Origin of the sequence: Streptomyces tanashiensis, from assembly GCF_014648895.1 — a bacterium.
Taxonomy (GTDB): domain Bacteria; phylum Actinomycetota; class Actinomycetes; order Streptomycetales; family Streptomycetaceae; genus Streptomyces; species Streptomyces tanashiensis.
In genome coordinates, this window is record NZ_BMRZ01000003.1 from 915,331 (window position 1) to 972,244 (window position 56,914).

Annotated in this window: 50 protein-coding genes (1 of these 50 cut by a window edge); 34 read left to right on the forward strand and 16 right to left on the reverse strand. The window is 73.1% G+C overall.

What is annotated here, in order from left to right; translation table 11 throughout:
• Positions 1-172 precede the first annotated feature (172 nt).
• The 3 genes from IE237_RS14760 (at position 173) to IE237_RS41505 (ending at position 5,348) form a co-directional block, all read left to right on the forward strand.
• Positions 173-3,043 carry an SCO1167/SCO6262 family helicase gene (locus IE237_RS14760; RefSeq protein ID WP_189802586.1) on the forward strand — a complete coding sequence of 957 codons (2,871 nt, stop codon included), beginning with the start codon at positions 173-175 and terminating at the stop codon, positions 3,041-3,043.
• Positions 3,040-4,320, forward strand: a complete 1,281-nt coding sequence (locus tag IE237_RS14765) for an SWIM zinc finger family protein (protein ID WP_189802362.1) — start codon at positions 3,040-3,042, stop codon at positions 4,318-4,320. Before IE237_RS14760 ends, IE237_RS14765 begins: the two co-directional genes overlap by 4 nt.
• 215 nt (positions 4,321-4,535) lie before the next feature.
• Positions 4,536-5,348 (forward strand): chaplin, encoded by an 813-nt coding sequence (locus tag IE237_RS41505; protein ID WP_189802363.1) that lies wholly within the window; start codon positions 4,536-4,538, stop codon positions 5,346-5,348.
• A 45-nt stretch (positions 5,349-5,393) separates the two neighbouring features.
• Here the strand turns inward: IE237_RS41505 and IE237_RS14775 are convergent, their stop codons facing one another.
• The 3 genes from IE237_RS14775 to IE237_RS14785 all read right to left on the reverse strand — a co-directional run bounded on the left by IE237_RS14775 (position 5,394) and on the right by IE237_RS14785 (position 7,835).
• On the reverse strand, positions 5,394-6,083 hold the full coding sequence (locus IE237_RS14775) for a DUF2293 domain-containing protein (RefSeq protein ID WP_189802364.1): 690 nt from the start codon (positions 6,081-6,083) through the stop codon (positions 5,394-5,396).
• 13 nt (positions 6,084-6,096) lie between these two features.
• Entirely contained in the window at positions 6,097-6,555 is a 459-nt protein-coding gene (gene kilB, locus IE237_RS14780; protein WP_189802365.1) for a plasmid transfer protein KilB, read from the reverse strand.
• A gap of 68 nt (positions 6,556-6,623) precedes the next feature.
• Positions 6,624-7,835, reverse strand: coding sequence for a pyridoxal phosphate-dependent aminotransferase (locus IE237_RS14785; protein WP_189802366.1), 1,212 nt, complete (start codon positions 7,833-7,835; stop codon positions 6,624-6,626).
• A 91-nt stretch (positions 7,836-7,926) separates the two neighbouring features.
• Between IE237_RS14785 and IE237_RS14790 the strand changes: the two genes are divergently transcribed.
• Positions 7,927-8,556 carry a winged helix-turn-helix transcriptional regulator gene (locus tag IE237_RS14790; protein WP_189802367.1) on the forward strand — a complete coding sequence of 210 codons (630 nt, stop codon included), beginning with the start codon at positions 7,927-7,929 and terminating at the stop codon, positions 8,554-8,556.
• A 34-nt stretch (positions 8,557-8,590) separates the two neighbouring features.
• Here the strand turns inward: IE237_RS14790 and IE237_RS14795 are convergent, their stop codons facing one another.
• From IE237_RS14795 to IE237_RS14805, 3 genes are read right to left on the reverse strand one after another with little or no spacing between them, the layout of a single operon-like run.
• Positions 8,591-8,941 (reverse strand): MerR family transcriptional regulator, encoded by a 351-nt coding sequence (locus IE237_RS14795; protein WP_189802368.1) that lies wholly within the window; start codon positions 8,939-8,941, stop codon positions 8,591-8,593.
• A 26-nt stretch (positions 8,942-8,967) separates the two neighbouring features.
• On the reverse strand, positions 8,968-9,720 hold the full coding sequence (locus IE237_RS14800) for an SDR family NAD(P)-dependent oxidoreductase (protein ID WP_189802369.1): 753 nt from the start codon (positions 9,718-9,720) through the stop codon (positions 8,968-8,970).
• 53 nt (positions 9,721-9,773) lie between these two features.
• The gene (locus IE237_RS14805) at positions 9,774-10,190 is read right to left on the reverse strand and encodes a VOC family protein (RefSeq protein ID WP_189802370.1); all 417 of its coding nucleotides are present in this window, start codon (positions 10,188-10,190) and stop codon (positions 9,774-9,776) included.
• Positions 10,191-10,298: 108 nt separating this feature from the next.
• On the opposite strand from IE237_RS14805, the gene IE237_RS14810 reads away from it, so the two are divergent.
• Entirely contained in the window at positions 10,299-10,934 is a 636-nt protein-coding gene (locus IE237_RS14810; protein ID WP_189802587.1) for a nucleoside/nucleotide kinase family protein, read from the forward strand.
• Between the two features lie 85 nt (positions 10,935-11,019).
• Here IE237_RS14810 and IE237_RS14815 read toward each other — a convergent pair whose 3' ends face one another.
• Positions 11,020-11,934, reverse strand: a complete 915-nt coding sequence (locus IE237_RS14815; RefSeq protein ID WP_189802371.1) for a carbohydrate kinase family protein — start codon at positions 11,932-11,934, stop codon at positions 11,020-11,022.
• Complete coding sequence (locus IE237_RS14820; protein WP_189802372.1) at positions 11,931-12,920, reverse strand: pseudouridine-5'-phosphate glycosidase; 990 nt, start codon at positions 12,918-12,920, stop codon at positions 11,931-11,933. The genes IE237_RS14815 and IE237_RS14820 overlap by 4 nt, the downstream gene beginning before the upstream one ends.
• 274 nt (positions 12,921-13,194) lie before the next feature.
• Here IE237_RS14820 and IE237_RS14825 point away from each other — a divergent pair, with 274 nt between their 5' ends.
• From IE237_RS14825 to IE237_RS14840, 4 genes are all read left to right on the forward strand, one after another.
• Complete coding sequence (locus tag IE237_RS14825; RefSeq protein ID WP_189802373.1) at positions 13,195-13,551, forward strand: cupin domain-containing protein; 357 nt, start codon at positions 13,195-13,197, stop codon at positions 13,549-13,551.
• 329 nt (positions 13,552-13,880) lie between these two features.
• Positions 13,881-15,221: a discoidin domain-containing protein gene (locus tag IE237_RS14830; protein ID WP_189802374.1), complete on the forward strand. Its 1,341-nt coding sequence runs from the start codon at positions 13,881-13,883 to the stop codon at positions 15,219-15,221.
• Positions 15,221-16,498 (forward strand): MFS transporter, encoded by a 1,278-nt coding sequence (locus IE237_RS14835; RefSeq protein ID WP_189802375.1) that lies wholly within the window; start codon positions 15,221-15,223, stop codon positions 16,496-16,498. Before IE237_RS14830 ends, IE237_RS14835 begins: the two co-directional genes overlap by 1 nt.
• On the forward strand, positions 16,495-17,475 hold the full coding sequence (locus tag IE237_RS14840; protein WP_189802376.1) for a TolB family protein: 981 nt from the start codon (positions 16,495-16,497) through the stop codon (positions 17,473-17,475). Before IE237_RS14835 ends, IE237_RS14840 begins: the two co-directional genes overlap by 4 nt.
• Before the next feature lie 21 nt (positions 17,476-17,496).
• Here IE237_RS14840 and IE237_RS14845 read toward each other — a convergent pair whose 3' ends face one another.
• Entirely contained in the window at positions 17,497-18,786 is a 1,290-nt protein-coding gene (locus tag IE237_RS14845) for an MFS transporter (protein WP_189802377.1), read from the reverse strand.
• Between the two features lie 66 nt (positions 18,787-18,852).
• Positions 18,853-19,431, reverse strand: a complete 579-nt coding sequence (locus IE237_RS14850) for a methylated-DNA--[protein]-cysteine S-methyltransferase (RefSeq protein ID WP_189802378.1) — start codon at positions 19,429-19,431, stop codon at positions 18,853-18,855.
• A gap of 208 nt (positions 19,432-19,639) precedes the next feature.
• Between IE237_RS14850 and IE237_RS14855 the strand changes: the two genes are divergently transcribed.
• The 5 genes from IE237_RS14855 to IE237_RS14875 all read left to right on the forward strand — a co-directional run bounded on the left by IE237_RS14855 (position 19,640) and on the right by IE237_RS14875 (position 26,731).
• Complete coding sequence (locus IE237_RS14855; RefSeq protein ID WP_189802379.1) at positions 19,640-20,551, forward strand: MHYT domain-containing protein; 912 nt, start codon at positions 19,640-19,642, stop codon at positions 20,549-20,551.
• A 71-nt stretch (positions 20,552-20,622) separates the two neighbouring features.
• Positions 20,623-22,761: an excinuclease ABC subunit UvrB gene (gene uvrB, locus IE237_RS14860; protein WP_189802380.1), complete on the forward strand. Its 2,139-nt coding sequence runs from the start codon at positions 20,623-20,625 to the stop codon at positions 22,759-22,761.
• A 151-nt stretch (positions 22,762-22,912) separates the two neighbouring features.
• Positions 22,913-23,491, forward strand: a complete 579-nt coding sequence (locus IE237_RS14865) for a TerD family protein (RefSeq protein ID WP_189802381.1) — start codon at positions 22,913-22,915, stop codon at positions 23,489-23,491.
• Between the two features lie 111 nt (positions 23,492-23,602).
• A complete protein-coding gene (locus tag IE237_RS14870) occupies positions 23,603-25,483 on the forward strand; it encodes a TerD family protein (RefSeq protein ID WP_189802382.1) in 1,881 nt (626 codons plus the stop codon).
• 231 nt (positions 25,484-25,714) lie between these two features.
• Complete coding sequence (locus tag IE237_RS14875) at positions 25,715-26,731, forward strand: TerC family protein (RefSeq protein ID WP_189802383.1); 1,017 nt, start codon at positions 25,715-25,717, stop codon at positions 26,729-26,731.
• A gap of 69 nt (positions 26,732-26,800) precedes the next feature.
• On the opposite strand, the gene IE237_RS14880 is transcribed toward IE237_RS14875, so the two are convergent.
• The 3 genes from IE237_RS14880 to IE237_RS14890 form a co-directional block, all read right to left on the reverse strand.
• Positions 26,801-28,087: an MFS transporter gene (locus IE237_RS14880; RefSeq protein WP_189802384.1), complete on the reverse strand. Its 1,287-nt coding sequence runs from the start codon at positions 28,085-28,087 to the stop codon at positions 26,801-26,803.
• Between the two features lie 135 nt (positions 28,088-28,222).
• Positions 28,223-28,879, reverse strand: coding sequence for an MBL fold metallo-hydrolase (locus IE237_RS14885; protein ID WP_189802385.1), 657 nt, complete (start codon positions 28,877-28,879; stop codon positions 28,223-28,225).
• Between the two features lie 35 nt (positions 28,880-28,914).
• Complete coding sequence (locus IE237_RS14890; RefSeq protein WP_189802386.1) at positions 28,915-29,598, reverse strand: maleylpyruvate isomerase family mycothiol-dependent enzyme; 684 nt, start codon at positions 29,596-29,598, stop codon at positions 28,915-28,917.
• Between the two features lie 204 nt (positions 29,599-29,802).
• On the opposite strand from IE237_RS14890, the gene uvrA reads away from it, so the two are divergent.
• Together uvrA and IE237_RS14900 are read left to right on the forward strand one after the other, a co-directional pair.
• Positions 29,803-32,856 carry an excinuclease ABC subunit UvrA gene (gene uvrA, locus IE237_RS14895; protein WP_189802387.1) on the forward strand — a complete coding sequence of 1,018 codons (3,054 nt, stop codon included), beginning with the start codon at positions 29,803-29,805 and terminating at the stop codon, positions 32,854-32,856.
• Positions 32,857-32,987: 131 nt separating this feature from the next.
• Positions 32,988-33,413: a Rieske (2Fe-2S) protein gene (locus IE237_RS14900; protein ID WP_189802388.1), complete on the forward strand. Its 426-nt coding sequence runs from the start codon at positions 32,988-32,990 to the stop codon at positions 33,411-33,413.
• Positions 33,414-33,471: 58 nt separating this feature from the next.
• Here the strand turns inward: IE237_RS14900 and IE237_RS14905 are convergent, their stop codons facing one another.
• A complete protein-coding gene (locus IE237_RS14905; protein WP_189802389.1) occupies positions 33,472-34,401 on the reverse strand; it encodes a hypothetical protein in 930 nt (309 codons plus the stop codon).
• 237 nt (positions 34,402-34,638) lie between these two features.
• On the opposite strand from IE237_RS14905, the gene IE237_RS14910 reads away from it, so the two are divergent.
• Both IE237_RS14910 and IE237_RS14915 read left to right on the forward strand, forming a co-directional pair.
• A complete protein-coding gene (locus tag IE237_RS14910; RefSeq protein WP_189802390.1) occupies positions 34,639-35,226 on the forward strand; it encodes a papain-like cysteine protease family protein in 588 nt (195 codons plus the stop codon).
• A gap of 5 nt (positions 35,227-35,231) precedes the next feature.
• Positions 35,232-35,996: a hypothetical protein gene (locus IE237_RS14915; RefSeq protein WP_370468185.1), complete on the forward strand. Its 765-nt coding sequence runs from the start codon at positions 35,232-35,234 to the stop codon at positions 35,994-35,996.
• 288 nt (positions 35,997-36,284) lie between these two features.
• Here the strand turns inward: IE237_RS14915 and IE237_RS14920 are convergent, their stop codons facing one another.
• A complete protein-coding gene (locus tag IE237_RS14920) occupies positions 36,285-37,037 on the reverse strand; it encodes an SDR family NAD(P)-dependent oxidoreductase (RefSeq protein WP_189802392.1) in 753 nt (250 codons plus the stop codon).
• A gap of 58 nt (positions 37,038-37,095) precedes the next feature.
• Here IE237_RS14920 and uvrC point away from each other — a divergent pair, with 58 nt between their 5' ends.
• The 10 genes from uvrC to IE237_RS14970 all read left to right on the forward strand — a co-directional run bounded on the left by uvrC (position 37,096) and on the right by IE237_RS14970 (position 49,293).
• Positions 37,096-39,084 carry an excinuclease ABC subunit UvrC gene (gene uvrC / locus IE237_RS14925; protein WP_189802393.1) on the forward strand — a complete coding sequence of 663 codons (1,989 nt, stop codon included), beginning with the start codon at positions 37,096-37,098 and terminating at the stop codon, positions 39,082-39,084.
• Positions 39,081-40,052, forward strand: a complete 972-nt coding sequence (rapZ, locus tag IE237_RS14930; protein ID WP_189802394.1) for an RNase adapter RapZ — start codon at positions 39,081-39,083, stop codon at positions 40,050-40,052. The genes uvrC and rapZ overlap by 4 nt, the downstream gene beginning before the upstream one ends.
• The gene (locus IE237_RS14935; RefSeq protein ID WP_189802395.1) at positions 40,049-41,074 is read left to right on the forward strand and encodes a gluconeogenesis factor YvcK family protein; all 1,026 of its coding nucleotides are present in this window, start codon (positions 40,049-40,051) and stop codon (positions 41,072-41,074) included. Before rapZ ends, IE237_RS14935 begins: the two co-directional genes overlap by 4 nt.
• Positions 41,065-42,054: a DNA-binding protein WhiA gene (whiA, locus tag IE237_RS14940; protein ID WP_073806627.1), complete on the forward strand. Its 990-nt coding sequence runs from the start codon at positions 41,065-41,067 to the stop codon at positions 42,052-42,054. The genes IE237_RS14935 and whiA overlap by 10 nt, the downstream gene beginning before the upstream one ends.
• A 217-nt stretch (positions 42,055-42,271) precedes the next feature.
• Positions 42,272-45,223, forward strand: coding sequence for a M14 family metallopeptidase (locus tag IE237_RS14945; protein WP_189802396.1), 2,952 nt, complete (start codon positions 42,272-42,274; stop codon positions 45,221-45,223).
• Positions 45,224-45,440: 217 nt separating this feature from the next.
• The gene (gap, locus tag IE237_RS14950; protein ID WP_189802397.1) at positions 45,441-46,451 is read left to right on the forward strand and encodes a type I glyceraldehyde-3-phosphate dehydrogenase; all 1,011 of its coding nucleotides are present in this window, start codon (positions 45,441-45,443) and stop codon (positions 46,449-46,451) included.
• 105 nt (positions 46,452-46,556) lie between these two features.
• Complete coding sequence (locus IE237_RS14955; RefSeq protein ID WP_189802398.1) at positions 46,557-47,768, forward strand: phosphoglycerate kinase; 1,212 nt, start codon at positions 46,557-46,559, stop codon at positions 47,766-47,768.
• Positions 47,769-47,775: 7 nt separating this feature from the next.
• Positions 47,776-48,552 carry a triose-phosphate isomerase gene (tpiA, locus tag IE237_RS14960; RefSeq protein ID WP_189802399.1) on the forward strand — a complete coding sequence of 259 codons (777 nt, stop codon included), beginning with the start codon at positions 47,776-47,778 and terminating at the stop codon, positions 48,550-48,552.
• A gap of 97 nt (positions 48,553-48,649) precedes the next feature.
• Complete coding sequence (secG, locus tag IE237_RS14965) at positions 48,650-48,880, forward strand: preprotein translocase subunit SecG (protein ID WP_017238647.1); 231 nt, start codon at positions 48,650-48,652, stop codon at positions 48,878-48,880.
• A 77-nt stretch (positions 48,881-48,957) separates the two neighbouring features.
• Complete coding sequence (locus tag IE237_RS14970) at positions 48,958-49,293, forward strand: RNA polymerase-binding protein RbpA (protein ID WP_071891222.1); 336 nt, start codon at positions 48,958-48,960, stop codon at positions 49,291-49,293.
• A 71-nt stretch (positions 49,294-49,364) separates the two neighbouring features.
• Here the strand turns inward: IE237_RS14970 and IE237_RS14975 are convergent, their stop codons facing one another.
• Positions 49,365-50,216, reverse strand: a complete 852-nt coding sequence (locus IE237_RS14975) for a MurR/RpiR family transcriptional regulator (protein WP_189802400.1) — start codon at positions 50,214-50,216, stop codon at positions 49,365-49,367.
• 97 nt (positions 50,217-50,313) lie between these two features.
• Here IE237_RS14975 and IE237_RS14980 point away from each other — a divergent pair, with 97 nt between their 5' ends.
• From IE237_RS14980 to IE237_RS15005, 6 genes are all read left to right on the forward strand, one after another.
• Entirely contained in the window at positions 50,314-51,240 is a 927-nt protein-coding gene (locus IE237_RS14980; protein ID WP_229842680.1) for a BadF/BadG/BcrA/BcrD ATPase family protein, read from the forward strand.
• 51 nt (positions 51,241-51,291) lie between these two features.
• Complete coding sequence (locus IE237_RS14985; protein WP_189802402.1) at positions 51,292-52,068, forward strand: sugar isomerase domain-containing protein; 777 nt, start codon at positions 51,292-51,294, stop codon at positions 52,066-52,068.
• Between the two features lie 78 nt (positions 52,069-52,146).
• Positions 52,147-53,373: an MFS transporter gene (locus IE237_RS14990; RefSeq protein ID WP_229842683.1), complete on the forward strand. Its 1,227-nt coding sequence runs from the start codon at positions 52,147-52,149 to the stop codon at positions 53,371-53,373.
• 48 nt (positions 53,374-53,421) lie between these two features.
• Positions 53,422-55,083, forward strand: a complete 1,662-nt coding sequence (gene pgi / locus IE237_RS14995) for a glucose-6-phosphate isomerase (protein ID WP_370468179.1) — start codon at positions 53,422-53,424, stop codon at positions 55,081-55,083.
• Between the two features lie 4 nt (positions 55,084-55,087).
• The gene (locus tag IE237_RS15000) at positions 55,088-55,588 is read left to right on the forward strand and encodes a PH domain-containing protein (protein WP_189802403.1); all 501 of its coding nucleotides are present in this window, start codon (positions 55,088-55,090) and stop codon (positions 55,586-55,588) included.
• A protein-coding gene (locus IE237_RS15005) for a PH domain-containing protein (protein WP_189802404.1) crosses the window boundary here: on the forward strand, positions 55,585-56,914 show its 5' portion. Its footprint extends 188 nt past the window's final position; 1,330 of the gene's 1,518 nt are visible here — the first part of the coding sequence; its start codon is at positions 55,585-55,587; the stop codon falls past the right edge of the window. Before IE237_RS15000 ends, IE237_RS15005 begins: the two co-directional genes overlap by 4 nt.

Here is a 56,914-nt window from a genome sequence, read left to right on the forward strand (position 1 = left end):
TCTCTCGTGTCTCTTCAGGCCACCATCCCGCCCGCGGGGACCGCTGTCATCCGTTGTTGGGCCGCCCGGGGGAACCGCCCGGCGCCCGTTGTCAGACCCCACCCGTAAGGTCGGAGGTCCAGTCGGGAACGCCGGACAGCGGGAGGAGAGCGGAGCCGTGGCACACACCTGGATGACCAGCGCCGCCGTCTTCCTGCCGGCCGCCCTTCCTCGTGACGGCCGGGTCGCCTTCTGGGCCCCCGACGGCGGAGCGCTGCCGGAGCCCGTGGCGAGCGGGGCGGAGCGGGTCGAGCTGACCGTGGCCCGGCGCCACGGGAGCGGTGCCCGGGGCCGTGCCGTGCCCGCCGTGACCCTGCCCGTCGAGGCCGCCCTGCCGCATCTCGTCGCGGCCCGCCACCACCCGGCCGCCCACCCGGCCACCGCCTGCTGGGGCGCCGCCGCCCTGCACGCCCTGCACCTCGCGGCGCGCGGCCGGATGCTGCCGGGGCTGACCGCCGACGACCTGGACGCCTGGCGGGCCGGACCCCTGGACGCCGAGGACATCGCCCATCTGCGGGCCGTCGCCGCCGCCCTGCCGTACGAGGGGTTCGCGGTGCCCGTGCCGGGGCGCGGTCCGCTGCGGCTGCCCGAGCCCGAGGCACTGGTGCGTGCCTTCCTGGACGCGGTCGCCGACCTCCTGCCCCGCACGCCGGCCGCCGCCCACGCGGTCGGCGCCCCGTTCGCGGCGCGCGCCCCGCAGCACCTGCCCCGCGCGCGGGCCTGGGCCGCCGAGGCGGCGGCCGGGATGGACGCGGGGGTGCGGGTCTCGCTCCGCCTGGACCTGTCGCCGTACGAACTCTTCGACACCGCGGACTCCGCCGGCACCACGGGACACGCGGGCACGGGGTACGCGGGCGCGGGCGAAGGGGCCGGCGGGGAGCGGCACGCCGCCGCCGCGCTCCTCCAGATCCACAGCCTCGCCGACCCGACCCTGGTCATCGACGCCGCGGAGCTGTGGGCGGGGGACGGAGACCACTTCGGGCCCCGCGCCCGGATCGACGCCGTCCTCGCCCTGCGCCGGGCCGCCCGCGTCTGGCCCCCGCTCTCCCGGCTCCTCGAGCGGGACGTGCCCGACGTCCTCGCCGTCACCGAGGACGAGCTGTACGAACTGCTCGGCCCGGCCGCCGCCCGGCTCGCCGACGCCGGAGTCGCCCTCCACTGGCCCCGCGAGCTCGCCCGCTCGCTCAGCGCCTCGGCCGTCGTCCGCCCCGCCCACGCCGCGCCCGGCTCCGCCACCGACGGCACCTCCTTCTTCGACAGCGAGGAGCTCCTGCGGTTCAACTGGCAGCTGGCCCTCGACGGCGATCCGCTCACCGAGCGCGAGATGGACCTCCTGGCCGAGGCCCACCGGCCCATCGTGCGCCTCCGCGACCAGTGGGTGGTCGTCGACCCCGCCCTCGTCCGCAAGGCGCGCAAGCGCGAACTCGGTCTGCTCGAACCGGTCGACGCCCTCGCCGCCGCGCTCACCGGCACCGCCGAGGTGGACGGCGAGTCCGTCCCCGCCGTCCCCGTCGGGGCCCTCGCCGCGCTCCGCGACCGGCTCCTGGCCGGACCCGAGGACGTGCAGGCCCCGCCCGGCCTCACCGCCACCCTGCGCGACTACCAGCTCAGGGGCCTCGCCTGGCTGGACCTCATGACCTCGCTCGGCCTCGGCGGCTGTCTCGCCGACGACATGGGCCTCGGCAAGACCGTCACCCTCATCGCCCTCCACCTGCGCCGTGCCCGCCGCGCCCCCACCCTCGTCGTCTGCCCGGCCTCCCTCCTCGGCAACTGGCAGCGGGAGGTGCGCAGGTTCGCCCCGGACGTGCCCGTCCGCCGCTTCCACGGCACCGAGCGGGACCTCGACGGCACCGAGGGCGGCTTCGTCCTCACCACGTACGGCACCCTGCGCACCAGCGCCGCCCGACTGGCCGCGCGGGAGTGGGGGATGGTCGTCGCCGACGAGGCGCAGCACGTCAAGAACCCGTTCTCCGCGACCGCCAAGGCGCTGCGCGAGATCCCCGCACCCGCCAGGGTCGCCCTCACCGGCACTCCCGTGGAGAACAACCTCTCCGAGCTCTGGGCGCTCCTCGACTGGACCACCCCCGGCCTCCTCGGCCCGCTCAAGGCCTTCCGCTCCCGTCACGCCCGGGCCGTGGAGAACCACGAGGAGATCGAGCACGAGGAGGCCGTCGAGCGGCTCGCCCGGCTCGTGCGGCCCTTCCTGCTGCGCCGCCGCAAGTCCGACCCCGGCATCGTTCCCGAGCTGCCGCCGAAGACGGAGTCCGACCACCCCGTCGCCCTCACCCGGGAGCAGGCCTCGCTCTACGAGGCGGTCGTCCGCGAGACCATGACGCGGATCGAGGGCGCCGAGGGCATGGCCCGCCGGGGCCTCGTCATGAGCCTGCTGACCTCCCTCAAGCAGATCTGCAACCACCCCGCGCAGTACCTCAAGGAGCAGGCACCGCGCGGCAGTGGCACCGCGCGGCTCGCCGGCCGGTCCGGAAAGCTCGCCCTGCTCGACGAGCTCCTCGACACGATCCTCGCCGAGGACGGGGCCGTGCTCGTCTTCACCCAGTACGTGTCGATGGCGCGGCTCCTCGCCGACCACCTGGCCGCGCGGGGCATCCCGGCCCAACTCCTCCACGGCGGCACCCCGGTGGCCGAGCGGGAGCGGATGGTCGACCGCTTCCAGGCCGGCGAGGTCCCCGTCTTCCTGCTCTCCCTGAAGGCCGCGGGCACCGGACTCAACCTCACCCGGGCCGGCCACGTCGTCCACTACGACCGCTGGTGGAACCCGGCCGTCGAGGAGCAGGCCACCGACCGGGCCTACCGCATCGGGCAGACCCAGCCGGTGCAGGTCCACCGGCTCATGGCCGAGGGGACCGTGGAGGACCGCATCGCCGAGATGCTCCGTGCCAAGCGGGCCCTGGCCGACGCCGTCCTCGGCTCCGGCGAGGCCGCCCTCACCGAGCTCACCGACCGGGAGCTCGCCGATCTGGTGTCCCTGAGGAGGCCCTCGTGAACCACGCACGGGGCACACGGGGCGCTCGGGGTGCCGCCCCCCGCCACGACGACCGCCGCCGCAGCTTCCCGCAGGTCGCGCCGCGCTCGGCCCCCGACGGCCGGTTCGCCGCCACCTGGTGGGGGAACGCCTGGGTCGCGGCCCTGGAGGACACCGCCCTCGACCCGGCCCGTCTCGCGCGCGGCAAGGCGTACGCGGGGCGCGGTCACGTCGACGCGATCACGGTCACCCCCGGCCGGGTCGTCGCCTACGTCCACGGCAGCCGGCCCCGCCCGTACCGCACCGAGATCAGGATGCGGACCCTCGGCGACGACGGCTGGGAGCGGTTCCTCGACGAGGCCGCCGCCCGCCCCGACCACATCGCCGCCCTCCTCGACAAGGACGTGCCGCACGCCCTGGAGGCGGTCACCGGACTGCTGCCCGCGGCGGGCGACCTCGTCCCCGACTGCTCCTGCCCGGACGACGGCTACCCCTGCAAGCACGCCGCCGCCCTCTGCTACCAGGCCGCCCGCCTCCTCGACGAGGACCCGTTCGTCCTCTTCCTGATGCGCGGCCGCGGGGAGCAGGAGCTCCTGGCCGAACTCACCCGGCGCAACGCCGCCCAGGCCGCCGCCGAGACGGGCGCCGCCGCCCCGCCGATGCCCACGGTCCCCGCCCGCATCGCGCTCGGCGCGGCCACCGGCGCCGGGCTCCCGCCGCTGCCGCCCGAGCTGCCGGTGCCGGACCGGCCGGGCCGGCCGGCCGTCTTCCCGCCGGACCCGGACGCCCCCGACCCGCTCGCCCTCGACCTCCTCGCCACCGAGGCCGCCGCCCGCGCCCACGCGTTCCTCGCCACCGGCCACGACCCGGTCGCCGCGCTCACCCCCTGGCAGGACGCCGTCCGGCTGGCCGCCGCGCACCCCGGCTCCGGACTCACCGCCTCGTCGCGCGCGCTCTACCGCGACCTGGCGTACGCCCTCGACCGCACCCCCACGGACCTCGCCCGCGCCGTCGCCGCCTGGCGCCAGGGCGGGGCGGCGGGCCTCGCGGTCCTCGAAGAGCCCTGGGATCCGCCGGCCGGACCGTTCGACCGGGCGAGACCCGCGCTGCTCGCCGCCGACTTCCCGGCGCTCCGCCCCTGGCGCAACCGGCTCTCCGGGGAGTCCCTCCAGCTCCGGCTCGGCCGGGACGGCCTCTGGTACGGGTACGAGTCGGACGCCGGCCGCGAGGACTGGTGGCCGCGCGGGGCCCCCGACCCGGACCCGGTCGGCGCCCTCACCGATCTCCTGGGGCGTTGACGGGGGTTGACGGGCGGGACCGGCGACGGCGGGCCGACCTGGCGTCGGGGCGCCCTGCAGGGGGTTGCGCGGGTGGACGGGTGTTGACCCGGCACTCGAACGGAGTCCCACTCGATGGAGTGAAACCCGTCAACGGCCGGATCCGGCACGCACGTTTGTCGCGTTGATTCCGGTACGGGCACTTGCCCGTGTACACCTCCGGAAGGCAGGAAGCCATGAGGCAGATTCGCCGAAGTGGTCTGGCCACACTGTTGGTCACGGGTGGAGCACTCGCCCTCTCGGCGGGCGCCGCGCACGCCGACGCCGGTGCGCAGGGCGCCGCGGTCGGTTCGCCGGGAGTCGGTTCCGGCAACACGCTTCAGCTCCCGGTGCACGTGCCGGTCAACGTCTGCGGCAACACGGTCAATGTCGTCGGGCTGCTCAACCCGGCCGCGGGCAACAGCTGTGCCAACCACTCCGCCCGGCACGAGACCGGGGGCTACGGGGACGAGGACGGCGGCGGCCGCACCCACAAGGACGAGCCCGGCACCCCGCGCGGCGGGGAGCAGGCCGGCGGCTCGCACGGGGGCGGCTCTCACGGCGGCTCCCACGGGGGCGGCTCCTCCAACGGCGGCGGGTCCACCGCCGAGACCCACGCCGAGGGATCCCCCGGCGTGCTCTCCGGGAACGGCATCCAGCTGCCCATCGACCTCCCCGTGAACGTCAGCGGGAACTCGGTCAACGTGGTCGGCATCGCCAACCCGGCCATCGGCAACACCGCGGTGAACGGCCCGGCCAAGCCCGCGCAGCCGATCGAGAAGCCGACGCCGCGCCCCCAGACCCCCGTGCGGAACGTGCCGGTGCCGCAGGCCGAGACCGAGACCCCGGTCGTCCCCCCGGCTCCCGCGCCGCAGGGTGAGACGAGCACGGCCTCGCTGGCCGCCACGGGTTCGGACGCCATGGGCTACGCCGCTCCCGCGAGTGCGGCGCTGCTCCTCGGCGGCGCCCTGCTGTACCGCCGCGGACGCCGCACCGGCGACCAGGCCTGAGGCTCCGCCCCTCGCGGCCGGCCGACGGGGCTGACGCCCGAGCCGTCAGCCGCGTCCCCGGCCGCTCGTGGCTCCGCCGTCCCGACGCCAGGTCAGGAGCACCGCCTCGATGGCGGGCGCGACCCTCGTCCGGGCCTGGTGCCGGGGAATCCCGTGCATCAGCAGGGAGTCGTACGGCGTGTCGACGTGTCGTACGGAGGCTCGTACCGCGGCGGTGACCGCGCCGCGGTCGAGCGAGCGGCCCGCGGCCGTGCGCCCCACCCGTCCGCTGCCCTTCGCCGAGGCGTGGACGGCGATCTCCGTCGCCCGGTCCACCGGGCAGGACGGGAAGAGCCGCAGGATCTCCGCCAGGAGGACCTCGGTGATCTCGGCGTCGCGGGCCGCGCGCCGCACCGCGTCGCGGGCCCGCCGCGCGGCCCGCGCCTCCCCGTCCGCCAGGCAGGCCCGTTCCGCCTCGGCGAGCGCGGCCTCCTCGACGAGCAGGCCCTGCCGCTCGTACCGGGTGCGGCGCCGGTTGTGCCGTACGACCACGGCCCAGAGCGTGCTGGCCTCCCGGGCGCGGCGGGTCAGCGCCGTGTCCCCCCGGCGCAGGAAGACCAGATGGCCGAGATCGGCGCAGTCCAGGCAGACCGGTGCGTTGAACTCGACGATCATCCGCTCCAGCGGCCCCTGGTGGCATTCCGAGCAGCGGCGGCGCCGGAGCGGTTCGACGACGACGGGTGCGACGAGGTCCACGGCCGTTCCCCGCTCAGCGCACGCCGGGTGCGGCGGCGGCGATGAACACGGCGAGTGCCTCCTTCGCCTGCTCCGAGCGGCGGGCGCGGTCCGCCTCGTCGACCGCCTCGTGCATGCAGTGGGAATCCACGAAGGCGGCCTCGGCCAGCCGTCGGACCTCCGGGTCGTCACAGACGAGTTGGACGCGGAAGAGGGCCTGCCGGGCGGCGGTGCGCTGCCGGTAGGAGGCGTGCCGGGACTCCTCCGCCTCCTCCGAGCCGGGCTGCTGGAGCGCCCGGAACCAGCGGTCGTTCTGGCTGTGCCGGTAGTCGACGACCGCGCCCGCGAAGGCGCTGTAGGTCGCGATGCGTTCCTGCCGGAGCTGTTCGGTGCGGGCGAGCGTGGCGGTGCGCTCGGTGGCCCGACCCTGGAACCAGTGCGTGAAGATGACGCCCAACAGTGTTCCCGCCACGGCTATCAGCGCCGCATCCATGACCGGCCGCCCTCCCGTTTCCCTCGGCGTTCAGACCCGTAGATCATGACAGGAGAGGGGGCCGGACGTCACTGCCGGTAGCCGCTCAGGAAGCGGCCGATGCGGCTGATCGCGGCGTCGAGGTCGTCGGCGTACGGCAGGGTCAGGATGCGGAAGTGGTCCGGGCGCGGCCAGTTGAAGCCGGTGCCCTGCACGACCTGGATCTTCTCCCGCAGCAGCAGGTCGAGGACGAACCTCTCGTCGTCGTGGATCTTGTGCACGGCGGGGTCGAGGCGCGGGAAGGCGTACAGGGCGCCCTTCGGCTTCACGCAGGAGACGCCCGGGATCTCGTTGAGCTTCTCCCAGGCCCGGTCGCGCTGTTCGCGCAGCCGGCCGCCCGGCGCGCACAGCTCGTGGATCGACTGCCGGCCGCCGAGCGCGGCCTGGATGGCGTACTGGGCGGGGGCGTTGGGGCAGAGGCGCATGGAGGCCAGCATCATGAGGCCCTCCAGGTAGTTCCTCGCGTGCTGCTTCGGGCCGGTGACGACCAGCCAGCCGGAGCGGAAGCCCGCGACCCGGTAGGTCTTGGAGAGCCCGCCGAAGGTGAGGACGACCAGGTCGGGGGCGAGGGTGGCGGCCGGGTGGTGGACGACCTCGTCGTAGACGATCTGGTCGTAGATCTCGTCGGCGAAGACCATCAGGCCGTGGCGCCGGGCGAGTGCGAAGATGCCCTCCAGGACCTCCTTCGGATAGACCGCGCCCGTGGGGTTGTTGGGGTTGATGACGACGATGGCCTTGGTGCGGTCGGTGATCTTCGAGGCCATGTCGTCGAGGTCCGGGTACCAGTCGGCGGACTCGTCGCACAGGTAGTGCACGGGCCTGCCGCCCGCGAGCGTGATCACCGCGGTCCACAAGGGATAGTCCGGGGCGGGGACGAGGACCTCGTCCCCGTCCTCCAGGAGGGCCTGGACGGCCATCGAGATCAGCTCGGACACGCCGTTGCCGAGGAAGATGTCGTCGACGTCCACGTCCGGCAGGCCCATGGACTGGTAGCGCTGGGCGACCGCGCGCCGGGCGGAGAGGATGCCGCGCGAGTCGGTGTAGCCGTGGGCCTTGGGGAGCATCCGGATCATGTCCTGGACGATCTCCTCGGGCGCCTCGAAGCCGAAGAGCGCCGGATTGCCGGTGTTGAGGCGCAGGACGCTGTGGCCCGCCTCCTCCAGCGCGTTGGCGTGCTCGATCACCGGGCCGCGGATCTCGTAGCAGACCTCGTTCAGCTTGCTCGACTGCCGGAACTCCATGTCCGACCTCCCCAGGTCCCCGGAATCAGTGTTGCTTGGTTTTACCAAGTTCGAGCTTGGAAAGTCCAACAACATGTCTAGACTGCGTCGCATGCCACGTCAGCAACGCCGCCGCAGCTACGACCAGCACTGCGCCGCCGCGCGCGCCCTCGACCTCGTCGGCGACCGCTGGACCCTGCTCGTCGTCCGCGAACTCCTCGCCGGGCCGCGCCGCTACACCGACCTCCACGCCGATCTGCCCGGCGTCAGCACCGACATGCTCGCCGGCCGCCTCAAGGACATGGAGGGCGCCGAGCTCGTCACCCGGCGCCGGCTGCCCCCGCCCGCCTCGGCGTACGTGTACGAGCTCACCCCGCGCGGGCGTGACCTGCTGCCCGTGCTGCGCACCCTCGCCTCCTGGGGGGCACCCGACCTCGGAGAGCCGCGGCCCACCGACGCCGTCCGCGCCCACTGGTACGCGATCCCGCTCCTCGGGGCGCTCACGGAGCTCGGCGCGGGGCTCGTCCAGGTGACCCTCGACGAGGGCGAGTTCCACGTACGGCTCGGGGCCGACGGGAGCGTGTCCTACGGGGACGGCGGAGTGGACGCCCCCGACGCCCGGCTGCGGACGGACGCGGCGACCTGCCGGGCCCTCGCCGCGGGGGAACTGACGCTGAGCGAGGCGGTCGGGGCGGGCCGCGCCGCGCTCGAACGACCGGAGCGGGCTGCCGCGCCGGCCTGATCCGTGGCCGCCCCGGCCGTCGGGGCGTCGACGCTCAGGAGGACCGCGCGGCCAGGGCCTTCGCCAGCCGGTCGCGGGCCGCCGTCTGCGCCGCGATCCGCGCGTCGATCACGGCGAGCCGCTCGCGGGCGATCTCCAGGGCGCGGGCGGACGGCGGGACCGCGGAGACGTCCCCGTCCAGGCAGTCGCGGAACGGGGACACGTCGTCCAGCGTGAACCCCGCGTCCAGCAGGTACCGGATGTTCGACACCCGCGCGACCGCGACCTCCTCGTACACCCGGTACCCGTTGGCCGCGCGGACCGACGCGATCAGTCCCGCCTGCTCGTAGTGCCGCAGCGCGCGGGCCGATACCCCGGTCCGCCGGGCCAGTTCACCGATGCGCAAGGACGCCACCTCCTCGCGCAGTCGTATCACGCGACCAGCGCGCCCCCGTCGACGGGCAGGACGGTGCCGGTCAGGAAGGCGGCGTCCGGGGCGGCGAGCGAGGTGATCGCCCAGGCCACCTCCTCGGGCCGGCCGATCCGGCCGAGCGGGGTGTGCGCGAGCTGCCACGCCCGCACCGCCTCCCGCTGCTCGGGAGTGAGGCCCATGTGCTCGGCGATCGGGGTCTCGATCGCACCGGGCGCGACCGCCACGACCCGGACGCCGGCCGGCGCGAGCTCCACCGCCCAGCAGCGGGTCAGGGTCTCCAGGGCGCTCTTGGCCGCCGGGTAGACGGAGTTCGCGGGCCAGCCGCGCTGACCGATCGTCGTCGTCACGTTCACCACGACGCCCCGGGACTCCCGGAGCGCGGGGACGGCCGCCTGGGTGAGCAGGACGGGGGCGACGAGGTTCGTCTCCAGGAGCGGGGCGATCACGGAACGGTCGAGGGTGCCCAGCGGGCCGCCGGCGGAGATCCCGGCGTTGTTGACGAGGACGTCGAGGCGGCCGTGGACCGTCAGCGTGCTGCGGACGATCTCCTCGGCCGCGCCCTCCGTCGTGATGTCGGCGGGGAACGGGTGGATGCCCGGGTGCCCCTCGGCGGTCTCCCGCAGGGGTCCTTCGCGGCGGCCGACGGCGACGACCGTGGCCCCCCGCGCGGCGAAGGAGCGGGCGGTGGCCCGGCCGATGCCGGTGCCCGCGCCGGTGACGACGACGACCCTGGTGGGTGTGGTGGTGTCCATGGACCGATCGTCGGACCGTGACGCCAGTGACAAGGTCAAGCCGTGACGCGGGATCAGCTCTCCGGGCAGAGGAACTCGAGGCGGTTCCCGTGGCAGTCCGCGACGTAGAAGCGCCGGTGGTCGGGGAAGTTGCCGTCCCACGTCACCTCGACCCCCAGCCCCGTCAGCCGTTCGGCCAGGCCGTCGAGGTCGGCGACCAGGATGCCCGGGTGCCCCTTGCGGGACGGACGGAAGTCCTCCTCGACGCCCAGGTGGATCTCCAGCGCGTCCGAGCGCACCCACAGTCCGCCGCGCGCCGCGAGGACCGGCGGCTTCCGGATCTCGGTCATGCCGAGCACGTCCACGTAGAATCGGCGGCACACCTCCTCCTCGCCCGGCGGCAGGGAGAGCTGCACATGGTGCAGCCCGAGGCCGAAGGGCGTCGTCGCCTCCGTGGTCCCGTAGGACAGTGCTTCCCGGCGCCGGTCCATCGCGAGTCCTCTCCTCCGTGACTGCCGTGCGGTCGCGCGGCCAGGTCACCGTAGTGCGGAGGTGTCGGCCGGTACACGTCAGGGGGAGGGGCGGGCAGGATGAGCGGCATGCGATACGAGGCGATCACCTGGGCCCGGCTGGCGGAGACGCTCGCCGGCCACCTCGACGCGTCCGGTGCCGCGGCGGGCGACGCCTGGCTCAAGGTGGCCGTCGACGGGCCGCCCGCCGCGCCCGGGGGCGAGCTCGCCGGGCTCCTCGCCGAGGCGCTGCGCACGCGCGGGCGAGCGGTCCACGTCGTGAGCACCGGCGGCTTCCTGCGACCCGCTTCCCTCCGCTACGAGTACGGCAAGCAGGACCCCGACGCGTACTACAGCGGGTGGACCGACACCGGGGCCCTGTGGCGGGAGGTCTTCGGCCCGCTGGAACCCGGCGGCACCGGGCGCGTGCTGCCCGACCTGTGGGACCCGGTCGCGGACCGGGCGACCCGCAGCCCGTACGTCACGCTCCCGCCGCGCGGGGTGCTCGTGCTGCACGGACCCTTCCTGCTCGGCCACTGGTTCCCCTTCGACCTCAGCGTGCACCTGCGCCTCTCGCCCGCGGCCCTCGCCCGGCGCACCGAGGAGTCCTGGACACTGCCCGCCTTCGCCCGGTACGAGACGGAGGTCGGCCCCGCCGAGTCGGCGGACGCCGTCGTCCGCGCCGACGACCCGCGCCACCCGGCCTGGACGGGACTGCGGACGTAGCGCCCGCCTGTGCCGTCAGCCGTCAGCCGTCAGCCGTCAGCCGTCAGCCGTCAGCCGTCGGTCGTCGGTCGTCGGTCATCGGCCGTCAGCCGTCGGCCCGGCCGTCCGCGGGTCTGCCGCCCACGACGGTGACCGCCTCCGCGCCCGCGCGGCAGCCCGCCCCGGCGGCCCGCACCGCGCCCGCGCCCGCGAGCCGCGCCGCCAGGAACGCCCCGGTGAACGCGTCGCCCGCGCCCGTCGAGTCCACCGGCCGCACCGGGGGCGCCGCCACCCGCGCGGTGACCGCGCCGCCCTCGGCGACCAGCGCGCCCGAGGCCCCGAGCGTGACCACGACCAGCGGGAAACGCCGGCTCAACTCGGCGGCCGCCGACTCCGGTTCGCCGCGACCGGTGAGTGCCCGGGCCTCGTCGGCGTTGGGCAGCAGGGTCTCGGCGCCCTCGGCCGCCGCGAGGAACCGGTCCGCGCCCAGCTCCGCCAGGAACCCGGCGGAGGCCGGGTCCACACTCACCGGGACCCCCGCGTCCCGCGCGTCCCGCAACGCCCGGCAGGCCGTCTCGCGGCTCGTCGCCGCGAAGAACAGATACCCCGAGAGGTGCAGCCGGGCCACGCCGTCGAGCAGTCCCGCGGACCAGTCGGCGGGGGAGAGGCGCAACGCGGCCCCGCTGTCCGTCAGGAAGGTGCGCTCCGTCGAGCCGTCCACGAGCGCGATCACGGTGGCCGTCGCCGCGTCCGCGTCCGGGACGAGCAGGGGGCGCACGCCCGCCCTCCGCAGCGCCCGCTCGTGCCAGTCGGCCGCGTCCGTCCCCACCCGGCTGAGCAGCCGCACCTCGCTCGCGCCGGAACGCACCGCCCAGCAGGCCGCGTTGGCCCCGGCGCCGCCCGGGAGGGTCCGGATCTCCGCCGCCGTGTCCGTGGCGGGAGAGAGCGGGCTCCGGTGCCGGGCGACGACGTCCGTGACCACGTCGCCGACGACGAGCAGCGCGCCCCCGGCCCGGGTCACCGGCCGTCGGCGCCGGGCGCCGACGCCTCGCCCGCCCCGGCGCCGCGCGCGACCGGAGCTGCCGCACCGCCGGGCCCGGTCCTCGACGCGTAGGCCCCCGCGATGCTCGCCGCGAGCCGCACATTGCCCCGTACCGCCGCGAGGTTGGCCTCCAGGGACGCTCCTTCGGTGTGCACCATCAGGTATTCGAGGAGGAAGGGCGTCACCGCCTGACCGGTGATCCCCTTCTCCTTCGCCGCCGCGAGGCCCCGCGCCAGCACCCGGTCGTGCAGCGCGGGATCCAACTGCTCGGCCACCGGAACCGGGTTCGCCACGACGAGCGCGGCCCGGGGACCGTCGAGACCGTCCCGCGCGCGTATCACCCCCGCCACCTCCTCCGGGGTGCGCAGGGTCCAGTCGACCGGCTCGCCCGAGGAGGAGAGGTAGAAGCCGGGGAAGTGCTCCGTGCCGTATCCGACCACCGTCACCCCGAGGGTCTCCAGGCGCTGGAGCGTCGCGGGCACGTCGAGGATCGACTTGACCCCGGCGCACACCACGGTGATCCCGACCCGGGCGAGCAGCCGCAGGTCGGCGGACTCGTCCTGGGTCTCGCTCCACTCGCGGTGCACACCGCCGAGCCCGCCCGTCGCGAACACCCGTATGCCGGCCGCGTCCGCCAGCCAGGCCGTCGCCGAGACCGTCGTGGCCCCGGTCGTCCCGGTCGCCAGGGCGGGGGCCAGGTCGCGGTGGCCCAGCTTCCGCACCGACGGGTCCTCGGCGATCCGGGTCAGGGCCGCCCGGTCGAGGCCGATCCTGGCCGTGCCGTCGATCACCGCGATCGTGGCGGGGACGGCGCCCCCGGCCCGTACCGACTCCTCCAGCTCCGCCGCCACGGCGAGGTTGCGCGGGCGCGGCAGGCCGTGGGCGATGAGCGTCGATTCCAGCGCGACGACGGGCCGGCCCTCGTGGAGCGCCTCCCGTACCTCTTCGGACACCAGTGTGGACATGTCCCATTCCTTGGCGCGATCGCCGGGCCCGCAAACCTCGTCGGCGATCTCCCGCCACCCGCGGAAGGCGCCTGCGGAATCCGTGACGGGCCGCCGGGCGGACCCGGCGGGGACGGCGGCGGCGCCCTTGGAACGCCGCGCCGGAGGGCCGGTGCGGATTTCGTCGCCGCCGCGGCTCCTCGGCATCGCGCCTGGTGGGAGCCGAAACGGAGGCTGTTGTTCCAGCCGGTCCCGGCCTGGGAAGGCCTTCGGGACCCGGCTACAGTCACCGCCCATGACGACTCATGACCAGCCTTCCTTCGCCGTGCACATCCCCGACGCGGAGCTCGAGGCCGAGCCCCTCGACCCCGGCCAGATCGTTTCCGGCACGCCCGAGGTGACGGGCAAGGTGCTGTGGGAGTCGGCCGACGGCAAGCAGCTGCGCGGCATCTGGCAGATCACGCCCGGTGTCGTCACCGACACCGAGGCCAACGAGCTCTTCGTGGTGGTCTCCGGGCGCGCGACGGTCGCGGTCGAGGGTGGCGACACCCTGGAGATCGGTCCCGGTGACGCGTGCGTGCTGCGGGAGGGCGACCGGACGACCTGGACCGTGCACGAGACCCTGCGCAAGGCGTACCACATCAGCCTCTGAGGCCTGACGGAGACGGTCCGGACCCCCTGAACTCGGCGCGGGCGAGGGGGAGTCGGGAGTCTGGTAGGAAACCTTCCTATCCGCTATTCTCCCCGGCAGCGGCTCGGCGCGGCGCCCCACTCCAAGGGGCGTGACGCGCTCAGTGAGAGCTCTGACCCGGCCGCCGAGCACCACCCCGCCGTGCGGCGCCCGAATCGCCGCCCGGCAGGTCGCCCGTGCCCGCACCACCATGCGGCACGGGCGGCCCGGTCCGTGCCGCCCGGCACGGCCGAGGTGCCCCCGCACCGGTGTCCAGCTCTCGCCGACCCCTCAGGCCAGGGAGCCCAGGTATGCGCCTGTCCGTCTCCGCCCCACCTCGCCGCACCACCGACCGACTGCCCCTCGTCCTCGCCGCCGTGCTGCTGCTCGTCGGCGGACTCCTGCTCGCCCTGCCCGACCGGGCCGGCGCCGCCGCCGACACCCTGATATCCCAGGGCAGGCCGGCCACCTCCTCCTCCGTCGAGGACAGCACCTTCGGCCCGGAGAAGGCCTTCGACGGCAACTCCACCACCCGCTGGGCCAGCGCCGAAGGCTCCGACCCGCAGTGGATCCGCGTCGACCTCGGCCCCTCGGCCACCGTCTCCCGCGTCAAGCTCGTCTGGGAGGCCGCCTACGCCAAGGCCTACCGCGTCGAGATCTCCGCCGACGGCACCACCTGGACCCGGCTCGCCACCGAGACCGCGGGCAACGGCGCCACGGACGACTGGACCGGACTCACCGGCACCGGCCGCTACCTGCGCGTCTACGGGACCGCGCGCGGCACCTCGTACGGCTACTCGCTCTTCACGGTGGAGGTCTACGGCACCACCTCCACCACGCCCCCGCCCACCGGCGCCTTCACCGTCGTCGCGGCCGGTGACATCGCCGCCCAGTGCACCGCCTCCAGCAGCTCCTGCGCCCACCCGAAGACGGCCGCCCTCGCCCAGCGGATCGCGCCGTCCTTCTACCTGACGATGGGCGACAACCAGTACGACGACGCCCTGCTCTCCGACTTCCGGAACTACTACGACAAGAGCTGGGGCGTCTTCAAGGCGAAGACCCGGCCCGTGCCCGGCAACCACGAGACCTACGACCCGGCCGGCCCGCTCGCCGGCTACAAGTCGTACTTCGGCGCCATCGCCTACCCGCAGGGCAAGCCGTACTACAGCTACGACCAGGGCAACTGGCACTTCGTCGCCCTCGACTCCAACTCCTTCGACGACGCCGCGCAGATCCAGTGGCTCAAGGACGACCTCGCGCGCAACACCAAGGGCTGCCTCGCCGCCTACTTCCACCACCCGCTCTACTCCTCCGGCGGCCACGGCAACGACCCCGTCTCCAAGCCCGTCTGGCAGATCCTTTACGGGGCCAAGGCCGACCTCGTCCTCAACGGACACGACCACCACTACGAGCGCTTCGCCCCGCAGGACCCGAACGGGCGGGCCACCGCCGACGGCATCGTGGAGATCGTCGGCGGCATGGGCGGCGCCGAGCCCTACGACATCGAGACCGTCCAGCCGAACAGCCAGAAGCGGATCAGCGGACCGTACGGCGTCCTGAAGCTGGACCTCACCGACACCACCTACACCTGGCAGTACGTCGGCACCGACGACCAGGTCAAGGACTCCGGCCCGACCTACACCTGCCACTGATGTACCTCGCGACCACCGGTCGCCGCGACGCGCCGCCCCGCCCCACCGGGGCCCGGCGGCGCGTCCCCGGCACCGTCCTCGCCCTCGGCGCGGTCAGCCTCGTCACCGACGTCTCCTCGGAGATGGTGACGGCCGTCCTGCCGCTCTACCTGGTCCTCGGACTCGGCCTCTCCCCGCTCCAGTTCGGGCTCCTCGACGGCCTCTCCACCGGCGCCACCGCGCTCGTACGGCTCCTCGGCGGCGCCACCGCCGACCGCGGCGGCCGCCACAAACAGATCGGCGGACTCGGCTACGCCCTCTCCGCCTGCTCCCGGCTCGGCCTCCTCCTCGCCGGCGGGGCGACCGGCGGGATCGCCGGAGCGCTCGCCGCCGACAAACTGGGCAAGGGCGTCCGCACCGCCCCGCGCGACGCGCTCATCACCCTGCACAGCCCGCCCGAGGACCTGGGGCGCGCCTTCGGCACCCATCGCGCCATGGACACCACCGGCGCCCTCCTCGGCCCCCTCGCCGCCTTCGCGCTGCTGTGGGCGACGGCCGAGACGTACGAGGCGGTCTTCGCCGTCAGCTTCTGCGTCGGCGCGTTCGGCGTGCTGCTCTGGCTGCTCTTCGTCCCCGGACGCGTACGGGACACCCCGGACGTCCGGGACGCGCGGCCGAAGGCCCCGGCGGCGCCAAGCGCGCGTGGCGGGCTCCTCGCGGACCTGCGCTCCCCCGCGTACCGCCGGATCGTGGCCTGCGCCGCGCTCCTCGGCGCCGCCACCGTCGGCGACTCCTTCCTCTACCTGCTGCTCCAGCGACGTCTCGAACTCGACGTCACCTGGTTCCCGTTCCTGCCGCTCGGCGCGGCCGGCGTCTATCTGCTGCTCGCCGTCCCGGCAGGCCGCCTCGCCGACCGGTTCGGCCGCCGCCGCCCGTTCCTCCACGGACACGGGGCCCTGCTCCTCGCCTACGGACTGCTCCTGGCCCCCGTGCCCGGGGCGGTCGCCCTCGTGGGCGTCCTCGTGCTGCTCGGGGTCTTCTACGCCACCACCGACGGCGTCCTGATGGCCCTCACCGGACCGTTCCTCGCCGAGGGACGGCAGGCCGGCGGCCTCGCGGTCGTCCAGACCGCGCAGGCGCTCGCCCGGCTCGGCGCCGCCGTCGCCTTCGGTGCCGTCTGGACGGCGAGCGGACCGGGGACGGCCCTCGTGGCCGCGCTCCTGGCCCTCGCGGCGGCCCTGTGCTGCGCCGCCCGTCTGCTGCCGTACGGGCCGATCCCCGAAAGGACCACGACATGACCATCGCCGCCTCCACGCGCGCGCGTGTGGGGATCCTCGTCCTCGCCCTCCTGCTGCTCGGCGGCGGAGCCACCGCCTACACCCTGCGGGTCGCCTCCGGGCGGGCCGCCGCCACCGGGGCCGCGGACCCCGGCTTCACCCTCGGCGGCGGCGCCGGGGCGCTCTACGTCCGGGACGCCGCGAGCGGGCGCGTCGCGCGCGTGGACCCGGCCGCGCCCGGTGGCCGGGTGGCCGGCGGGCCCTCCTGCGACCGCTTCCACGCGGCCGGTTCCACCGCCCTCTGCCTCCAGCGGCGCCCCGGAGTCCCGGCCCGCTCGTACGTCCTCGTGCTCGACGAGCGGCTCCGCGAGGTCCGCCGCATGAGCCTGCCGGGCATCCCCAGCCGGGCCAGGGTCTCCGCCTCGGGACGCATGCTGTCCTGGACGATGTTCGCCACCGGCGACTCGTACGCGCGCTCGGCCTTCTCCACCCGCACCTCGATCCTCGACCTGCGCACCGGCTACCTGGTGAAGAACATCGAGCAGATCCCGCTCACCCTCGACGGCCGCCGCCACCACGCCCCCGACGTCAACTACTGGGGCGTCACCTTCGCCGCGGACGACAACCGCTTCTACGCCACCGTCTCGACGGGCGGCCGCACCCGTCTCGTCGAGGGAGACATGCGGAACTGGTCCGCCCGGGCCCTGCGCGAGAACGTCGAATGCCCCTCGCTCTCCCCGGACGGGACCCGGATCGCCTTCAAGAAGCGGGTGTCCGAGGGTCCGCGCGAGCCGTGGCGGCTGTACGTCCTCGACCTGGGCACCGGACGGGAGCACCCCGTCGCCGAGCGGCGCGGCATCGACGACCAGGCGCTGTGGACGGACCCGAAGACCCTCGCGTACGGGTACGGGGGAGCAGTCTGGTCGGTGCCCGCCGACGGCACGGGCACCCCGCGGCGACTGGCCGGCGGGGCCTCCTCCCCGGCGGTGCCGCGTTGAGCGTGCCCGGGCCGGTCCCGGTCAGGCCTTCCGGAGGGTGCCCCGCAGCGCGAGCGCGGCCATCGGCAGCAGCAGGCACGCGGCGATCGCGTTCAGCGGACCGTAGCCCGCCTGGGAGACGATCAGGCCCGCCGCGAGGCCGCCGACCCCGGCGGCGGTGTTCATGACGAAGTCGGAGAGCCCCTGGACGGCGGCCCGCGCGGCCTGCGGCACCGAGTCGGTGAGCAGCGCCGAGCCGGACACGAGCCCCGCCGACCAGCCCAGACCGAGGACGAAGAGGCCCAGGGCGGTCCGGCCGTGGGACGGCCCCGCCGTGCCCGCGACGAGCGCCGCCGCACCGATCAGTCCGACCGCGAGCCCGATCACCGCGAGCCGGCCCAGCCGGTCGGAGAGCCAGCCCATGAGCGGCGAGAAGGCGTACATCCCCGCGATGTGCCCGCTGATCACGAGCCCGATCAGCTGGATGTCCGCGCCGTGATGGGTGAGCGCCACCGGTGTCATCGACATGATCGACACCATGGCGGTGTGCGAGCCGGCGATGGTGACCAGGGCGAGCCGGGCCCGCGGGGACTTCCGCACCGCGTCCATGCCGGCCCGCAGGGAGCGGCCCTCCGCCGCCTCGCCCGGCCCGGCGTCCAGCGCGCGGGCGGTGAGCAGCGGGTCCGGGCGCAGCAGCACGGCCACCACGGCCGCGGCGAGCACGAAGACACCGGCGGCCCAGACGAACGGGCCGGCGGCGGCCGGGATCCCCAGGCCCGACACGCTCTTCCCGGCGGGCGCCGCCACGTTCGGGCCGAGCACCGCGCCGATGGTGGTCGCCCACACGACCGTGGAGATGGCCCGGGCCCTGCGGTCCGGTTCGGCCAGGTCGGCGGCGGCGAAGCGGGCCGCCAGGTTCGCCGAGGACCCGGCACCGAAGCCGACGAGCCCGACGAGCAGCACGGGGAAGTTCCCGAGGACCGCCCCGAGCACCACGACACCGGCCCCGAGCGCCCCGAGCAGATACGCGAGGACGAGTCCCGCCCGGCGGCCTCGCCGGGCCATCAGGGTGGCCAGCGGCATGGCGAGCAGCGCGGAACCGGCCACCGAGGCCGTCGACGCCAGACCGGACAGCGCCTCGGTGCCGCTCACGTCCCTCGCCAGGACGGCGGCGAGGGCGAAGCCGATGGCGATGCCGAGGCCTCCCAGGATCTGGGTGGCGATCAGCGCCGCCTGCACGCGTCGGCGGAGCGCGGGCAGCTCGGCGGGGGTGACGGGGGCGGATATGCCGTCGGGCACGGTGGCGTCAGGGGCACTGGGGGTATGTGTCACTTACGTGAGTGTGCCAGCCGTCCCATCCCGTGGGAACGCCGCCTCCTCCCCGGTGGCCTCCGGTGCTCAGAAGAGCGGCGCAGGCAGCACGCCCTCCAGGGCCAGCAGCTGTCTCTTCGTCTCCAGGCCGCCCCCGAAACCGCCGAGGCCGCCGTCGCTCTCCACCACCCGGTGGCACGGCACCACCACCGGCAGCGGATTGGAGCCCATCGCCGCTCCGACCGCCTGCGCCGCACCCGGCTGCCCCACGCGCCTCGCCAGCTCCCCGTACCCGACGACCGTGCCGTACGGAACGCCCGCCGCCAGCTCGCGCAGCACCTGCCGGTTGAAGCCGGTCGTCAGGGACCAGTCCAGCGGAAGGTCGAGCTCGTCCCGGTCGCCCGCGAAGTACCGGTCGAGCCGGCGTGTCACCTCCGCGAGCCGCCCCGAGGCGCACTCCACCGGCTCGGCGCCGAGCTGCCCCGCCAGCCGGTCGAGCATCCGCTCCCGCCGTGCCGCGTCGGCGTGGAACTCGACCCGCACGAGCCCCCGCCCGGTGGCGGCGAGGAAGAGCGGCCCGATGACGCTCTCCACGACCGTCCACTCCACCGTGACGGCCCGCTCCCCGCCGTCCGGCACCGCTTCCGCCCCCGTGTCGATGTCCATGCCGCCCACGGTACGACCCGGCACCGACAACGCGGTCGGAACCGACACCGAGATCACGGACCGGTCTCGCTCCGGTCTCGCGACCGGAAATTCCCCGGTCACATGGTCGCCGGGCGTCGGGCGCGCCATAATCTCGCCCCGGTAGTACTACCCAGCGGTACCGACTGTTTTCGGACGACGTTGCACCAGGGGTGGAGGACACACGCTCATGCAGGGCACGGTCGACGGATTCAGCTACGGGCTCGTCACGCCGGTGGCCGCCTTTCTCATGGCCTGCCTCGGCGGCGCCCTCGGTCTGAGGTGCACCACCAGATCGCTCCGCCACCGCGACACCTTCAAGGCGGGCTGGCTCGCCCTCGGCGCCACCTCGATCGGCACCGGCATCTGGACCATGCACTTCATCGCCATGATGGGCTTCTCGGTCCGGCAGGCGCCCATCAACTACGACCGCCCCATCACCTTCGCCAGCCTGGGTGTCGCCGTCCTCATGGTCGGCATCGGCATCTTCATCGTCGGCTACCGCGGCGCGACCGCCCTCACCCTGGTCACCGGCGGCACGATCACCGGCCTCGGCGTCGCCACCATGCACTACCTCGGCATGGCCGGTATGCGCCTCCAGGGCCGGATCGAGTACGACACGCTCACCGTCGCCCTCTCCGTGGTCATCGCCGTCGTGGCCGCCACCGCGGCCCTCTGGGCGGCCGTCTCCGTCCATGGATTTCTGGCCAGCCTCGGCGCGAGCCTGGTGATGGGAGTCGCCGTCAGTGGTATGCACTACACCGCCATGGCCGCCGTCAGCGTCCACCTGCACGGGGCCGAGGCCCGGACCGGGACCGGAGACACCGCCACCTCGCTCCTCCTACCCATGCTCATCGGCCCGGCGGTCTTCCTGATCCTGGCCGCCGTCGTCGTCATGTTCGACCCGCTGCTCGTGATGGGCGACCCGGACTGGCAGCGGCCCGCCGCCCGGACCCCGCACCGGCCCGGCGTGCCCGCCCCGCGCCATGTCCCGTCCTACGGCGAGCCCGCCAACTGGAGCGCCCGCCCCGCCGGCCGGGGCCCCGGCCGGACCGCCCGCAGGAGCGTCCCGCGCGGCGGACACCGTTCCCAGGACTGGTGACGGGACACCCGGCGACCGGGCGGTGAGCCGATCACCGCCCGAGTGTCAGTGCCGGGTCGTACGGTGGTTGCATGCGGCCCGTTTCCAAGATCGAACGTTCGGTGGCGCCCTTCGAGGTCGTCAGTGAGTACAAGCCCAGCGGCGACCAGCCGACCGCCATCGCCGACCTCGAGCGGCGCATCCGCGCCGGCGAGAAGGACGTCGTGCTCCTCGGCGCCACCGGCACCGGCAAGTCGGCGACCACGGCGTGGATGATCGAGAAGCTCCAGCGCCCCACCCTGGTGATGGCGCCGAACAAGACGCTGGCCGCCCAGCTGGCGAACGAGTTCCGCGAGCTCCTGCCGAACAACGCCGTCGAGTACTTCGTCTCGTACTACGACTACTACCAGCCCGAGGCGTACGTGCCGCAGTCGGACACGTACATCGAGAAGGACTCCTCCATCAACGAGGAGGTGGAGCGGCTCCGCCACTCCGCGACGAACTCCCTGCTCACCCGCCGCGACGTCATCGTGGTCGCCTCCGTCTCCTGCATCTACGGCCTCGGCACGCCCCAGGAGTACGTGGACCGGATGGTCCCGCTCAAGGTCGGCGAGGAGATCGACCGCGACCAGCTGCTGCGCCGCTTCGTCGACATCCAGTACACGCGGAACGACCTCGCGTTCACCCGCGGCACGTTCCGCGTGCGCGGCGACACCATCGAGATCTTCCCGGTGTACGAGGAGCTCGCCGTCCGCATCGAGATGTTCGGCGACGAGATCGAGGCCCTCTCCACCCTCCACCCGCTCACCGGCGAGGTCATCAGCGAGGACCGCGAGCTCTACGTCTTCCCCGCCAGCCACTACGTCGCGGGCCCCGAGCGCATGGAGCGCGCGGTCAACGACATCGAGCGCGAGCTGGAGGGCCGCCTCGCCGAGCTCGACAAGCAGGGCAAGCACCTGGAGTCCCAGCGCCTGCGCATGCGCACCACGTACGACATCGAGATGATGCGGCAGATCGGCTCCTGCTCCGGCATCGAGAACTACTCGATGCACTTCGACGGCCGCGAGCCCGGCTCCGCGCCCAACACCCTCCTCGACTACTTCCCCGAGGACTTCCTCCTCGTCATCGACGAGTCGCACGTCACCGTGCCGCAGATCGGCGCCATGTACGAGGGCGACGCCTCCCGCAAGCGGACCCTGGTCGACCACGGCTTCCGGCTCCCCTCCGCCCTCGACAACCGCCCGCTGAAGTGGGAGGAGTTCCAGGAGCGGATCGGCCAGACCGTCTACCTCTCCGCGACCCCCGGCACGTACGAACTCTCGCGCGGCGACGGCTTCGTCGAGCAGATCATCCGCCCCACCGGACTCGTCGACCCCGAGGTCGTCGTCAAGCCCACCGAGGGCCAGATCGACGACCTGGTCCACGAGATCCGGCTCCGCGCCGAGCGCGACGAGCGGGTCCTCGTCACCACCCTCACCAAGAAGATGGCCGAGGACCTCACCGACTACTTCCTGGAGCTCGGCATCCAGGTGCGCTACCTTCACAGCGACGTCGACACCCTGCGCCGCATCGAGCTGCTGCGCGAGCTGCGCGCCGGGGAGTACGACGTCCTCGTCGGCATCAACCTCCTCCGGGAGGGCCTCGACCTGCCCGAGGTGTCCCTCGTCGCCATCCTCGACGCAGACAAGCAGGGCTTCCTGCGCTCCGGGACCTCCCTCATCCAGACCATCGGCCGCGCCGCGCGCAACGTCTCGGGCCAGGTCCACATGTACGCGGACCGGATCACCCCGGCGATGGAGCAGGCCATCGACGAGACCAACCGGCGCCGCGAGAAGCAGATCGCGTACAACACGGAGCACGGCATCGACCCGCAGCCGCTCCGCAAGAAGATCAACGACATCGTCGCGACCATCGCGCGCGAGGAGATCGACACCGAGGAACTGCTCGGCACCGGCTACCGGCAGGGCAAGGAGGGCAAGGGTGCCAAGGCCCCCGTGCCCTCGCTCGCCGCGCACGGCCCCGCGGCCAGGGGCAAGGCCGGCAAGGCCGGATCGACCGTCGAGCTCGGCACCAGGCCCGCCACCGAACTGGCCGCGATCATCGAGGAGATGACCGACCGGATGCGCGCCGCGGCGGCCGACCTGCAGTTCGAGGTGGCGGCCCGGCTCCGCGACGAAGTGGGGGAGCTGAAGAAGGAGTTGCGCCAGATGAAGGAGGCGGGACTCGCCTGATCCGAAGAGGGCGCGCGGGCGGTCCGGTGTGTTGCAAGACCGACACAAAACCGGACCGCGTCTCCGCGGTGTCGGTGCCGCTGCGTAGGGTGCTCGACAACCGCACGCACCGGACAGCGGGCGCGGGGAACGCTAACGAGAGGGGCAACGCGTGTCGGTCAACATGACCAAGGGTCAGGCCATCAGCCTGGAGAAGAAGGGCGGGGGCAGCCTCACCCAGGTGCGGATGGGCCTCGGCTGGCAGGCGGCGCCGCGCCGTGGTCTCTTCGGCTCGCGCACCCGGGAGATCGACCTGGACGCCTCGGCCGTCCTCTTCGCCGAGAAGCAGCCGGTCGACGTGGTCTTCTTCCGTCACCTGGTCAGCGACGACGGCTCGGTCAAGCACACCGGCGACAACCTGGTGGGCGGCGCCGGCCAGGGCGGCGACGACGAGGCGATCCTCGTGGACCTGGAGCGGGTGCCGGTCCACATCGACCAGATCGTCTTCACGGTGAACTCCTTCACCGGCCAGACGTTCCAGGAAGTGCAGAACGCCTTCTGCCGGATCGTCGACGAGACGAACGGGCAGGAGCTTGCGCGCTACACCCTCGACGGCGGCGGCAACTACACCGCGCAGATCATGGCGAAGGTGCACCGGGTCGGCTCCGGCTGGCAGATGACGGCCCTGGGCAACCCGGCCAACGGCCGCACCTTCCAGGACCTGATGCCCGCGATCCTGCCGCACCTGTAGACGGGCCCGGCACGGCACACCCACAGCTCCCGGAGGCGGCAGGCCACCGGGAGCTGTCCGCATGATCCGCACCGGCGAGCACCGACCGGACACACCGAGGGGACAGAGACGATGACGGCCGAGCTGGTCCGGGGGCAGAACCACCCCCTGCCCGAGACCCGACTGGAGATCCGGGTGTCGGCCGGTCACCCCGTCCTCGCCGGAGCCACCCTCGGTGACGAACAGGGCCGGGTCGCGGGCGCCGAGTGGATCGCCCACCCCGGCGCACCCGCCCTGCCCGGGGTCGGTGTGCCCGGACCGGCCGCCGCCGACCACCGCCTCGCCGTCGATCTGGACGCGGTCCCCGGCGCCGTCCACCGTGTCTCGGTGCTGCTGGCGCTGACCGGCGGAGCCGACCGCTTCGGGGCCCTCGCCGCCCCGTTCGTCGCCGTCGCCGGCCCCGACGACACCGAGATCGCCAGCTACACGCTCACCGGCCTCGACCGCGAGTCCGCCGTCGTCGCCCTGGAGCTGTACCGCCGCCAGGGCGCCTGGAAGGTCCGCGCCATGGGCCAGGGGTACGAGGGCGGGCTCGCCGCCCTGCTCGGCGACCAGGGCCTGGAGCGCCCCGCGGATCTCGCCGCCGCGATCCTGGCGACCGCGACCCCGGAGGCCCCGGACGCCCCGGAGGTCGGCCCCTCGTCCACCGTGCCGTCCCGCGTCCCCGAGCCCGAGCACGTACCCCGCACGGCGCCGGCGACACCGCCTCCCACGCCCGTGACGGGCGTCGGCACCGGCGGTCCCGTCGACTACTCCCACCCCCGGCGCCGGACGGCCCCAGCCCCCGCCCCAGCCCCCGCTCCCGAGCCCCGGCAGGCGCCGCCCGTGCCGGTCGCCGGGGACGCCTCGGGCTGGTCCATGGACGAGCGGCTCTACAACCAGGTGTGGGGCATGTTCGAGGACCTGGCCCGTACCGCCGCCGCCTATCGCAGCGCCTGCGACTTCGCGGAGTCCCGGCTCGACCGGGAGCTCGACGAGACGCTCACCGACTACCGTGCCCGGGCAGACGGCGCGAACGACGCCGCTCGGGCCGCCGCCCGTGCCCGGCACGACGAGCTCGTGGAGCGCGCCCGGGAGGTCCTGGACCGGGACCTCGCCCAGCTCGCCGCCGAGTCCGAGGTCGTCGAGCCGGCCCTGCCCGTGGCCTACGCCCGCTGGGACAACCCCGTCTGGCACTCCTATCGCGTCCCGGCCGAGGAGCCGATGGCCGTCCGCCTCGGCGACCTCCACCTCCCCGAGCGCACCGACCTGCGGATCCCGATGCTCGTCCGGCTGCCGCTGGAGCGCGGTCTGTGGGTGGACTCCGGCCGCGGCCACTCCGAGGCGGCCGGGCTCCTCGACGAGGTCGAGCTGCGGCGGCTCGCCCTGGACTGCGCGGTCGCGCACGCGGCGCGGCTCCTCGCGGCGCATCCGGCCGGCGGGTTCACCGTCCACGTCGTCGACCCGGCGGGCGCCGGTGCCGCGGCCCTCGCGCCGCTCGTGGAGACGGGGGCGGCCGCACCGCCCGCCCGGGGCGCGGCCGGTGTCTCGGCGGTCCTGGAACAGCTCACGGAGCGGGTCGACCTGCTTCAGATGGCCTTGCGGGGCGGTGCGGCCGACGCGCTGCCGCCGGGCCTCGACGCGGCCCGGCAGCTGCTGATCGTGCACGACTTCCCGCACGGCTTCGACGACCGGGCGGTCACCCGGCTCCGCTACCTCGCCGACGAGGGCCCCTCGGTCGGCGTCCATCTGCTGATGGTCGCGGCCCGGGAGGACGCGGCCGCGTACGGGCCGTTGCTCGACCCGCTGTGGCGGTCGCTGCTGCGGCTCACCCCCGTGCCCGACGACCACCTGGCCGATCCGTGGGTCGGCCATGCCTGGTCGTACGAGCCTCCGCTCCTGCCGCCGGGCAGTGTGATCCTCCGTCAGGTCCTCACCCAGGTGGCGGCCGCTCGCCATGGAAAGCAGCTCTGACCTGGCCTTTTGGTGGCTCTTTACCCTTCTCTTTACCTTCTCTTGGTCTTTCGGGTAGTCTTCTTGGTGCGGAGGGGAGTACTCCCCATTGCGCGGCGTACCCGTCAATACGGACGGATCATCATCGATCCGATCCCGGGGCGTCGGCCCGGCGGCCCGTCCGCCGCCCGGGTGGAAGAGACCTCCGGCAGCGACGACGCTGATCAGTAGCCGTACGACGCCGGAGGCGCAGTGGACGTTTCAATGACCCTGTGGGTAGTGACCATTCTTGGTCTCGCTGCCCTGATCGGTGCCGACTTCTTCATCGGGCGCAAGCCCCATGACGTGTCGGTCAAGGAAGCCGGAATCTGGACGGTCGTCTGGATCGTGCTCGCCGTGCTCTTCGGGCTCGGCCTGCTGGTCTTCGGCAACAGCCAGGCGTCCGGGGAGTTCTTCGCGGGCTACGTCACCGAGAAGTCGCTCAGCGTCGACAACCTCTTCGTCTTCGTCCTGATCATGGCGAAGTTCGCGGTCCCCTCCCACCTCCAGCAGCGCGTCCTGCTCGTGGGTGTGGTGATCGCCCTGGTGCTCCGCACGATCTTCATCGCCGCGGGTGCCGCGATCATCGCGAGCTTCTCCTGGGTGTTCTACCTCTTCGGCGCGTTCCTGATCTACACCGCCTGGAAGCTGATCCAGGAGGCGCGCGCGGACGAGGACGAGGAGGACTGGGAGGAGAACCGTCTCCTCAAGACCGTCGAGAAGAAGTTCGGCGTCGCCGACCGCTACCACGGCACCAAGCTCTTCATCGTCAACAACGGCAAGCGGGTGCTGACGCCGCTGATGGTCGTCATGCTCGCCATCGGCACCACCGACATCCTCTTCGCCCTCGACTCCATCCCGGCGATCTTCGGCCTCACCCAGGACCCGTACATCGTCTTCACCGCCAACGCCTTCGCCCTCATGGGTCTGCGGCAGCTGTACTTCCTGATCGGCGGCCTGCTCAAGAAGCTGGTCCACCTCAGCTACGGCCTGTCGGTGATCCTCGGCTTCATCGGCGTGAAGCTCGTGCTGCACGCCCTGCACGAGTCCGGGGTGCACGTCCCGGAGATCACCATCCCGTTCTCGCTGGCGTTCATCGGCGGTGTCCTGGTCATCACGACCATCACCAGCCTGATCGCCTCCAAGAAGCAGGCACAGCGGGAGGCCGCGGAGGCCGCCGAGATCCCGGCCGCCCCCGAGGACACCCCGAAGGACAGCGTCGAGGCCTGACGCCCTCCTCGCACACCGACGGCCGACCGGGTCCACCCCGGTCGGCCGTCGCCGTGTGGGCGCCGGCGCTCAGACGGCCGCGGGCTCCGGCGCCGGCCGTTCGGCGCGGCCCGGGAGGGTCTCGGGGAGGAGGGCGAAGCAGCCGAGGCTCACCAGGGCGACCAGGGTGAGATAGGCCGCGACGCCCCAGGGCGGGCCGGAGCCGCCCTCGGAGAGGGTCGTGGCGACGATGGGCGTCAGCGCGCCGCCCAGGACGCCGCCCAGGTTGTAGCCGACGGCCGCGCCGGTGCAGCGGACGCGGGGCTCGTACAGCTCCGGGAGGTACGCGGCGATCACCGCGAACATCGTGATGAAGGCCAGCAGCGAGCCCAGGAACCCGAGGTACATCAGCGGCGGCCGGGCGGTGTGCAGCAGGGCCACCATCGGGAACATCCACAGCGCGGAGGCCGCACACCCCGCCAGACAGAGCGGCCGGCGGCCCCAGCGGTCGCCGAGCAGGGCCACGAACGGGGTGACGGCGCCCATGACCGCCACCGCCGCCATCACGCAGGCCAGCATCACGCTGCTGCTCACCCCCAGCCGCTCGGTGCCGTAGGCCAGCGCCCAGGTGGAGACCGAGTAGAAGACGGCGTACCCGACGGCGAGCGCCCCGGCCGTCAGCAGCACCAGCCGCCAGTGGTCGCGCAGGACCTCGGCCAGCGGGGCGCCCGCACGCCGCCCGGACGCGGACAGCTCCTCGAACTGCGGGGTCTCCGCCAGCGAGGAGCGCAGCAGCAGCCCGACCAGCGCGAGCAGCCCCGCCGCCCAGAACGGCACCCGCCAGCCCCAGGAGCGGAACTCCGCGTCGCTCAGCCCGGCGGTGAGCGCCAGCATCACGCCGTTCGCCAGCAGGAAGCCGATCGACGGGCCGATCTGCGGGAAGCTCGCCCACAGCGCGCGCCGGTTCTCGGGTGCGTGCTCGGCGGTGAGGAGGACCGCCCCGCCCCACTCGCCGCCCAGCCCGAGACCCTGGAGGAAGCGGAGGGTCAGCAGCAGCGCCGGGGCGGCGATGCCGAGCGTCGCGTACGTGGGGACGAAGCCGACCGCGACCGTGGCGCAGCCGGTCAGGAGCAGCGAGGCGAAGAGGACCGGCCGCCGGCCGTACCGGTCGCCGACGTGCCCGAAGAGGACCGACCCGAGCGGGCGGGCGAGGAACCCGGCGGCGAAGGTGCCGAAGGCGGCCAGGGTCCCGGCGAGCGGCGAGAAGGTCGGGAAGAAGAGCGGCCCCAGGACGAGGGCGGCGGCCGTCCCGTAGACGAAGAAGTCGAAGAACTCGATGGCGGTGCCGACGAGCGAGGCGGCGGCGAGCCGGCCCATCGACGGAGCCGGGGACGAGGGCGGCCGGGACGGCGACGGAGGGTGACTTTGGCGCATGTGGCGCCAACTACCCCGCCGCCGTCCGGGTTACGGGGGCGTACGGAGGTGCGCAGCTCGGAGGGAGCGCGCCGGGTGTCACCAGCCGCGCTCGCGCCACTCCGCGAGGTGCGGGCGCTCGTCACCGAGCGTGGTGTCCTTGCCGTGGCCGGGGTAGATCCAGGACTCGTCGGGCAGGACCCCGAAGAGCTTGGTCTCCACGTCGTGGATCAGGCTCGCGAAGGCCTCCGGGTCCTTCCAGGTGTTGCCCACGCCGCCGGGGAAGAGGCAGTCGCCGGTGAAGACGTGGGGGTGGCCGTGCGGGTCGTCGTAGACCAGGGCGATCGAGCCCGGGGTGTGCCCGACCAGGCGGCGCGCGGTCAGCTCGACCCGGCCCACCCGGATCGTGTCCCCGTCCTCGACGGGCACGTCGGTCGGGACCGGGATGCCCTCCGCGTCGTACGCGCCCGCGTAGGTCCTGGCGCCGGTCGCGGCGACGACCTCCTCCAGGGCCTGCCAGTGGTCGCCGTGGCGGTGGGTGGTGACGACGGCGGTGATGCCGTCGTCACCGATCAGCGTGAGCAGCGTCGCGGGCTCGTTGGCCGCGTCGATCAGCAGCTGCTCGCCGGTCGCCCGGCAGCGCAGCAGATACGCGTTGTTGTCCATCGGGCCGACCGCGACCTTCGAGATCATCAGGTCCGTCAGCTCGTGCACGTCCGCCGGACCGCCGACCTTCACCACTCCGCTGTACGTCATGGCCTCAGCCTAGCCCTGGAGGGTGACAGTGGCGGCTACAGCGGGGGGAGTTCCGGCAGGGGGCCGCCCTTGGTGGTGAGGGCCGAGCCGTCGCGGCGTCCGGCGAGCCAGCCGAGCATCTCGGTGGCCGGTCCCATGACGGCGACGCCGCCCGAGGTGCCGCCGGTCGTCCAGCCCCGCCCGTCGGCCGCCCACAGGACCGTCGCCGGGACGCTCTCCAGGCCCTTGAAGCGCTCGGTCAGGAAGTCGATCTCGCGCTGGACGAACTCCTCGGGAAGGTCCTCCAGCTCGTAGCCGACGCCCAGGTCGACGTGGTGCAGGGCCACCTCCACCCAGCGGCGGAAGGGGATGCGGGAGGCGCTGTCGACGACCCCGTTGCGGAGCTCGACGGTGCGGTTCCAGTCGGCGGGCTCCGCGCCCACGGCCTGGAAGCGGTCGGCGCTCTCGCGCAGGTCGGCGAGGTGGACGTCGAGCGGGCGGGCGGAGTCGCGCTCGATGTCGGCGTCGCGGGTCGCGGCGTCGGCGTACATGGGGCGGCCCTGGAGGACGTTCACCAGGGCGTCGGCGTTACGGGCCACGTGGGCGAGGACATGGCCGCGGGTCCAGCCCGGAAGCCGTGACGGCTCGGCCGCCGAGGCGTTGTCCCAGGAGGCGGCGTCGGCGATCAGCCGGTCGGTCGCTTCGCGTACGGAGGCAAGGTCGAGTTCGTGGTCGATCATGGCGCCGACCCTAGGGGGTGCCGTACCGGTCCGGCCAGGTCGGCGGGGGAGCGGACGCCCCGCGCCGCCACTCGTTCGGGTGAAGCGGTCTCGGGACGGCCGGAAATCGAATGTGCGTGCTATAGGCTCGACGGAAGCATCCGGCATCCTTGGTTGTTGGGTGTGTCAGGCACATCCGCTCTCTCAAGAAAGGTGCGGACCGGCGTGGCCGACCGTCTCATCGTCCGTGGCGCTCGCGAGCACAACCTCAAGAACGTCTCGCTCGACCTCCCGCGTGACTCCCTCATCGTCTTCACCGGGCTCTCGGGGTCGGGCAAGTCCTCCCTCGCGTTCGACACGATCTTCGCCGAGGGGCAGCGCCGGTACGTCGAGTCGCTCTCCTCGTACGCCCGGCAGTTCCTCGGCCAGATGGACAAGCCGGACGTCGACTTCATCGAAGGTCTCTCGCCCGCCGTCTCCATCGACCAGAAGTCGACCTCGCGCAACCCGCGCTCGACGGTCGGCACCATCACGGAGGTCTACGACTACCTCCGCCTGCTCTTCGCGCGCATCGGCAAGCCGCACTGTCCCGAGTGCCGCCGCCCGATCTCCCGCCAGTCGCCGCAGGCCATCGTCGACAAGGTCCTGGAGCTCCCCGAGGGCAGCCGCTTCCAGGTGCTCTCCCCGCTCGTGCGCGAACGGAAGGGCGAGTTCGTCGACCTCTTCGCCGACCTCCAGACCAAGGGCTACAGCCGCGCCCGGGTCGACGGGCAGACCATCCAGCTCAGCGAGCCGCCGACGCTGAAGAAGCAGGAGAAGCACACGATCGAGGTGGTCGTCGACCGCCTCACCGTGAAGGACAGCGCCAAGCGCCGGCTCACCGACTCCGTCGAGACCGCGCTCGGACTCTCCGGCGGCATGGTCGTGCTCGACTTCGTCGACCTCGCCGAGGACGACCCCGAGCGCGAGCGGATGTACTCGGAGCACCTCTACTGCCCCTACGACGACCTGTCCTTCGAGGAGCTGGAGCCGCGCTCCTTCTCCTTCAACTCGCCCTTCGGCGCCTGCCCCGACTGCACCGGCATCGGCACCCGCATGGAGGTCGACCCGGAGCTGATCGTCCCCGACGAGGAGAAGTCCCTCGACGAGGGCGCCATCCACCCCTGGTCGCACGGGCACACCAAGGAGTACTTCGGCCGGCTCATCGGCGGGCTCTCCCAGGCCCTCGGCTTCCGCACGGACATCCCGTACGCCGGTCTGCCGCAGCGCGCCAAGAAGGCCCTGATGCACGGCCACAAGACCCAGGTCGAGGTCCGCTACCGCAACCGGTACGGGCGCGAGCGGGCGTACACCACCCCGGCCTTCGAGGGCGCCGTCTCCTTCGTCAAGCGGCGCCACACCGAGGCCGAGAGCGACTCCAGCCGCGAGCGCTTCGAGGGCTACATGCGCGAGGTGCCCTGCCCCACCTGCGAGGGCAGCCGCCTCAAGCCGATCGTCCTCGCGGTCACGGTGATGGACCGGTCCATCGCCGAGGTCTCCGCGATGTCCATCAGCGACTGTGCCGAGTTCCTCTCCCGGCTCACGCTCAACGCCCGCGACAAGAAGATCGCCGAGCGGGTCCTCAAGGAGGTCAACGAGCGGCTGCGCTTCCTCGTCGACGTCGGCCTCGACTACCTCTCGCTCAACCGGGCGGCGGGCACGCTCTCCGGCGGAGAGGCCCAGCGCATCCGGCTGGCCACCCAGATCGGCTCCGGCCTGGTCGGCGTGCTCTACGTGCTCGACGAGCCGTCCATCGGCCTCCACCAGCGCGACAACCACCGGCTCATCGAGACCCTGGTCCGGCTCCGGGACATGGGCAACACGCTCATCGTCGTCGAGCACGACGAGGACACCATCAAGGTCGCCGACTGGGTCGTCGACATCGGCCCCGGCGCCGGCGAGCACGGCGGCAAGGTCGTCCACTCCGGCTCCCTGAAGGAGCTCCTCGCCAACGAGGAGTCGATGACCGGGCAGTACCTGTCCGGCCGCCGGGCGATCGCCACCCCGGACATCCGCCGCCCGATGGACCCCGGACGCCGGCTCACCGTGCACGGGGCCCGCGAGAACAACCTGCGGGACATCGACGTCTCCTTCCCGCTGGGCGTCCTCACCGCCGTCACCGGAGTCTCCGGCTCCGGCAAGTCGACCCTGGTCAACGACATCCTCTACACCCACCTGGCGCGCGAGCTGAACGGCGCCAAGTCGGTGCCCGGACGGCACACGCGCGTGGACGGCGACGAGCTCGTCGACAAGGTCGTGCACGTCGACCAGTCCCCGATCGGCCGCACCCCGCGGTCGAACCCGGCGACGTACACCGGCGTCTTCGACCACGTCCGCAAGCTCTTCGCCGAGACGATGGAGGCCAAGGTCCGGGGCTACCTGCCCGGCCGCTTCTCCTTCAACGTCAAGGGCGGTCGCTGCGAGAACTGCTCCGGCGACGGCACGATCAAGATCGAGATGAACTTCCTCCCGGACGTCTACGTCCCGTGCGAGGTCTGCCACGGCGACCGGTACAACCGGGAGACCCTGGAGGTCCACTACAAGGGCAAGTCCATCGCCGAAGTCCTGAACATGCCGATCGAGGAGGCCCTCGACTTCTTCGAGGCCGTCCCGACCATCGCCCGCCACCTGCGCACGCTCAACGAGGTCGGACTCGGCTACGTCCGCCTCGGCCAGTCGGCCCCGACGCTCTCCGGCGGCGAGGCCCAGCGCGTGAAGCTCGCCTCCGAGCTCCAGAAGCGCTCGACGGGCCGCACGGTCTACGTCCTCGACGAGCCGACCACGGGTCTCCACTTCGAGGACATCTCGAAGCTGATCAAGGTCCTGTCCAACCTGGTCGACAAGGGCAACTCGGTGATCGTCATCGAGCACAACCTCGATGTCATCAAGACCGCGGACTGGGTCATCGACATGGGTCCCGAGGGCGGCAGCGGCGGCGGTCTGGTGATCGCCGAGGGCACGCCGGAAGAGGTCGCCTCGGTCCCCGAGAGCCACACCGGCAAGTTCCTCCGCGAGATTCTCGGCGCCGACCGGATCAGCGACGCCGGCGCGACGATCCCGGCGGCCCGCGGCGCGAAGAAGACGGCGGCGAAGAAGACGGCGACGGCCGCGGCGGCGAAGAAGGCCCCCGCCAAGAAGACCGCGACCAAGACCGCGAGCAAGGCCGCGGCCACGGCCGGAAAGGCCGCCGCCGGCAAGGCCGCCGCCAAGAAGACGACGGCCCGGGCCCGCAAGGCCTGACACGGAGGCGGGGCCCCACACGGGGCCCCGCCTCCCGGGTCAGGCCCGGCCGACGGCCCGGGAGAGCCCGCCGGTATCGTCGTTTCGGTCACCCCTGGGTGTCTTGTCCCCGATCTCACCGTGGAGCGCTCATGTCCGGCCAGTCCAGCCGCCGCACCGTACTGAAAGGCGCGGCCCTCGCCGGAGCCGCCGGGCTGGGAGTCGCCGCCTGCTCCACCGAGTCCAAGCTCGGCCACGCCCAGGTCCCGACCCCGACCGCTCCGGTCCCGCTCGGCGCCCCCGACGAGGTGCCGGTCGGCGGTTCCAAGCTCTACCGCGAGCAGCGGGTCGTCGTGAGCTGCCCGGCCAAGGGCCAGTACAAGGCCTTCAGCGCCCAGTGCACCCACGCCGGCTGCGTGCTCGACAAGGTCGAGGAGAACGAGGGCAACTGCCCCTGCCACGGCAGCCGCTTCGACGTGACGACCGGCAAGGCGCTCCGCGGCCCCGCCACCGTCCCGCTGCCCGAGGTCCCGATCCGCGTCGAGGGCGGCCGGCTGGTGGCCGGGCCTGAGGCCTGAGGGCCCGAGGCCCGAGGCCTGAGGCCTCGGGGGCTCGGGGGCCGAGGTTCCCGAGGCCTCACTCCCAGTCCCAGTCGACCCCCAGGATCCCCGGGCGCACTCCCTGCTCCACGACGTGCACCGTGCGGTGCCGGCCACTCAGGGTCAGCTCCGCACGGCCGCCGCGCGGCGCCCCCGTCGTGGCCTGCGCGAACCTCCGGCACCGCACCGGAAGGGCCGCCTCGTCGAAGCGGACCTGGAGCACGTACTGCCCGCCCGCGAAGCTGAAACCGCGCACGTACTCCCCGCTCGGACCCGCCGTGCCGTCCTCGAAGCCGTACGAGAACAGGTACGTGTCCCCGGCCCGCAGCCGTGCGTCGAAGAGCAGCTCCGCGATCAGCACGCCCGTCCCGGCGTGCCACCGCACCCGCCCGGTCCGGCAGTTCTCCACCGCCCGCACCACCACCCGGGACGGGTCGCAGCCGGGGTCCCCGTGATGGATGGCGAGATAGCGGTCCACGCCGTCCCGGTGCGCCCGCACCACGTGCTGCGACTCCCGTCCCACCAGCTCGCGCCCCGCACCGATCCGTACCCGCTCCTGGTGCCCCACCGTGTGCAGCCCGCCGTCCGCCGGTGACTCGAGCTCCGCGAGCAGCTCCTCGACCGAGCCCGAGGCCTCCACCAGTGAGCGGTACGAGCGGGCCGCCGGGCGCTCCACCTCGGAGCGGGCGGCCGCGTCCTCCGTCAGGAGCCGCAGCAGCGAGTTCACCGGCAGTTGCAGCACCTCCTCCAGGGCGCGGACGGCCTTCAGCGACTCCGGCCGCTGCGGGCGGCGGGCGCCCTGCTGCCAGTAGCTCAGACTCGTCACCCCGACCCTGACGCCCCGGTGCGCGAGGTGGTGCTGGACCCGCTGGAGCGGCAGCCCGCGCACGGCCAGCGCGGTGCGCAGCGCCAGATGGAAGGGACCGGTGTGCAGCAGCTGCACGAGATCGGCCTCGGTGTGGCTCACGAGGACTCCTCAGTGAACGTTCACGGTGGGGGAGCGGACCGCGGCGCCGCGTGGGGTGGGCGGGCAGGTGGACCGGGGGCGTCCGTTCACACCCGGGTCACACCGTTCACAGTCCGATGTCACCCCGCATTGAAGCGTGTTGACCCGGTCAGGACAACGGCAGATGCTCCTGACCAGCGTCCGGACGCGCTCCTCCGACTCCCCACATCCCCACACCCCCGCCCCGGGAGGAACGCGATGCGCAGAAGAAAGCTGAACCTCGCGGCACTCGCCGCAGCCGCCCTCTTTCTCGTCCCCACCACCTCGGCCTCCGCCGCACCCGCCGGCGAGGACGTCGCCGCCCTCGCCTCCAAGCGGCTGAACATCACCATGCAGGCCCAGCAGAAGACCAACTGGTGCTGGGCGGCGAGCGGCAACACCATCGCCACCTGGTACGGCCGGAACTACAGCCAGAACCAGTTCTGCAACGCCGCCTTCAACCGCCAGCAGGGCTACGACTGCCCCAACAACCAGGCCACCCTCGGCAACGTCCAGACCGGACTGAGCTGGGCCGGCATCAACCCCGGCTCCTACGTCACCGGATGGCTGCGCTACTCGACCGTCCAGACCGAGATCAACGCCGACCGGCCGATCGAGACCCGCATCCAGTGGGCAAGCGGCGGCGGTCACATGCACGTCGTCCACGGCTACGACGACGCGAACAGCTGGGTCTACTGGGGCGACCCCTGGCCCTCCAGCGACCGCTACAACTGGGCCTCGCACGCCTGGTACGTCGACAACAGCTCGTTCTCCTGGACCCACTCGCTCTACCGGATCGGGGCGTGACGACGATGAACGCACGCGCACGTGCCGCGGCCGCCGGCCTCCTCACCACCGTCGCGCTCGTCGCCCTCGGGGCGCTCCCGGCCGCCGCCGCCGGAGGCCTCCCGCCCGCGCCGACCCCCGAACAGGCCGTCTCCGCGCCGCAGACCCTGGACACCCTGTCCCGGTTCTTCGCCCGCGACGGGGCCCTCGCCCGCACGGCGGCCGCGCCGCGCGTCGAGGGCGCCTCCGTCCCGGTGCGGGTCCTCTCCCCGGACTTCGTCGCCGGGAAGCCCGGGGCGCCGGTCGCCCGCGTCGAGTTCCGCGCGAGCCTGGCCGTCGCCTCGGACGGCCAGAAGGCCTCGCTCTGGACGGTGAAGCAGGCGGGCGGCTGGCAGGTGGTGAACATCGCCACCGGCGACGACGAGATCCGTTACGCGGAGCTGGGCCGCGGCGGCCTGGTCTTCCGCGAGCCGCAGATCGACGCGTGGTACGTCCAGAAGGGGGCGAAGGTGCTGCCGCTGGACGAGGACGCGGTACGGGCCGTCGGCCGCGACGGGACGAGCCTCACGGCCTACCGGGAGCGGGTCGCCCGCGCGTACGGCGACAAGCTGCCGGGCTCGGCCTATGCGCGGAAGGGGGCGGCGGGGGGTTACGACGCCGCGTCCGTGCCCGCGCCCGCGGTCGAGGAAGGGCCTGGTGGGACGGTGGCGGCGGGCGCCGGTGTCGGTCTGGCGCTCGCCCTGGCGGCGACGGCGACGATACGGCGCCGCCGCGCGACGCGAGCGGCCTGAGCCGAGCCCGCCCGTTGTGGGCAATCGTTCCGCCGGGGCGGAACGGGTGGGCACAACGGAACGGCGCCCTTGCCGGCGCCAGAGGCTCCCGCGCCCCGACCCGCACCACGGGTGCAGCACGCTGGTGGTGCGGGTCCAGGCGCGGAACGCGGAGGCGCCGCTGGAGGGCGCCGTCCCGTGGGCCCACCCGTCCCGCCCCGCAGGACGATTGCCCACACGGCGGCGGGCGCGGGCCCACACGGAGGCGGGCGCGGGCCCACACGGCGCGGGCCCGCAAGGGTCGCGGCGTCAGCGGGCCAGGTAGCCGCCGTCCACCGGGAGGATCGCGCCGGTCACGAACGACGCCTCCTCCGACGCCAGGAACAGGATCGCCGCCGCCACCTCCTCCGGCGTGCCGAAGCGGCCCATCGGGTGGGCCCGGACGATCTCCGTGAGGTACTCCGGGCCGCCCGGCTCCACGCGCGCGGCGGCGACGCGTTCGGTCTCGATGGTGCCGGGGGCGACCGCGTTGACACGGATGCCGTGCTCCGCCCACTCCACCGCCAGGTGCTTCGTCAGCCCGGTGGCCACGAACTTCGCCGGGCCGTAGACCGCCTGCCGTGCCTGGCCGGCCACGCCCGAGATGGACGAGGTGCACACGATGGCCCCTCCGCCCGAGACGAGCATGGCCTCGATCGCGTACTTGCAGGTCAGGAACATGCCGCGGCCGTCGACGGCCATCACCCGGTCGAAATCCGCGGGCTCCGCCTCGGTGACGGAGAGCAGCGGGATCACGCCCGCGTTCGCCACCAGGACGTCCAGCCGGCCGAAGCGGTCCACCGCCGTGGTGATCATCCGCCGGGCGTCCTCCTCGCGGGAGACGTCGCCGACCACGGGGACGACCCCGTCGAGACTCGCGAGCCGTTCCTCGTCGAGGTCCGCGGCCACCACACGGGCCCCCTCGCGGAGGAAGCGCTCCGCCGTCGCCCGCCCGATTCCGCTCGCCGCGCCCGTGATCACGCACACCCGGTCCGCCAGCCGTCCCGCCACCTGATTCGCCATGTCTCGCCAACGAGCGCGCGAGGCCGGAGTGTCGGTCCCCGCCAGTAGGGTGGTGAGCATGGCAGACCCCTCCAGCTACCGCCCCAGGCCGGGGCAGATCCCCGACTCCCCGGGGGTCTACAAGTTCCGCGACGAGCACCGCCGGGTGATCTACGTGGGGAAGGCGAAGTCCCTGCGTCAGCGGCTGGCGAACTACTTCCAGCCGCTCGCGAGCCTGCACCCGCGCACGGCCACCATGGTGACGACGGCCGCGTCGGTGGAGTGGACCGTGGTGTCCACCGAGGTCGAGGCGCTGCAGCTGGAGTACTCCTGGATCAAGGAGTACGACCCCCGGTTCAACGTCAAGTACCGGGACGACAAGAGCTACCCGTACCTCGCGGTCACCATGAACGAGGAGTTCCCCCGCGTCCAGGTCATGCGCGGCCACAAGAAGAAGGGCGTGCGCTACTTCGGGCCGTACGCGCACGCGTGGGCGATCCGCGAGACCGTCGACCTGATGCTGCGGGTCTTCCCGGTGCGGACATGCTCCGCGGGCGTCTTCCGGAACGCCGCCTCGGCGGGACGGCCCTGCCTCCTCGGCTACATCGGCAAGTGCTCGGCGCCCTGCGTCGGCCGGGTCACGCCCGAGGAGCACCGCGAACTGGCGGAGGACTTCGGCGACTTCATGGCCGGCCGCACCGGCACGTACATCCGTCGGCTCGAGAAGCAGATGATGATCGCAGCCGAGGACATGGAGTACGAGAAGGCCGCCCGGCTCCGCGACGACATAGAGGCCCTGCGCCGGGCCATGGAGAAGAACGCGGTCGTCCTCGCCGACGCCACCGACGCCGACCTGATCGCCCTCGCCGAGGACGAGCTGGAGGCCGCCGTCCAGATCTTCCACGTGCGCGGCGGGCGCGTCCGGGGCCAGCGCGGCTGGGTCACGGACAAGGTCGAGGCCGTCGACACGGCGGGGCTCGTGGAGCACGCGCTCCAGCAGCTCTACGGCGAGGAGAGCGGCGACGCGGTCCCCAAGGAGGTCCTGGTCCCGGCGCTGCCCGAGGACACGGACTCCGTCTCCGCCTGGCTCTCCGGCCGCCGCGGCTCCCTCGTCTCGCTGCGCGTCCCGCAGCGCGGCGACAAGAAGGACCTGATGGAGACCGTCGCGCGCAACGCGCAGCAGGCGCTCGTGCTGCACAAGACCAAGCGGGCCAGCGATCTGACCACCCGCTCGCGGGCCCTGGAGGAGATCGCCGAGGCCCTGGACCTGGACTCGGCGCCGCTGCGGATCGAGTGCTTCGACATCTCGCACCTCCAGGGCGAGGACGTCGTCGCCTCGATGGTGGTCTTCGAGGACGGGCTGCCCCGCAAGAGCGAGTACCGCCGCTTCCAGATCAAGGGCTTCGAGGGCCAGGACGACGTCCGGTCCATGCACGAGGTGATCAGCCGCCGCTTCAAGCGCTACCTCGCCGAGAAGGACCGCACGGGGGAGTGGGGACCGGCCGGCGACGGTGAGGTCCCGGCGGAGGACGCGGAGGACGACGGGCGGCCCAAGCGCTTCGCCTACCCGCCGCAGCTCGTCGTCGTCGACGGCGGGCAGCCGCAGGTCGCGGCGGCCCGCCGCGCCCTCGACGAGCTCGGCATCGACGACGTCGCGGTCTGCGGCCTCGCCAAGCGCCTGGAGGAGGTCTGGCTGCCCGGCGACGACGACCCTGTGGTGCTGCCCCGCTCCAGCGAGGGGCTCTATCTGCTCCAGCGGGTACGTGACACGGCTCACGACTTCGCCATCCGCTATCAGCGCTCCAAGCGGACGAAACGCATCCGGAGCAGCCCGCTGGACGGCGTCCCCGGCCTCGGGGAGTCGCGCAAACAGGCCTTGATCAAGCATTTCGGCTCGGTGAAGCGGCTGAAGCAGGCGACAATCGAGCAGATCTGTGAGGTCCCCGGCTTCGGCCGGAAGACCGCGGAGGCGGTCGCCGTGGCCCTGGCCCGGGCGGCCCCCGCCGCACCCGCCGTGAACACGGCCACAGGAGAGATCATGGAAGACGACGGGGGCACCACCGCATGAGCGAGCGCCACACGCACGACGAGCACGACGAGCACGACCGAGAAGACGGAGCAGGACACGTGAGTACGGGCACGAAGGAGACCCCCGGCGACAACGGCGCCGAGGCGGCCATTCCCGAGCTGGTGATCATCTCCGGCATGTCCGGAGCCGGCCGGTCCACCGCGGCGAAGTGTCTGGAGGACCTCGGCTGGTTCGTCGTGGACAACCTGCCGCCCGCGCTGATCCCCACCATGGTGGAGCTCGGCGCCCGCTCCCAGGGCAATGTCGCCCGGATCGCGGTCGTCGTGGACGTCCGCGGTCGGCAGTTCTTCGACAACCTCAGGGAGTCCCTCGCCGACCTGGACGCCAAGCAGGTCACCCGCCGGATCGTCTTCCTGGAGTCCTCCGACGAGGCCCTCGTCCGGCGCTTCGAGTCGGTCCGCAGGCCGCACCCCCTCCAGGGCGACGGCCGCATCACCGACGGCATCGCCGCCGAGCGCGACCTGCTGCGCGAGCTGCGCGGCGACGCCGACCTGGTGATCGACACCTCCAGCCTCAACGTCCACGAGCTGCGCGCCAAGATGGACGCCCAGTTCGCCGGGGACGAGGAGCCCGAGCTCCGGGCCACCGTGATGTCCTTCGGCTTCAAGTACGGCCTGCCGGTCGACGCCGACCTCGTCGTCGACATGCGCTTCCTGCCGAACCCGCACTGGGTCCCCGAGCTGCGCCCCTTCACCGGCCTCAACGAGGAGGTGTCGAACTACGTCTACAACCAGCCCGGCGCCAAGGAGTTCCTCGACCGCTACACCGAGCTCCTCCAGCTGATCGCCGCGGGCTACCGCCGCGAGGGCAAGCGGTACGTGACCATCGCGGTGGGCTGCACGGGCGGCAAGCACCGCTCCGTGGCCACCGCCGAGCGTCTCGCCGCCCGCCTCGCCTCCGAAGGGGTCGAGACCGTCGTCGTCCACCGGGACATGGGGCGCGAGTGAAGCCGTACCGTCGGCGTACCTCCACCCTCACGGTGCGGCGTACGCTCCGCAGGCGCGGCGCCCAGCCCAAGGTGGTCGCGCTGGGCGGCGGCATGGGCCTGTCGGCGTCGCTCGCCGCGCTCCGCCGGATCACCGGCGACCTCACCGCCGTCGTCACCGTCGCCGACGACGGGGGCTCCAGCGGCCGGCTCCGGGAGGAGCTCGGCGTGCTGCCCCCGGGCGACCTGCGCAAGGCGCTCGCCGCGCTCTGCGGCGACGACGACTGGGGCCAGACCTGGGCGCGGGTGATCCAGCACCGCTTCCAGTCCAAGGGCGAGATCAACGGCCACGCCGTCGGCAACCTGCTGATCGTCGCCCTCTGGGAGCAGCTCGGCGACCCCGTCCAGGCCCTCGACCTGGTCGGCCGGCTGCTCGGCGCCCAGGGCAGGGTGCTGCCCATGTCCGCCGTGCCCCTGGAGCTCCAGGCCCTGGTCAGGGGCCACGACCCGGAGCGTCCGGACGACGTGGACACCGTGTGCGGCCAGGCGACCGTGGCGCTCACCCCGGGCGAGGTGCAGTCCGTGCACCTCGTGCCGCACGACCCGCCGGCCGTGCCCGAGGCCGTCGCGGCGGTCCTGGACGCGGACTGGGTGGTGCTCGGCCCCGGCTCCTGGTTCTCCTCGGTGATCCCGCACCTCCTGGTGCCCGAGCTCCTCGACGCCCTGGCCGAGACGAAGGCCCGGAAGGTGCTCTCGCTGAACCTCGCGCCGCAGCCCGGAGAAACCGAGGGCTTCTCCCCGCAGCGTCATTTGGAGGTTTTGGGACGACACGCCCCTAAACTCGCCCTGGACGTGGTGCTGGCCGACGAGGCCGCCGTGCCCGATCGTGAGTCCCTCGCCGATGCCGCCAAGCGGCTCGGCGCCGCGGTCGAGCTGGCGCCGGTGGCCGGGCCCGACGGCTCCGCGAAGCATGACCCGGAGCTGTTGGCCGCCGCGTACGACCGTATTTTTCGGATGCATGGAAGGATCGGCCCATGGCGATGACGGCAGCGGTGAAGGACGAGATCTCCCGGCTTCCCGTCACCCGGACCTGCTGCAGGAAGGCAGAGGTCTCGTCGATCCTGCGGTTCGCGGGCGGGCTGCACCTGGTGAGCGGCCGCATCGTGATCGAGGCGGAGCTGGACACCGCGATGGCGGCCCGCCGCCTCAAGCGGGACATCCTGGAGATCTTCGGGCACAGCTCCGAGCTGATCGTGATGGCTCCCGGCGGGCTGCGGCGCGGCTCGCGCTTCGTGGTGCGGGTGGTGGCGGGTGGCGATCAGCTCGCCCGGCAGACGGGTCTGGTGGACGGCCGCGGCCGTCCCATCCGGGGCCTTCCCCCGCAGGTGGTCTCCGGGGCCACCTGTGACGCCGAGGCGGCCTGGCGCGGGGCGTTCCTCGCGCACGGCTCGCTGACCGAGCCCGGCCGCTCCTCCTCCCTGGAGGTGACGTGCCCGGGTCCGGAGGCCGCGCTCGCCCTGGTCGGCGCGGCCCGTCGGCTCTCCATCGGGGCGAAGGCCCGTGAGGTGCGGGGCGTGGACCGGGTCGTCGTCCGCGACGGCGACGCGATCGGCGCCCTGCTCACCCGGCTCGGCGCGCACGAGTCGGTGCTCGCCTGGGAGGAGCGGCGGATGCGGCGCGAGGTCCGCGCCACCGCCAACCGCCTGGCCAACTTCGACGACGCCAACCTGCGCCGCTCGGCCCGCGCCGCGGTCGCCGCCGGGGCCCGTGTGCAGCGCGCCCTGGAGATCCTCGGCGAGGAGGTGCCCGAGCACCTCGCCGCGGCCGGCCGGCTCCGCATGGAGCACAAGCAGGCCTCTCTGGAGGAGCTGGGCGCGCTCGCCGACCCGCCGCTGACCAAGGACGCGGTGGCCGGCCGGATCCGCCGGCTCCTCGCGATGGCCGACAAGCGGGCGCAGGACCTGGGCATCCCCGGGACCGAGTCCAACCTGACGGAGGAGCTCGACGACAGCCTCGTCGGCTGACGGGAGCCCCCGCCGTACGGAGACCTCGTACGGAACGCCCGTACGCGCGTCCCCCGTGGGGAACACCCGTACGGAACCGTGAACTCCGCGCTGCCGGTGCCTTTCTGAGGCACCGGCAGCTTTTTCGTCCATCAGCGAGGCACCCTTGACAGGCCCATGAGCGCCCAAGAGCCTGGCGTCTGTTCACCTTCGTGACAGACAACAGCAAGGGGGGCTCATGAGACGCAGAGCGAGATCGATCCTCGCCGCGGCTTCACTGCTGATCGCCGGAGTGGCGGCGGCACCCGTCGCCGGAGCGCAGCCGAACGACCGGGACGGCGGCGACGCCCTCTCCGTCTGGCGCGCCGAGGTCACCAAGGAGCAGGTGCCCCTGCTCCTCGACGCCGGTGCGGACGCCCACGAACTCACGGAGCAGGTCCCGGCGAAGGGCTCCGCGACGGTCGAGCTCTTCCTCACCGACCGGCAGGCCGGGCAGCTGCGCGGCCAGGGCGTCGAGATCGCCGAGCACACCCTCACCGCCCAGGCCGAGAAGCGGGTCGCCGCGGCGGGCGACGGCGTCTTCCGGCCGTACGGAGGTCCGAACGGCCTCAAGCGGGAGCTCCTGGACACCGCGCGGGCCAACCCCGGGCTGACCAAGGTCGTCTCCATCGGCAAGACCCTCAAGGGGCAGGACATCCTCGCCCTCAAGCTGACCAGGGGCGCCCAGCGCGCCAAGGACGGCTCGAAGCCCGCCACGCTGTACATGTCCAACCAGCACGCGCGCGAGTGGATCACCCCGGAGATGACCCGGAGGCTGATGCACCACTACCTCGACAACTACGGCAAGGACCCGCGGATCACCCGGATCGTCGACACGACCGAGCTGTGGTTCGTGCTCTCCGCCAACCCGGACGGCTACGACTACACACACGCCGACCCCGCCAACCGGCAGTGGCGGAAGAACCTCCGCGACAACGACGGCGACGGGAGGACCGGCCCCGGCGACGGCGTCGACCTCAACCGCAACTTCGCCTACAAGTGGGGGTACGACAACGAGGGTTCGTCCCCCGACCCGGCGGACGAGACCTTCCGCGGCAAGGCCGCCATGTCGGAGCCCGAGACCAGGGCCCTCGACGCCTTCCAGAAGCGCATCGGCTTCGCGTACGGCATCAACTACCACTCGGCCGCACAGCTCCTGCTGTACGGCGTGGGCTGGCAGGTCGCCACCGACACCCCCGACGACGTGGCCCTCAAGGCCCTCGCCGGCACCCCGCAGAACTCCGCCGTGCCCGGCTACCGCCCGCAGGTCTCCTCGGAGCTGTACATCACCAACGGCGAGGCGGACGGCCACGCCGCCAACGTCAACGGCATGCAGATGTTCACCCCGGAGATGTCGACCTGCGCGACCGCCTCCCGCGTCGACCCGAACGACGCCTGGAACCCGGCCGACTGCGCCTCCGTCTTCACCTTCCCGGACGACGAGAAGCTGATCCAGGCCGAGTTCGCCAAGAACATCCCCTTCGCGCTCGCCGTCGCCGAGACCGCCGCCCACCCGGACCGGCCCGTCTCCCCGGTCGGCATCGACGCCCCCGACCTCACCCCGAAGACCTTCACCACCTCCTACGCCCGCGGCGGGGAGCAGGAGGTCGCCGTCACCGCCCGCAAGTCGCTGCGCGCCAAGACCCTGAAGTACCGGATCAACGGCGGCCGCACCCACAGCGAGGAGCTGGAGGCCTGGAAGGGCGGCGAGACGTTCGGCGGCGACGACAACCTCTACTTCGACGAGTACCGCGCCGAGGTCGAGGACGCCCGCCCCGGCGACTCCGTCGAGGTCTGGTTCACCGCCCGCACCCGTGAGGGCCGGGCCACCGCCTCCGCCCCCTTCACGTTCAAGGTGGCCGAGCGCCCCCGCGGCGACGTGCTCGTCCTCGCCGACGAGGGCGGCACCACCGCCGCCCGGCACACCGCCGCGTACGTGAAGGCGCTCGCCGACAACAAGCGCGGGGCGGCCGTCTGGGACGTCGCCACCCAGGGGACGCCGGACGCCCTCGGCGTGCTCTCCCACTTCCGCACCGTCGTCTGGTACACCGGCGCCGAGCGCCCGTCGGGCGCCGCCCAGCTGGCCGTCCGCGCCTACCTCAACGAGGGCGGCAAGCTGATCAACGCCGGTGAGAAGTCCGGCGGTCTCACCGAGGTCGGTCTCGCCGAGACCAACGACTTCGCCCAGTACTACCTCGGCGCCTACCACCGCGCGGGCCTCAAGAACCCGCCCGCCTTCTCCGGCACGGGCGCCTTCGCGGGCACCGGCGCGTCGCTCGCCGCCGCCGACGACAACCCGCTCGACAACGCGGGCGCCTACACCGTCACCTCGGACACCCTGAAGCCCAAGGACTTCCCGCAGTTCGCGAGCAGCGCCTCCGCGGGCGACTACCCGGGCATCCGCACCCCCTTCGAGCCCGCCGAGGGCTCGACCTTCGCGGCCGTCAAGCACGCCGACGACACCTGGGCCCGGCTCGCCAGGACCGTCGACCTCACCGGCGTCGCCGCCGCGTCGCAGCCGCGCCTGGACTTCCAGGTCAGCTACGACACCGAGCCCGGCTACGACAACCTCGTCGTCGAGGCCCACACCGTCGGCCAGGACGACTGGACCACCCTGCCCGACACCAACGGCGGCACCTCCGCCGAGCCCCCGGCCGACTGCGGCGAGGGCTACTACGTCCGCGGCCACCCCTTCCTCGCCCACTACCTCACCGTCGGCGAGGACGGCTGCGCGCCCACCGGCACCACCGGCGCCTGGAACGCCTTCACCGGCCCCTCCAACGGCTGGCGGCAGGCCTCCGTCGACCTGAGCGCCTGGGCCGGCAAGAAGGTCGAGCTCGCGATCTCGTACGTCTCCGACCCCGGTACGGGAGAGATGGGCGCCTTCGTCGACGACACCCGGCTCGTCACCGGGACCACCACCGAGGCGGAGGGCTTCGAGACCTCCCTCGGCGCCTGGTCCACGCCGGGCGCTCCGGCCGGCAGCCCCGGCAACGCCGCCGACTGGACGCGCTCCTCGGCGCTCTTCCACTCCCAGGCGGCGGTCACCACCCGCGACACCGTCCTCCTCGGCTACGGCCTGGAGCACGTGCCCGGCGCGGCGGAGCGCGCACGGCTCGTCGGCCGCGCCCTCGCGGTGCTCCGACGCTGACGGAGAGTAGTGGGGACAAAGGTCCCACGGCGGCCCGTACCCGTTGGTAGGTACGGGCCGTCGGCCGTTTTCCCTCACTTTCCGGGCTCGTCCGGCTGCGCGGGATGTCACCGGCGGGCGGGCGGGGAGGTAGGGTCGTAAGCGGTCGGGGACATCCCAAAAAACAAAAATCTCGCCGGCGTCGATACACCGGCGTTCCTAACGAGGAGATCGGTTCGTGACGATCCGCGTAGGCATCAACGGCTTTGGCCGCATCGGCCGGAACTATTTCCGCGCGCTCCTTGAGCAGGGTGCTGACATCGAGATCGTGGCTGTCAACGACCTGGGTGACACCGCGACCACGGCACACCTGCTGAAGTACGACACCATCCTGGGCCGCCTCAAGGCCGAGGTGACCCACACCGCCGACACCATCACCGTCGACGGTCACACCATCAAGGTGCTGTCCGAGCGCGACCCGGCCGACATCCCCTGGGGCGACCTGGGCGTCGACATCGTCATCGAGTCGACGGGCATCTTCACCAAGAAGGCGGACGCCGCGAAGCACCTCGCCGGTGGCGCCAAGAAGGTCCTCATCTCGGCTCCGGCCACCGACGAGGACATCACCATCGTCATGGGCGTCAACCAGGACAAGTACGACCCCGCGCAGCACGACGTCATCTCCAACGCGTCCTGCACCACCAACTGTGTCGCGCCGATGGCCAAGGTCCTCGACGAGAACTTCGGCATCGTCAAGGGCCTCATGACGACGGTCCACGCGTACACCAACGACCAGCGCATCCTGGACTTCCCGCACAAGGACCTGCGCCGCGCCCGCGCCGCCGCGGAGAACATCATCCCGACCACGACGGGTGCCGCCAAGGCCACCGCCCTGGTCCTCCCGCAGCTCAAGGGCAAGCTCGACGGCATCGCCATGCGCGTCCCGGTTCCGACCGGTTCCGCCACCGACCTGGTCGTCACCCTCGACCGCGAGGTCACCAAGGACGAGGTCAACGCCGCGTTCAAGAAGGCCGCCGACGACGGCGACCTCAAGGGCATTCTGTTCTACACCGAGGACCCGATCGTCTCCTCGGACATCGTCAGCGACCCGGCGTCCTGTACCTTCGACGCCTCCCTGACGATGGTCCAGGACGGCAGCACGGTCAAGATCCTCGGCTGGTACGACAACGAGTGGGGCTACTCCAACCGTCTCGTCGACCTCACCGTCTTCGTCGGCGGCCAGCTCTAAGCTTCAGGGCGGGTTTTCGATGGGAGCAGGGCTCGGGCAGCGCAACGATGCGCTGTGCGAGCCCTGTTTGTGTGCTCCACCGCGTACCAAGGAGTCTGTTAACAGATGAAGACGATCGACGAGCTTCTCCACGAGGGCGTCGAAGGCAAGCGCGTGTTCGTGCGTGCCGACCTCAACGTGCCGCTCGACGGCACCACCATCACCGACGACGGCCGCATCCGCGCCGTCGTCCCCACGGTCGAGGCGCTCGCCCGCGCCGGCGCCCGTGTCGTGGTCGCCTCGCACCTGGGCCGCCCCAAGGGCGCCCCGGACCCGGCCTTCTCGCTCGCCCCGGCCGCCACGCGCCTCGGTGAACTCCTCGGCGCCGAGGTGGCCTTCGCGACCGACACGGTCGGCGAGTCCGCCACCGCCACCGTCGCGGGCCTCGCCGACGGCCAGGTGGCCGTCATCGAGAACCTCCGCTTCAACGCCGGCGAGACCTCGAAGGACGACGCCGAGCGCGGCGCCTTCGCGGACGCCCTGGCCTCCCTCGCCGACCTGTACGTCGGCGACGGCTTCGGCGCCGTGCACCGCAAGCACGCCTCGGTCTTCGACCTCCCGGCGCGCCTCCCGCACGCCGCGGGCTACCTCATCGCCACCGAGGTGGGCGTCCTGAAGAAGCTCACGGAGGACGTCCAGCGGCCGTACGCGGTCGTGCTCGGCGGCTCCAAGGTCTCCGACAAGCTCGGGGTCATCGACCACCTCCTGGAGCGCGCCGACCGCATCCTGATCGGCGGCGGCATGGCGTACACCTTCCTCAAGGCCCAGGGCCACGAGGTCGGCAGCTCGCTGCTCCAGGAGGACCAGATCCCGGCGGTGCTCGAGTACCTCAAGCGCGCCGAGGACAAGGGCGTGGAGTTCGTGCTCCCCGTCGACGTCGTGGTCTCCGCGCAGTTCCCGGACCTCAAGAGCAAGGCCCCGACCGAGCACCGCACGGTGCCCGCGGACGCCATGCCCGCCGGTTTCATGGGCCTGGACAACGGCCCCGAGACCGACAAGCTGTACGCGTCGAAGCTCGCCGACGCCGCCACCGTCTTCTGGAACGGTCCGATGGGCGTCTTCGAGCACCCCGACTACGCCGAGGGCACCAAGGCCGTCGCCCAGGCGCTCGTCGACTCCCCGGCCTTCACGGTGGTCGGTGGTGGCGACTCCGCCGCGGCCGTCCGCACCCTGGGCTTCGACGAGAACGCATTCGGACACATCTCGACCGGCGGTGGCGCCTCCCTCGAATACCTCGAGGGCAAGAAGCTCCCCGGCCTCGTCGCACTGGAGGACTGACCCCCTTATGACCACCCGCACCCCGCTGATGGCGGGCAACTGGAAGATGAACCTCAACCACCTCGAGGCCATCGCCCACGTCCAGAAGCTCGCCTTCGCCCTGACCGACAAGGACTACGACGCCTGTGAGGTCGCGGTCCTGGTTCCCTTCACCGACCTGCGGTCCGTCCAGACCCTGATCGACGGCGACAAGCTGAAGATCAAGTACGGCGCCCAGGACATCTCGGCGCACGACTCCGGTGCCTACACCGGCGAGATCTCGGGCCTGATGCTGTCGAAGCTGAAGTGCGCCTACGTCGCCGTCGGCCACTCCGAGCGCCGCCAGTACCACGCCGAGAACGACGAGGTCTGCAACGCCAAGGTGAAGGCCGCCTTCAAGCACGGCGTGACCCCGATCCTCTGCGTCGGCGAGGGCCTGGACGTCCGCAAGGCGGGCAACCAGGTCGAGTACACCCTGGCCCAGATCGACGGCGGTCTGAAGGACGTCCCGGCCGAGCAGGCCGAGACGATCGTGATCGCGTACGAGCCGGTGTGGGCCATCGGCACCGGCGAGGTCGCCACCCCCGAGGACGCCCAGGAGGTCTGCGGGGCGATCCGCGGCCGCCTCGCGGAGCTGTACTCGCAGGAGCTGGCCGACAAGGTCCGCATCCAGTACGGCGGCTCGGTCAAGGCCGGCAACGTCGCCGCGATCATGGCGCAGCCGGACGTCGACGGCGCCCTGGTGGGCGGCGCGGCGCTGGACGCCGACGAGTTCGTCAAGATCGCGCGCTTCCGCGACCAGTGAGTATGCGGTAGCGGAGTTACGTCGTACCCTTGCGGGGGTCGGGCAGGTGCCCGGCCCCCGTCCGTATAAGTCCGAGGAAGTTGGTCCAGCCGTGGTTATGGGGTTCTCGATCGCCCTCATCGTCTTCAGCGGGCTGCTGATGCTGCTCGTGCTGATGCACAAGGGGAAGGGTGGCGGCCTCTCCGACATGTTCGGTGGCGGAATGCAGTCCTCCGTCGGTGGCTCCTCGGTCGCCGAGCGGAACCTGGACCGCATCACCGTCGTGGTCGGTCTGCTCTGGTTCGCCTGCATTGTGGTACTTGGTCTGCTGATGAAGTTGGACGGGTAACTCCAATCACTGGACGCGCGTTGGGCCTTACGTAGACTGGGGCATCTTCGAGCACCATCACGCAGGGAGTTACGACCGTGGCAAGTGGCAACGCGATCCGGGGAAGCCGGGTCGGAGCGGGGCCGATGGGCGAGGCCGAGCGAGGCGAATCGGCGCCGCGCGCCCGCATCTCGTTCTGGTGCTCGAACGGGCACGAGACGCAGCCGAGCTTCGCCAGCGACGCGGCGATCCCGGAGACCTGGGACTGCCCGCGCTGCGGCTTCCCGGCAGGTCAGGACCGGGACAACCCGCCGGACCCGCCGCGCACGGAGCCGTACAAGACCCACCTCGCCTATGTGCGTGAGCGGCGCAGCGACGCCGACGGCGAGGCGATCCTCGCCGAGGCGCTCGCCAAGCTGCGGGGCGAGATCTGAAGCGTGGTGTGACGGTGTGACGAACGGGCCTTGCCCGCGAACCAGGTTCGCGGGCAAGGCCCGTTCGTGTGTCACCGGTGGTTGTCCGCTATGTGCGAGGTGAGCGCGAGGGCGGCCGTGGCCCGCGGGTAGGTCAGCTGCGCCACGCGCGCGTAGAGACAGTCCAGGATCAGCAGGACCGAGTGACGGGTGCCGAAGCCGCCGCGCCGGAAGCCGGTCTCGGCGGAGGTCGAGCCGAGATGGATCCCGGCCGTCCGGGCGACGGGGGAGCGAGGGTCGCCGGTGACCGCGATCGTGGCCGCCCCGCGCTCCACGGCGAGCCGCAGCGGGCCCAGGACCTCCCGGGTGGCGCCCGAGTGCGAGAGGGCGACGACCGCGTCGGCGGGCGTCAGGAGGGCGGCCGAGGTCTCCGCCGCGTGCACCTCGGTCCGGGCGCGGGCGTCGCAGCCGATGCCGAAGAGCCTGGCCTCGGTCTCCAGGGCGATCACGCCGGAGCCGCCGACCCCGTAGACATCGATCCGGCGGGCCGCGGCGAGCGTCCGGGCGGCCCGGTCCAGGGCGTCGAGGTCGAGGCTCTCGGCGGTCCTGCGCAGGGCCTGGAGGTCGGCCCCGGCGACGACCGAGACGAGCCGGTCGAGCGGGTCGTCGGGGCCGATGTCCGGGCCGAGCGGCCGGGGTTCCGGGCCCTCCGCGCTCACCTGGCCCTGTTCCTTGGCGAGTTCGAGCAGCAGTCCCTGGTACGAGTCGAGGCCGAGCGCCCGGCAGAAGCGGGTGACGGTGGCCTGCGAGGTGCCGGTGCGGCGGCCCACCTCGGCGGCCGAGAGCCCGGGGACCCGGTCGGGACCGTCGAGCACCCAGGCCCCGACCTTGCGCAAGGAACCGGACATCCTGGGCAGTTCGGAGCGGATCAGTGCGGTGATCATGCGGTGTTCCTCCGGCACGGCTCTTGTCGGGTGGTGAATCTATCAACCACCATGCGGACCGATGGACGAATCCAGGATTCATGCGGACCCTTCGTGGGTGGTCGGGATCGACGCGGGCGGTACGCGGATCAGGGCGCGGGTCGCGGAGGTGGCGGACGGCACCGTCCGGGGCGAGGGCGCCGGCGGCGCCGGCAACGCGCTGAGCGTGGCCCCCGCCGACCTGGAGCGCCACCTCGCGGACGCCCTGCGGGAGGCCCTGCCCGAGGGCGGGGGAGCGCGGGTCCGCTCCGTCGTGGCCGGGTTCGCGGGCGGAGGAGAGGGCACCGGCCGGGAACGCGCCCGTACGGCGCTCACCCGGGCCCTGCGTGCGGTGGGCGCCGCCCCCGCCCCGGTCGCGGTGTACGGGGACGCGGACGTCGCCTTCGCCGCCGGCCCCGGAGCCCCGGCCGACGGGCTCGTCCTGATCGCCGGGACGGGAGCCGCCGCCGCGCGCGTGGAGCGGCGCAGGGCGGTGCGGGCCGCGGACGGCGACGGCTGGCTCCTCGGGGACGCGGGCAGCGGGTTCTGGCTCGGGCGCGAGGCGCTGCGGGCGGTGCTGCGCGCCCTGGACGGCCGCGGTCCGCGCACCGCGCTCGCCGGGCCGGTGGGCGAGGTCTGCGGCGGGCTGAGCAAGGAGGCCGTCGTGCGGTACGCGTACGCGGGGCACCCGGTCCGGCTCGCCGCCCTGAGCCCTCTGGTGGTCTCCGCCGCGGCCGCCGGGGACGGGCCCGCGCGCGAGCTCCTCGACCGGGCGGCCGGGGAACTGTGCGCCACGGTCAGGGCGTTGGCGCCGGTTCCGGGGGAGCCGCTGGTGGTCACGGGCGGCCTCGTCGGTCCGGGCGGCCCGCTGCTCGGCCGGCTCGCGGACGGGGTCCGGGAGTGGGGCCTCGTCCCCGCGCCCGTGCCGGACGGGGTGGCGGGGGCGGTGGCGCTCGCGCGTCTGGCGGGGCCCCTTGACGGTGCCTCGCCGCGACTGGTTCATTGATTCAGAGATATCAGAAGATCAGGGTTCACCGAACCAGTGGAGGCCTTCGCCATGTCCGCCGCCCTGCCTCGACCCGACCTCGGCGCCGCGCGGTTCGCCGACCACGCCCGGGACGCCGTCGAGCGCGCCGTCGCCGCCAACGTCGAAGCCGTCCCGCGCGCGGCCCGGCTCCTCGCCGACTGCGTCGCCGCCGACGGCGTCATCCACGCCTTCGGGACCGGCCACTCCCAGGCCGCCGCCCTGGAGATCGCCGGGCGCGCCGGCGGCCTCGTCCCCACCAGCCGCCTCTCGCTCGCCGACCTGGTGCTGCGCGGCGGCGAGGACCCCGCCGTCCTCGCCGACCCGCTCCTCGAACGCTCCCCGGGCCTCGCCGAACGGCTCTACGCCCTCGCCGACCCCCGCCCGCAGGACCTGTTCGTGATCATCTCCAACTCCGGCGTCAACAACGCGATCGTCGACCTCGCGGTGAAGGTCACCGGAGCGGGACACCGCCTCGTCGCCCTCACCTCGCTCGCACACACCCACGCGGTGCCCGCCCTCCACGCGAGCGGCCGACGGCTCGCCGACCTCGCCGACGCCGTCCTCGACAACTGCGCCCCCACCGGCGACGCCGTCCTCCCGCTCCCCGACGGCGGCGCCCTGTGCGGGATCTCCACCCTCACCTCCGCGCTCCTCGTCCAGATGACCGTCGCCGAGACCGTGGCCCTCCTCCTCGCCGAGGGCCACGAACCGCCCGTCTACGTCTCCGCCAACATCCCCGGCGGCCACGAGCGCAACGCCCTCCTCGAAGCCCGCTACACGGGCAGGCTGCACCGCGGCGGCCACTGAACCGGCCGGAGTCCCGGCACTGTCAGTGGCGTCCCCTACGGTCGGTCGGGCAGGGAACCGACGGACCGAGGGGGCGCCGTGGCGGCGACGGGGACAGTGGGCGGGACCAGGGCGGCACCGGCCTGGCGGGGCGGCTTCGGACGCCTGTGGACCGCCGCGGTCGTCTCGCGGTTCGGCGACTCGCTGCGCACCGCCGCGCTGCCGCTGCTCGCCGCCTCGCTCACCGACGACCCCCTCCTCATCGCCTCCGTCACCGCCTGCGGCTTCCTGCCCTGGCTGCTCTTCGGGCTCCTCGGCGGGGCCGTCGCCGACCGCGTCGACCAGCGGCGGGCCATGTGGGCCGTCGACCTCGTCCGCGCCGGACTCGTGGCCGCCTTCGCCGCCGCCGTCGCCCTCGGACACGCCACGATCGCGCTGCTGCTGGTCCTCGCCTTCGCCCTGACCACCCTGCAGACCCTCTTCGACAACGCGGCCACGGCCCTGCTGCCCGCCCTCGTCCCCCACGAGACCCTCGCCGGGGCCAACGCCCGCCTGATGACCGGTCAGCAGCTCGCCGGCGGCCTCCTCGCCGGACCCGCGGTGCCCGTGCTGCTCCTCGCCGGGCCCGCCGTCCCGTACGCGGCCGACGCCGTCACCTACCTCTTGGCCGCACTCCTCATCGCCTCCCTGCGCACCGGGGCCCCCGAGCGGCCGCCCCGCCCGGCCGGGTCCACCCTCCGCGCCGAGATGGCCGAAGGGCTCGCCGTCCTGCGCGCGGACCGGGCCCTGCGGTGGCTCTGCACCGCCACCACCCTCTGCAACATCGGCATGGGCGCCCTCATCGCCACCCTCGTCGTCCACGTGACGGACGGCCGGCCGACCGGAACCGCCGGGAACACCGCGTACGCCGCCACGATCACCGCCTACGCCCTGGGGGCCGTCGCCGGCGGCTTCCTCGCCCGGCGGATCGCCGAGCGGACCGGACGGATCCGCGCCGTGTTCCTCGCCGGCGCGGTCCAGACCGGCTGCCTGGTCCTGATGGGGACGGTGCCCGTCCTCGCGGTATCGATCGGGGCCATGGCGGTGTTCGGCTTCATGGGGACGGTGTGGAACGTCCAGCAGACGACCCTCATGCAGGAGCGCGCCCCCGAGGGCATGCTCGGCCGCATCGCCGCGGCCTTCCGCACCCTCGCCGTCGCGGGAGCCCCGCTCGGGGCCCTCCTCGGCGGCGCCGCGGCCGCCGGCCTCGGACCGCACACACCCGCCCTCCTCGCGGCGGCGCTGTTCGCGCTCGCCGTCGCGTCGTTGACCCCCCTGATCAATTAGGTTTGGGGGTGCAGCGGGGCAGACAAGCAGTACGAGAAGAAGTGGGCGATGTCCGAGATGACAAGCGAAGGCCGTACCAGGCTCAACCGGCTGCCCGAGTGGGCGGCCCTCGGCAAGCACCGTGAGCAGCTGGGCGATACCCACCTGCGTGAACTGTTCGCCGCCGACCCCGAGCGGGGCACGCGCCACACCCTGCGCGTCGGCGACCTCCTCCTGGACCACTCCAAGCACCTCGTCACCGACGAGACGCTGACCCTGCTGCGCGAACTCGCCGCCGCCACCGGCGTCGCCGAGCTCCGCGACGCCATGTTCCGCGGCGAGAAGATCAACACCACCGAGGACCGGGCGGTCCTCCACACCGCGCTGCGCGCCCCCCGCGGGGCCGTCGTCGAGGTCGACGGGGAGAACGTCGTCCCCGGCGTCCACGCCGTCCTCGACAGGATGGGCGCCTTCGCCGACAAGGTCCGCGCGGGCGCGTGGACCGGCCACACCGGCAAGCCGGTCAAGAACATCGTGAACATCGGCATCGGCGGCTCGGACCTCGGCCCCGCCATGGCCTACGAGGTCCTGCGCTCCTACACGCAGCGGGACCTGACGTTCCGTTTCGTCTCCAACGTCGACGGAGCCGACCTCCACGAGGCCGTCCGCGACCTCGACCCGGCCGAGACGCTCTTCATCGTCGCCTCGAAGACCTTCACCACCATCGAGACGATCACCAACGCCACCTCCGCCCGGGACTGGCTGCTCGGCGGCCTCGGCGCCGGCCAGGAGGCCGTCGCCAAGCACTTCGTCGCCCTCTCGACCAACGCCGAGAAGGTCGAGGAGTTCGGCATCGACACCGCGAACATGTTCGAGTTCTGGGACTGGGTCGGCGGCCGCTACTCCTACGACTCCGCCATCGGCCTCTCCCTGATGATCGCCATCGGCCCGGAGCGCTTCCGCGAGATGCTCGACGGCTTCCACCTCGTCGACGAGCACTTCCGCACCGCCCCGCCCGAGGAGAACGCTCCGCTGCTCCTCGGCCTCCTCGGCGTCTGGTACGGCGCCTTCTTCGACGCCCAGTCGCACGCCGTCCTGCCGTACTCCCACTACCTCTCCAAGTTCACCGCCTACCTCCAGCAGCTCGACATGGAGTCCAACGGCAAGTCGGTGGACCGCGAGGGCAACCGGGTCGACTGGCAGACCGGACCCGTCGTCTGGGGCACCCCCGGCACCAACGGGCAGCACGCGTACTACCAGTTGATCCACCAGGGCACCAAGGTCATCCCGGCCGACTTCATCGGCTTCGCCCGCCCCGTCGACGACCTGCTGCCCGGGCTCGTCGCCCAGCACGACCTGCTCATGGCCAACTTCTTCGCCCAGACCCAGGCGCTCGCCTTCGGCAAGACGCCCGACGAGGTACGGGCCGAGGGCGTCGCCGAGGAGCTCGTCCCGCACAAGACCTTCCAGGGCAACCACCCGACCACCACGATCCTCGCCGAGGCGCTCACCCCGTCCGTCCTCGGCCAGCTGATCGCGCTCTACGAGCACAAGGTCTTCGTCCAGGGCGCGATCTGGAACATCGACTCCTTCGACCAGTGGGGCGTCGAACTCGGCAAGGTCCTCGCCAAGAAGATCGAGCCGGTCCTGACGGAGGGCGAGGGAGCCGAGCAGCTCGACAGCTCCACCGCCGGGCTCGTCGCCGCCTACCGCTCGCTGCGCGGACGGTAGACGGATGACGGGGGAGAACGCGGTACGGCTGCGGCCGCCCAGGAACGCCGTCGACGAGCGGGCCGTCACCTGGTGGCGGGCCCAGCTCCTCGTGACCACCGCCGTCCCGGTGGTGGTCCTGGGGGTGCTCGGCGCACTGATCGGGCCCGCCCGGTTCTGGCTGCTCCTCGCGGCCGGGGCCGTGGCGGTCCTGGGCCTCGCCTGCACCGCGTTCTTCCCCGCCTGGTGGTTCCGGGTGCACCGCTGGGAGGTCACCGACGAGGCCGTCTACGTGCGCACCGGAGCCCTCTGGCAGGAGTGGCGGATCGCCCCGATGTCCCGGATCCAGACGGTCGACACCGTACGGGGACCGCTGGAGCAGACCTTCCGGCTGGCCACCGTCACCGTCACCACCGCCTCCTCCAAGGGGCCGATCCGCATCGAGGGACTCGACCACGCGCTCGCCGCCGAGCTCGCCGAGCGGCTCACCGCGCTCACCCGGGCCACCCCCGGGGACGCCACATGAGCGAGGAGTGGCGGCGGCTCCACCCGCGCACCCTGCTCGCCGGCGCCGCCGTCCTCTGCGGAGTGGCCGGCGGCGCGGCCCTCCCGGCCGTGGCCGGTCTCGCGGGCGGCCGGCCGCTGTGGCAGGCCGTCGCCTGGGTCCTCGCCGGCACCGCGCTGCTCGTTTTTGCCGGCACCGCGGCCGACTGGGTCCGGCTGCGCCGCACCCGCTACCGCGTCGGCCCCGAGCGGGTCGACCTCCACACCGGGTTCCTGCTGCTCAAGCAGCGCTCCCTGGCCCGGGAGCGGATCCGCAGCGTCGACCTCACCGCCAACCCCCTCCAGCGCGTCCTCGGCCTCGTCAAGGTCCGCATCGGCACCGGTGAGCACACCGGCGGCGAGTCCACCCTCGAGCTCGACCTGGTTACCCGCACCGAGGGTGAGCGGCTCCGCCAGGAGCTCCTCGCCCGCGCCGCCGCCCCCGAGGAGACCGGCCACGACAGCGCCCTGGCCACCCTCGACCCGCGCTGGATCCGCTACGCCCCCGTCTCCTTCGTCGCCCCCGCTCTCGGCGGCGCCGCGGCCGGGGCCGTCATGCAGGTCAGCGAGTGGTTCGGCGCCCAGGGGAAGGTCATCGACTGGATAGGGGACCGCTTCCAGGAGGTCTCCGTGACCTGGATGATCCTCGACCTGGTCCTGCTCGCCACCGCCGTCGGGGCCGTCGGTGCGCTCGGGCTCTGGGTCGAGATGTGGTGGAACTACCGCCTGGAGCGCGAGCCCGGCGGCACCCTCCGGGTCCGCCGCGGCCTCCTCACCGCCCGGTCGGTCACGCTGGAGGAGCGCCGGCTGCGCGGGATCGAGCTCGTCGAGCCGCTCGGGGTGCGGCTGTTCGGGGCCGCCCGCGTCGACGCCGTCGCCACCGGCCTCGCCCAGGACGACGACGACAAGCACGCCGACCTGAAGAACCTGCTGCCGGCCGTCCCCCGGGAGCGGGCCGAGCGGGTCGCCGCCCGGGTCCTGAGCGAGCCGGAACCGCCGACCGGGGCGCCTCTCGCCGCCCACCCCCGGGCCGCCCGCACCCGGCGCCTGCGCTGGGCCCTGTGGAGCGTCCTCGGGCCCGTCGCGCTCCTCGCCGTCCTCGGCCTGCTCCTCACACCGGTCCTGCTGTACGTGGCGGCCGGCTGCGCCGTCGTCCTCACCCCGATCGCCGTGCTCTTCGCCCGCGACGCGTACCGCGCCCTCGGACACGGCGTCAGCGGCGCCTATCTGGTCGCCCGTTCGGGCACCGTCCGGCGGTCGACGGTCGCCCTCCAGCGCTCCGGCGTCATCGGCTGGACCGTCAAGCAGT

What these genes read in the sequence shown, in the direction of transcription:
- IE237_RS14760 (WP_189802586.1), top strand. Translation starts at nt 173, where the DNA reads ATGACCAGCGCCGCCGTCTTCCTGCCGGCCGCCCTTCCTCGTGACGGC.
- IE237_RS41505 (WP_189802363.1), top strand. Translation starts at nt 4,536, where the DNA reads ATGAGGCAGATTCGCCGAAGTGGTCTGGCCACACTGTTGGTCACGGGT.
- kilB (WP_189802365.1), bottom strand. Translation starts at nt 6,555, where the DNA reads ATGGATGCGGCGCTGATAGCCGTGGCGGGAACACTGTTGGGCGTCATC.
- IE237_RS14785 (WP_189802366.1), bottom strand. Translation starts at nt 7,835, where the DNA reads ATGGAGTTCCGGCAGTCGAGCAAGCTGAACGAGGTCTGCTACGAGATC.
- IE237_RS14790 (WP_189802367.1), top strand. Translation starts at nt 7,927, where the DNA reads ATGCCACGTCAGCAACGCCGCCGCAGCTACGACCAGCACTGCGCCGCC.
- IE237_RS14800 (WP_189802369.1), bottom strand. Translation starts at nt 9,720, where the DNA reads ATGGACACCACCACACCCACCAGGGTCGTCGTCGTCACCGGCGCGGGC.
- IE237_RS14805 (WP_189802370.1), bottom strand. Translation starts at nt 10,190, where the DNA reads ATGGACCGGCGCCGGGAAGCACTGTCCTACGGGACCACGGAGGCGACG.
- IE237_RS14810 (WP_189802587.1), top strand. Translation starts at nt 10,299, where the DNA reads ATGCGATACGAGGCGATCACCTGGGCCCGGCTGGCGGAGACGCTCGCC.
- IE237_RS14820 (WP_189802372.1), bottom strand. Translation starts at nt 12,920, where the DNA reads ATGTCCACACTGGTGTCCGAAGAGGTACGGGAGGCGCTCCACGAGGGC.
- IE237_RS14825 (WP_189802373.1), top strand. Translation starts at nt 13,195, where the DNA reads ATGACGACTCATGACCAGCCTTCCTTCGCCGTGCACATCCCCGACGCG.
- IE237_RS14830 (WP_189802374.1), top strand. Translation starts at nt 13,881, where the DNA reads ATGCGCCTGTCCGTCTCCGCCCCACCTCGCCGCACCACCGACCGACTG.
- IE237_RS14835 (WP_189802375.1), top strand. Translation starts at nt 15,221, where the DNA reads ATGTACCTCGCGACCACCGGTCGCCGCGACGCGCCGCCCCGCCCCACC.
- IE237_RS14840 (WP_189802376.1), top strand. Translation starts at nt 16,495, where the DNA reads ATGACCATCGCCGCCTCCACGCGCGCGCGTGTGGGGATCCTCGTCCTC.
- IE237_RS14850 (WP_189802378.1), bottom strand. Translation starts at nt 19,431, where the DNA reads ATGGACATCGACACGGGGGCGGAAGCGGTGCCGGACGGCGGGGAGCGG.
- IE237_RS14855 (WP_189802379.1), top strand. Translation starts at nt 19,640, where the DNA reads ATGCAGGGCACGGTCGACGGATTCAGCTACGGGCTCGTCACGCCGGTG.
- uvrB (WP_189802380.1), top strand. Translation starts at nt 20,623, where the DNA reads ATGCGGCCCGTTTCCAAGATCGAACGTTCGGTGGCGCCCTTCGAGGTC.
- IE237_RS14870 (WP_189802382.1), top strand. Translation starts at nt 23,603, where the DNA reads ATGACGGCCGAGCTGGTCCGGGGGCAGAACCACCCCCTGCCCGAGACC.
- IE237_RS14880 (WP_189802384.1), bottom strand. Translation starts at nt 28,087, where the DNA reads ATGGGCCGGCTCGCCGCCGCCTCGCTCGTCGGCACCGCCATCGAGTTC.
- IE237_RS14885 (WP_189802385.1), bottom strand. Translation starts at nt 28,879, where the DNA reads ATGACGTACAGCGGAGTGGTGAAGGTCGGCGGTCCGGCGGACGTGCAC.
- IE237_RS14890 (WP_189802386.1), bottom strand. Translation starts at nt 29,598, where the DNA reads ATGATCGACCACGAACTCGACCTTGCCTCCGTACGCGAAGCGACCGAC.
- IE237_RS14900 (WP_189802388.1), top strand. Translation starts at nt 32,988, where the DNA reads ATGTCCGGCCAGTCCAGCCGCCGCACCGTACTGAAAGGCGCGGCCCTC.
- IE237_RS14910 (WP_189802390.1), top strand. Translation starts at nt 34,639, where the DNA reads ATGCGCAGAAGAAAGCTGAACCTCGCGGCACTCGCCGCAGCCGCCCTC.
- IE237_RS14915 (WP_370468185.1), top strand. Translation starts at nt 35,232, where the DNA reads ATGAACGCACGCGCACGTGCCGCGGCCGCCGGCCTCCTCACCACCGTC.
- IE237_RS14920 (WP_189802392.1), bottom strand. Translation starts at nt 37,037, where the DNA reads ATGGCGAATCAGGTGGCGGGACGGCTGGCGGACCGGGTGTGCGTGATC.
- uvrC (WP_189802393.1), top strand. Translation starts at nt 37,096, where the DNA reads ATGGCAGACCCCTCCAGCTACCGCCCCAGGCCGGGGCAGATCCCCGAC.
- rapZ (WP_189802394.1), top strand. Translation starts at nt 39,081, where the DNA reads ATGAGCGAGCGCCACACGCACGACGAGCACGACGAGCACGACCGAGAA.
- whiA (WP_073806627.1), top strand. Translation starts at nt 41,065, where the DNA reads ATGGCGATGACGGCAGCGGTGAAGGACGAGATCTCCCGGCTTCCCGTC.
- IE237_RS14945 (WP_189802396.1), top strand. Translation starts at nt 42,272, where the DNA reads ATGAGACGCAGAGCGAGATCGATCCTCGCCGCGGCTTCACTGCTGATC.
- IE237_RS14955 (WP_189802398.1), top strand. Translation starts at nt 46,557, where the DNA reads ATGAAGACGATCGACGAGCTTCTCCACGAGGGCGTCGAAGGCAAGCGC.
- tpiA (WP_189802399.1), top strand. Translation starts at nt 47,776, where the DNA reads ATGACCACCCGCACCCCGCTGATGGCGGGCAACTGGAAGATGAACCTC.
- secG (WP_017238647.1), top strand. Translation starts at nt 48,650, where the DNA reads ATGGGGTTCTCGATCGCCCTCATCGTCTTCAGCGGGCTGCTGATGCTG.
- IE237_RS14975 (WP_189802400.1), bottom strand. Translation starts at nt 50,216, where the DNA reads ATGATCACCGCACTGATCCGCTCCGAACTGCCCAGGATGTCCGGTTCC.
- IE237_RS14985 (WP_189802402.1), top strand. Translation starts at nt 51,292, where the DNA reads ATGTCCGCCGCCCTGCCTCGACCCGACCTCGGCGCCGCGCGGTTCGCC.
- pgi (WP_370468179.1), top strand. Translation starts at nt 53,422, where the DNA reads ATGTCCGAGATGACAAGCGAAGGCCGTACCAGGCTCAACCGGCTGCCC.
- IE237_RS15000 (WP_189802403.1), top strand. Translation starts at nt 55,088, where the DNA reads ATGACGGGGGAGAACGCGGTACGGCTGCGGCCGCCCAGGAACGCCGTC.